Genomic DNA, 41,041 nt, shown 5'->3' on the forward strand with positions numbered 1-41,041 from the left:
ACCTCGCCGTGCTCGGCGGTGACGTGGCTCGGGCCGTCGACCTCGACCTGGAGGGCGACGCCCCGCGCCAGCCGGGAGGTGGTCGCGAAGGGGAAGAACGTCGTCTTGCGCCACGCCGGCCCCTGCGGCTCGGCGGCGATGGGCGCGATCACGTTGACCAGCTGGGCCATCGAGGCGCTGGTCACGCGGTCCGCGTGGCGGATCAGCGACATGAGGACGTTGCCGACGACGACGGCGTCGGCAACGGTGTAGGGCTCCTCGCTGATGGCCGGCGCGACCGGCCAGTCGTCGATCCGCTTCGGCAGGCCCGACTGCACCCTCGAGGCGTACCAGACGTTCCACTCGTCGAAGGAGATGTCCATCCGCTTCGAGCTCCTGCGCACCGAGCCCACGTGGTCGGCGGTGGCGACGACCGTCTCGATGAAGTGGTCGGTGTCGGTCGCCGACGCCAGGAACGAGTCCAGGTCGCCGTCCTTCTCCTCGTAGTAGGCGTGGCAGGAGATGAAGTCGACGTCGTCGTAGGCGTGGGTCAGCACGACCCGCTCCCACTCCCCGAAGGTGGGCATGCCCGCGCCCGACGAGCCGCAGGCGACGAGCTGCAGGTCCGGGTCGACCTGGCGCATGGCCTTCGCGGTCCGGGAGGCGAGCTTGCCGTAGTCCTCGGCGGAGAGCTGGCCGAGCTGCCAGGGCCCGTCCATCTCGTTGCCGAGGCACCACATCCGCACGTCGAGAGGTTCCGTGCGCCCGTTGCGGATCCGCTGTTCCGCCAGCGCCGTGCCGGAGGGCACGTTGGCGTACTCGAGCAGATCGAGCGCCTCGAGGGTGCCGCGGGTGCCGAGGTTCACGGCGAGCATGAGCTCGGCGTCGACCTCCTCCAGCCACGACGCGAACTCGTGCAGGCCGACCTCGTTGGTCTCGGTGCTGTGCCAGGCGAGGTTGAGCCGCACGGGGCGTTCGCTGCGCGGTCCGACGCTGTCCTCCCACTGGAACCCGGAGACGAAGTTGCCCCCGGGGTACCGGACCGTCGTCACCCCCAGCTCCTTGACCAGGTCGATCACGTCCCGGCGGAAGCCGTCCGTGTCCGCCGTCGGGTGCGCCGGCTCGTGGATGCCGCCGTACACACCGCGGCCCATGTGCTCGACGAAGGCGCCGAAGAGCCGCCGGGACACCGGCCCCACCGGTCGCGCCGGGTCCAGCGTGAGACGTGCGTGCAGCATCAGACCTCCTCCGAGGACGTGGTGGCCGGCTCGGCCACCACCGGGCCGGGCACTCGGAGCAGGTCGCGCAGCCAGGTGAGCTGCTCCCGCTGCTGGTGCACCTCGCCGCCCTCGTGGTCGTTGAACGGGTAGACCCGGATGTCCTTCGGGCCGGCGTAGGCGTGGTAGGCCGCGAACACCGTGGACGGCGGGCAGATCTGGTCCATGAGGGCCACGGAGAACAGCGCCGGCGCCGAGGCCCGGCGGGCGAGCACCGCGCCGTCGAAGTAGCTCAACGTCGCGAAGACGCGGTCCACGCGGTCCCGGTGGGCCTTGAGGTACCGGACGATCTCCCCGTACGGATCGCCCGGGGCGATCCGCGTGGCTCGCGGGAAGTCGCAGAGGAACGGCACGTCGGGCATGACCGCCCGCACCCCCGGCGCGAGCGCCGAGACGGCCAGCGCGATCCCGCCGCCCTGGCTGATGCCGGCGACCGCGACCCGGTCGCCGTCGACCCCCGGGTGACCGCGCAGCACCTCCAGAGCCCGGACGGCGTCGGTGTAGACCCGCCGGTAGTAGTACTCCTGGGGCGACAGCACGCCCCGGGTCAGGAACCCCGGTTGCGCGGCCGCCGAGCCCACCGGGTCGCCGGTGTCACCCACCGTCCAGCCGCTGCCCTGACCACGGGTGTCGACCACCAGCTGGGCGAACCCCGCCGAGGCCCAGAAGACGTGCTCGTGCGGCAGCCCGCGGCCGCCGTTGTAGCCCTGGTACTGGACCACCCCGGGCAGCGGCCCGTCCCCGCGCAGGGCGCGGGCGGGCAGGTGCAGCCAGGCGCGCACCGGCGAGCCGCCCGCGCCGGCGAAGGACACGTCGAGGGTCTCGACGGTCATCAGCCCGGAGTCGACCGGCGTCCAGGACGCGTCCAGCGGCCACCGCCCCGCCTCCTCCAGGGTGGCGTCCCAGAACTCCTGGAGGTCGTCGGGCGCCGGCAGGTGCGGGGTGTAGCGCCGGAGCTCCTCCAGGGGCAGGTCGGTGTGCGGCATCAGCCGTCGTGCCGGTGCTCGACGACCGTCTCGGGGTGCAGCTGCCGCTCGAACCCGACGGTGCGGCGGCTGCCGGTGAGGGTGCACCGGAGGACCTGCCGCACGTCGGTGCTCGACGCGCCCACCCGGAGCTCCACCTCGCCCGGCTCGACGATCCGCCCGCCCTCCCGCCCGGTGAAGGAGGTGAGGTCGGCGTGCAGCCGGAAGCGCACGGTCGCCGCGCAGCCCGCCGCGAGGTCGACCCGCTGGGCGGCCATGAGCGCCTGCACGGGACGGACCACCTCGGCGGCGACGTCGTGCAGGTAGACCTGCACCACCTCGGTGACCTCCCGGTCGGTGTCGTTGCGGAGCTCGACCTCGACCTCGGTGGTCCCGGCGGTGTCCCACTCCGCGCCGGTGCCCAGCCGGACGTCGCCCCAGGTGGCCGAGCCGTACCCCAGGCCGTGCCCGAACGGGAACAGCGGCGTCGGGTCCACGCTGCTCACGTCGGTGAGCCGGCCGAGAGCCGCGGCGAGGTAGGTCCCGGGCTGGCTGCTGCCCGCGCGGGGGAAGCTCACCGGCAGCCGGCCCGACGGGCCGACCCGGCCGCTGAGGACGTCGGCGACCGCGGGGCCGCCCTCCTCACCGGGGAAGAAGCCGCACACCACCGCGGCGAGCCGGTCGACCTGCCGGGACAGCTCGTACGGGCGGCCGACCAGCAGGACGAGCACCACCGGGGTGCCGGTTGCCAGCAGGGCCTCCAGCAGCTCCTCCTGGCGCCCCGGCAGCCGAAGGTCCACGGCGTCGCAGCCCTCACCGGAGGTCCCGTTGCCGAACAGACCCGCCTGGTCACCGAGGACGGCGACGCACACGTCGGCCTCGGCCGCAGCGCGCGCGGCGGCCGCGATCGCCTCGTCGTCGCCGCCCACCACCGGGCAGCCCTCGGCGACGACGACGTCGTAGGCCTCCGGCGCGGCCTTCATCGCCTCGGCGAGCGTCGGGATGTCGACCCCCACCGGCACCTCCGGGTGGTGCACGCCCACGTGCATCGGGAAGGAGTAGCAGCCGAGCATCGCCTGGGCGGTGTCCGCGCGGGGACCCACCACCGCCAGCTTCGCCCCGGGGCTGAGGGGCAGCGTCCCGTCGTTGGCCAGCAGCACGACCGAGCGGCGGGCGAGGTCGCCGGCCACCGCCCGGGACTCCGCGGAGTCGAGCGAGACGGCCCCGTCCAGGACCGCCGGCGAGTCCGGCGACCAGTCGGCGTCGAGCAGGCCGAGCTCGCACTTCTGCAGCAGCACCCGGCGCAGCGCCCGGTCGACCAGCGCCTCGTCCACCGCACCGCCGCGGACCGCCTCGACCAGGGGCTGGCCGTAGCAGGCCACCGTCGGCAGCTCCACGTCGATCCCGGCCTCGAGGGCGAGCGCGGCGGCCTCCCCGGGCGAGCCGGCGACACCGTGCAGGGCCTGGAGGAAGGCGATCGAGAAGTAGTCGGCGACGACCGTGCCGGTGAACCCGTAGGACTCGCGGAGCAGCGACGTCAGCAGCGCCGGGTCCCCTGCCGAGGGCACCCCGTCGATGTCGGTGTAGGAGTTCATGACCGACCGCGCCCCGGCCTTCAGAGCCATCTCGAAGGGCGGGAGGAACACGTCGGCGATCTCCCGCGGCCCGGCGGAGACCGGCGCGAGGTTGCGGCCGGCCCGCGAGGCGGAATAGCCGACGAAGTGCTTGAGCGTCGCGACGATGCCGCTGGACTCCAGTCCGCGGACGTAGGCGCTGCCGATCGTGCCGACCAGGTGCGGGTCCTCGCCCATCGTCTCCTCGACCCGGCCCCAGCGCAGGTCGCGGGCGACGTCGAACACCGGGGCCAGCCCCTGGTGGACGCCGAGCCGGCGCATGTTCTCCCCGATCAGGGCCCCCATGCGCTGCACGAGCTCCGGGTCGAAGCTGGCCGCCCAGCACAGCGGTGAGGGGAAGACGGTCGCCGTCCACGCGGCCAGCCCGGTGAGGCACTCCTCGTGCACCAGGGCGGGGATGCCGAAGCGGCCGGCGGCCATGATCTGCCGCTGGCTCTCCGCCAGGCCCTTGGCCCCGACCAGCGGGTCCACCGGTGCCGTACCGAACGGCCTGGTCAGCTGGCCGAGCCCGCTGCGGATCAGCTCCTCCCAGTCCACCGGCGCCGCGGCCATCTCGTGCTGGTGCGGGGCGACCTCACCCTCGGTCGCGTCGATGCCCACCCACACGCCGTAGAGCTGCGCGACCTTCTCCTCCAGCGTCATGCGGCCGAGGAGGTCCGCCACCCTGTCCTCGGACCGGGCATCCGGGTCGCGCCAGAGCGCAGGGCCGTTGTCGACGTTCGTGACCATGCTTGGGAGAGTCCGTCCTGTGTCGTCGTTGCTGGTGCGGCGATCCGAGTGGCCGCCTGTGCCGGGGGACGGCCGCGGCGGGCGCTGCGCCCGCACCATCCTGCCCCGGCCTCAGGGTGGTGCACCGGTCAGGGCAGGGTGACCGCCGGCATCGGCGCGTCGGCCCGCAGCTGCCAGGAGGCCGTGCCACCCGCCGCCGAGAGCGAGTAGTCGCCGGCCCAGCCGCGCACGGCCACCCGGCCCTCGCCGTCGGTGCGCAGCCGGGTCGGGGCCAGCCACCAGTCCTCCTTGACCAGGCCGCGGAGGGCGTCGTAGGCAGGCTTGGGGGTGCCGTCGGCGCGCACGAGCCCCGCCGGCGCGCCCAGCCAGGCCCCCTCGTCGGTGATCCCCCAGTAGGTCACGGCCTGCACCGCGGGGTGGGCCAGCAGCGTCCGGTAGTGGCGGACGACGTCGTCGGCCTGCCGTTGCTCACCGGCCGGCGTGGACGGCCACTCGTCGACCTGGTGGTCGTTGAGGTCCACGATCTCGGGCGGCATGAGGTCCCCGGAGACCAGGGTGGTCTCGGTCCAGTGCAGCGGCAGCCCGTAACGGGCGAACCGGTCGCAGACCTCCTGGGTCCGCTCCTCCCCCCAGTAGCCCTGGTGCATGTGGCTCTGCAGGCCGATCGCGTCCACCTGCACCCCGGCTTCCAGGACGCCCTCGATCAGGCACTCGTAGGCCGTGCCGAGGTTGAAGTCGTTGAGGACCAGCGTCGCGGCCGGGTCCGCGCCGTGCGCCTCGTCGAAGGCGAGCCGGATGGTGGGGATCCGACCGATGCGCCGGCACAGCCGGGTGATCGCGTTCTGCTGCTCCTCGTTGCTGAACACCGGCATGATCGCGACCTCGTTGATCGCGTCCCAGGTGTCGACCAGGCCGGCGAAGGAGCTGACCTCCCGCCGCACCCGTGCGCGCACGATCTCCTCGACCTCGGCGTCGGTGTGCTCCCGCAACCAGTCCGGAGCCAGCGTGTGCCAGACCAGCGGGTGGCCCTTGACCGCCACGCCCCGGTCGCGGAACCACCGGGCCGCAGCCTGCAGCCGCGCGGTGTCGGGCCGGCCCTCCGCGGGTTCGAAGCCGGCCCAGTAGAAGGGCAGCGTCGCGGTGTTGAAGACGTCGAGGAACAGCTCCTCGAGCCGCCCGGCGGCGGCTGGATCGGCGCCGCCGAACACGTTCTCCCGGCCCGCCCCCTGCTCCTGGTTGGCCAGGCCGACGAAGTCGAACCCGATGTTGCCGAACGCGAACTCGTGCCGGACCTGTTCGACCAGCACCTCGGTGTCGGCACAGGGCGAACCGTCCGCCCGCCGGACCGTGAGGGTGGCGTCGATCGAGCGGACCGCGTGGACGGCGGTGTCGGAGGTCATGTGCGAAATCGTTATCGACATCGATTGACAACGCAAGTGTCCGCTGCCACCTTCGACAACGTGTTGCACGCCACTCGGTGTGCGAAGTGACGAAGGGGTCAGACATGCGGCGTTCGGGGCGAGCAGCTCTCTCGGTGCTGTGCGGCAGCGCAGTGCTGCTCACGGCAACTGCCTGTGGTGGCGGTGAGGACAGCACCGCAGCAGGAAGTGACGACAACACGATCACCTGGTGGCACAACTCCAACAACGAGCCCGGCCGGGGCTACTACGAGCAGGTGGCCACGGAGTTCGAAGAGGCCAACCCGGGGGTCGAGGTCGAGGTCGTGGCCATGGCCCACGAGGACATGGTCGACCGGCTGGCGGCCGCCTTCCAGAGCGGTGACCTGCCGGACGTGTACATGGAGCGCGGCGGCGGCGAGCTCGCCGACCACGTGGAGGCCGGCCTGGTCCAGGACCTCTCCCAGGAGTCCGACGAGGTGATCGACAAGCTCGGCGGCAACGTCTCCGGGTGGCAGGTCGACGGCCAGACCTACGCGCTGCCGTTCTCCCTCGGCGTCGTGGGCTTCTGGTACAACACCGCACTCTTCGAGCAGGCCGGGATCACCGAGGCGCCGCAGACGATGGAGGAGCTCTACGCCGCCATCGACCAGCTGAAGGCCGCGGGGATCACGCCCATCTCGGTCGGCGCGGGCGACAAGTGGCCCGCCGCCCACTACTGGTACTACACGGCGCTGCGCGCCTGCGGCCAGGACGTCCTCGAGGACGCGGTCACCAGCCTCGACTTCACCGACGAGTGCTTCGTGCAGGCCGGCGAGGTCCTCACAGAGCTGCTGGACACCGAGCCGTTCAACCCCGGCTTCCTCACCACGCCGGCGCAGGAGGGCGCCTCCTCCGCCTCCGGCCTGCTCGCCACCGACCAGGTCGCGATGGAGCTGGCCGGTCACTGGGAGCCCGGCGTGATGCAGGGCCTGACCGATGACGGTGCGGGCCTCGGCGAGAACACCGGGTGGTTCGCCTTCCCGGCCATCGAGGGTGGCGAGGGCGACCCCGAGGCACAGCTCGGCGGTGGCGACGCGTGGGCCGTCTCGACCGGCGCCACCGACGGGTCGGTCGACCTCGTCAACTACCTGCTCTCCGACGAGGTGCAGACCGGGTTCGCGGAGAACGACATGGGCCTCCCGACCAACCCGGCCGCCACGAGCGCCGTCTCCGACCCGGCGCTCGCCCAGCTGCTCGAGGTCCGCGACGCGGCCCCGTACATCCAGCTGTACTTCGACACCGCCTTCGGGCAGTCGATCGGTGGCGCGATGAACGACTCGATCGCCCTCATGTTCGCCGGCGAGGCGACGCCGCAGGAGATCGTGGACGCGACCATGCAGGCCGCCGAACTGGAGAAGTGATCCACCGATGACCGAAGTGACCGCTGCGCCGGCGGCGACGTCCTCCGGCGCAGCGGTCACCCGGGGCGGCGCAGACGCCCCCCGGGTGACCGGCCGTCGCCGGGGCGCCAAGCGCCGGCAGCGCCTCGAGATCCTCCTGTTCGTGACGCCAGCACTGGCGTTGATGGCGCTCTTCGTCCTCTACCCGGTCTTCTCCGCGGCCCGGATGTCGCTGTACAGCTGGAAGGGCTTCGGCCCGATGGACGACTTCATCGGCCTGGCCAACTACTCGCGCGTGCTGACCGATGAGGTCTTCACCGACGCGGTCATGCACAACTTCATCATCGTCTTCGCCTCGATCGCGGTGCAGCTGCCGCTGGGCCTGGCGCTGGCGCTGCTGCTCAACCGCCGGATCAAGGGGCGCGGGCTGCTGCGGACGATCGTCTTCGTCCCGTACGTGCTGGCCGAGGTGATCGCCGGCGTCGTGTGGTTCCAGCTGCTGCAGCCCCGCACCGGGCTCCTCGAGCAGGCCGTGTCCTCGGTAGGGCTCCCGGTCCCCGAGCAGGGCTTCCTGGGCACCCCCGACCTGGCGCTGGCCACCGTCTTCGTCGTCCTGACGTGGAAGTACCTCGGTCTGGCCGTGCTGCTCTTCCTCGCCGGGCTGCAGGGCGTCCCCGACGAGCTGCACGAGGCCGCACAGCTCGACGGCGCCTCGTGGTGGCAGGTCCAGCGCCGGATCGCCGTCCCGCTCCTCGCGCCCACCATCCGCACCTGGGTCTTCCTGTCGATGATCGGCTCGTTGCAGCTGTTCGACATGGTCTGGATCCTCACCGGCGGTGGCCCGGCGAACGCGACGACGACGATGGTCACCTACCTGATCAGCATGGGGACCCAGCGCAGCAACTACGGGATCGCGGGCGCGGCATCCGTCGTGCTCTTCCTGATCGGCTTCGCCATGGCGCTGGCCTACCAGTTCCTGGTGCTGCGTCGCGACACGAAGGCCGATGCATGAACCGGGTCGAGCAAGGACGAAGAGGAGGACGGCGCTGATGGCACGGCGAGCAACCACGTACGGGCGCGGCGGCCCGTTGGTCTACCTGATCGCCCTGGTGGTCGTCGCGGTCACGCTCGGGCCGGTGCTCTACGGCGCCCTCGGCGGCTTCCGCACCAACGCCCAGCTGGCACGCGACCCCGCCGGGCTCCCCGACCCGTGGGTGTTCAGCAACTACACCAACGTCCTGAGCAATGGGGCCTTCTGGCAGTACACGCTCAACTCGACCGCGATCGCCCTCATCACCACGGTGGTGGCGGTGCTCGCCGGCGTGATGGCCGCCTACCCGCTGGCGCGCTACCAGTTCAAGCTCCGGGAGCCGCTGTTCCTGGTCTTCGTGCTGGGCCTGCTGTTCCCGGCCGCGGTGGCCATCATCCCGCTGTTCATCCTGGTCACCCAGGACCTGGGGCTCGGCGACACGTGGTGGGGCGTCGCGCTGCCGCAGGCGGCGTTCGCGCTGCCGGTCACGGTGGTGATCCTGCGGCCGTTCCTGGCGGCGCTGCCGAAGGAGCTCGAGGAGGCGGCCATGCTCGACGGCGCCACCCGCGTGGGCGTCTTCTGGCGGATCGCGGTCCCGCTGTCGATGCCGGCCCTGGTGACGGTCGGGGTGCTGGCCTTCGTCACCTCCTGGAACGCCTACCTCCTCCCGCTGCTCCTGCTGCGGGGCGAGACGCGCACCCTTCCGCTGGGCGTGGCCGACTTCTCGACCCAGTACTCTGCCGACACCGCAGGGGTGCTGGCGTTCACCACCATCGCCATGATCCCGGCGCTCATCCTGTTCCTCGCGATGCAGGGGCGCATCGTGAGTGGGCTCCAGGGCGCGGTCAAGGGATGAGCCGGGCACCCGGTGTCGACCCCGGACCAGGAGAGGGTGGTCGGTGAAGCTCGACTCGACACCGGACGAGGTCGTCCCGGGCCTGCTCGTGGGCGGGCACGCGAGCTCGAGCACGCGCCTCCCCACGCCTCCGTTGCGCGGCAGGGTGACGATGCAGCAGGTCGCCGCCGAGGCCGGCGTCTCGATCTCCACCGTGTCGAAGGTGATCAACGGGCGGTACGGCGTCTCGGCGGAGACGGTCGACCACGTCACCCGGGTGATCGGCCGGCTCGGCTACGAGGCGAGCCTCGTCGCGCGCAGCCTGCGCAACCGTCGCACCAACGTCATCGGCGTGCTCGTCATGGACTTCGAGCCCTTCAGCACCGAGGTCCTCAAGGGCGTGGCCGACGCCATCCACGGCACCGGTTACGAGTTGATCGCCTACTCCGCCGGTGGCCACGTGGAGGCCCGGGAGGGCTGGGAGAGACGGTCGCTCACCCGGTTGATGGCGACCTTGGTCGACGGTGCGGTGCTGGTCACGCCCACGGTCACCGACGTGCAGGCCGACGGTCCGGTGGTGGCGGTCGACCCGCAGGCCGGGCCGTCGGCGCTGCCCGCCGTGGCCGCGGACAACCTCCAGGGCGCGCGCCTCGGGGTCGAGCACCTGATCAGGCTCGGGCACACCCGGATCGGCATGATCACCGGTCGTTCGGACCTGATGTCCGCGCAGCAGCGGGAGCAGGGGTACCGCGATGCGATGGCCGCCGCGGGACTGCGCGTCGACGAGGCGCTCATGCGGTCCGGCGGGTTCGAGCCGGACCTCTCTCGCGTGGCGGCTCGTGAGCTGCTGTCCGGCACCGATCGACCGACCGCGGTGTTCGCCGCGAACGACCTCTCTGCGCTGGCGATGCTGGAGGTCGCGCAGGAACTGGGCATCGACGTGCCTGGTCAGCTGTCGGTGGTCGGCTTCGACAACATCCCGGAGTCCGTGCTCGCCGACCCCTCGTTGACCACGGTGCAGCAGCCGATCCGCCGGATGGGCCAGGAGGCCACGGAGATGCTCCTCGCCCTGATCGCCGGCGAGGACGTGCACGACCTCGACCGGACCCTGGACACCTCGCTGGTGCTGCGCGCGTCCACCGCGCCGCCCGGGCAGGCTCCCTGACCGACACGCACCCACCCCGGTGGGAGGTCCCCCGTCCTGAGCGGTGACGACTGCGGCCGCCGACCCGAGTGGGTCGGCGGCCGCAGTCGTGTGTGGTCGGCCCTCCTGCGGGGCGCGGGCAGGAGGGCCTCCCCTCAGAGACCGACGAGCTCGTGCAGGGCACCGACCTCCGTGCGGGTGAGCTTGCGGATCGTGCCGCTCCGCATCCGGGCCAGCTCGATCGGCCCGATCGCGGTGCGGGTGAGCCGGTTGACCGGCAGCCCGACCTCGTCCAGCAGCCGGCGCACGACGTGCTTGCGGCCCTCGTGCAGGACGACCTCGACCACCGACTGGCCGGCGTGGGTGTCCACGACCTGGAAGGAGTCGACGACGACGGGGCCGTCCTCCAGCTCCACGCCCTTGCGCAGCCGGCGGGTCACGTCCCGCGACACCGAGCCGCTGACCTGCGCGAGGTAGGTCTTCTTCACCTCGTAGGAGGGGTGCGCCAGCCGGTGGGCCAGCTCGCCGTCGGTGGTGAGCAGCAGCAGACCCTCGGTGTCCTGGTCCAGTCGGCCGACGTGCACGAGCCCGGTGGCCAGGTCGCCCATCATGTCGCCGACGCTGGGCCGCCCACGCTCGTCGCTCATCGACGTGATGACGCCGAAGGGCTTGTTCATCGCGTAGGTGACCTTGTCGTTGCGGATGTCGATCCGCCGGCCGTCGACGGCGATGACGACGGTGTCCGGGTCGACCCGCTTGCCCTGGACCCGGACGACCTGGCCGTCCACCGAGATCCGGCCCTGGTCGATCATGTCCTCGCACACCCGGCGGGAGCCGACGCCGGCCCGGGCGAGGACCTTCTGCAGTCGTTCGCCGGGGGCGTCGTCGTCGGGCTCGGTCGGCTCGGCGTCCCGGGGGTGCGCCGGGGCGAGCTCCATGTCCTCGGACCAGCCCTCGCCGCCGGAGCTGGTGGGCGTGTCGTCTGCAGTCGTGTCCATCCCCACCAGTCTCCCACCTCCGGGCCGCAACGATCGCCACCCTCGGTCGGGCGCGAGCTGACCGCTCAGGAGTCGGGGTGCTCGTCCAGCATCGAGGCGGTGTCGGGCAGCAGCGGGGCCAGCGCGGGCAGCTCGTCCAGGCCGGTGAGCCCCAGCCGCTCGAGGAACAGTGGCGTCGTCACGTACAGCCCTCCTCCGGTGTCCGGGTCGGAGCCGGCTTCGCGGATGAGCCCGCGGGAGACCAGCGTGCGGACGACGGCGTCCACCCCGACCCCGCGGATCGCGGACACCCGGGCCCGGGTCACCGGCTGCCGGTAGGCGATGACGGCGAGGGTCTCCAGCGCGGCCTGGGTGAGCCGGCTGCGCTGACCCTCCAGGAGGTGCCGCTCGACGACCGGAGCGTGCTCCTCCCGGGTGTAGAGCCGCCACCCCTCCCCCACCCGGCGCAGGGTGATGCCGGCCCGCCGGCCGTCGTAGTCGGCGGCCAGTGCGGTCAGCTCAGCCCGCACCCGGGCGACCGGGCAGCGCAGCGCCGCGGCCAGCGAGGTCTCGTCGATCGGGGAGTCGATGACGAACAGCAGCGCCTCCAGCCCGCCCCGCACCGCCGCCGGCTCCAGCTCCTCGTCCATCGCCTCGTCGGTGACCGGGCCCGCGGTCACCGACTCCTCGACCGGGGCCTCCCGCTCGGGGACCTCCTCCAGCTGGACCGGGGGCGCCGCCGGTGCCCGGCCCAACCGCGCCGGGTCCAGCTCCCGGTCGGGGACGTCGCCGGGCGGTGGCGCGGCCGGGGCACCGAGGTCGGCGGCCAGCTGGGCGGCCACCTGCTCCCAGCCGGCGACCACGGCTTCCTCGTCGTGCTCCTCCAGGGTCGCGGCGAGCTCGGCGGCGACGGCGTCCCAGGAGAACGGTGGCGGCACCGCCTGCTCCGTCCCCTCTGCACCGTCGGGGTCGACACCGCCCGGCCGGTCGTCGTCCGGCTGGTCGCTCATCCGTACTCCTCCAGGTGCTCGGCCGTGTCCGCGTCGATGGTGTCCGCGTCGATCTCGTCGGGCAGCCGGCCGCCCACCAGCGCCGGCCCGGTCCAACGCACGTGCAGCTCCCCCAGCGGCGCCACCTGGTCGAAGGTCACCAGCTGCTGGCGGTACAGCTCCAGCAGCGCCAGGAACCGCGCGACGACCTCCAGGGTGTGCGCGCAGTCGCTGCTCAGCGCCCGGAACGTCGCCGTCCCGGCGGTGGCGACCCGGCTGCGGACCAGCAGCAGCTGCTCGGTGACGCTGACCGCGGGGGCGTGCAGGTGGGAGACGCTCACCGTCGGGGGTGGCTTGGGCACCAGCGCCTGGTGCGCGATCGCCGCGAACTGCTGCGGGGTCACGCCCAGCAGCACCTCGGGCAGCAGGTCGGCGAAGCGCTGCTCCAGGTCCGCGTTGCGAGGGAAGCGACGGGCCGCCTCGGCCTCGCGGCCGCGGAGGAACTCCGCCGCCCGCTTGTAGGCGCGGTACTGCAGCAGCCGGGCGAAGAGCAGGTCCCGGGCCTCCAGGACGGCGAGGTCGTCCTCGTCCTCCACGTCGGCGGCGGGCAGCAGCCGGGCGGCCTTCAGGTCCAGCAGCGTGGCGGCGACGACCAGGAACTCACTCGCCTGGTCCAGGTCCAGCTCGTCCCCGAGGGCCCGCAGGTGGGCGATGAACTCGTCGGTGACCGTGGAGAGCGCGATCTCGGTGACGTCGAGCTTGTGCTTGCCGATCAGCTGCAGCAGCAGGTCGAACGGGCCCTCGAAGTTGGTCAGCCGGACGGTGAACCGCCCGTCCGCCTGCCCCGTCGTCACCGGACCAGCCTAGGAGCCCGCCCGGCGCCCGCAGCTGCCCCGCTCAGTGCTTGCGCAGCCGGCGGACGAGGACGGAGTTCTCGCCGTGCACCTCGAGGTCGTCCAGCAGGACGGCGATCGCCTCGCGGACGATCCGGCCACGGTCGGTGGCCACACCGTGCTGGCCGCGCAGGGTCAGCCGGGCGGTCTCCAGGGCGAGCAGCTCGTCGGCCGAGCAGTAGACGGTGATCTTCTCCTCGTGCCGGGTGCGCCCCTTCTCGGTGCGCGCCCGGGTCTGCTGCGGCCGCAGGGGAGCGGGCGCCGGCATCGTGGCGCGGTGCGAGGCCAGCTCGTCGACGACGATGCGCGGTGCGCCACCGGCCACGTCGGGCACCAGCGCGAGCGGCGGGACCTCCGCCGGGCCCACCGCCGTGGCCGGGGAGTCGCCGTCGGCCCGGCCGTTGGAGCGCAGCGCGGGCGAGGACTGGGCGGCGGCGAGGGTCGACAGCTCGGTGACCGGCGCCGGCTGCGGCGCCGTGTCGGTCATCCGGAACAGCTCCGAGGCACCCGGGAGCACGGGCCGACGCGTCACAGGGCGAGCACCTCCTTGGCCAGGTCGCGGTACGCCGCAGCGCCCGACGAGGTGGGGGCCCACTGGGTGATCGGCTGACCGGCGACGGTGGTCTCCGGGAAGCGGACCGTGCGGGAGATGACGGTCTGGAAGACGGTGTCGCCGAAAGCCTCGACGACCCGGCTGAACACCTCGCGGCAGTGCACGGTCCGGGTGTCGTACATGGTGGCGAGGATCCCGGAGATCTCCAGGGACGGATTGAGCCGCTCCTTGACCTTGTCGATCGTGTCGACGAGCAGCGCGACCCCACGCAGCGAGAAGAACTCGCACTCCAGCGGGATGATCACGCCCTGCGCGGCGGTGAGCGCGTTGACCGTCAGCAGCCCCAGGGAGGGCTGGCAGTCGATGAGCACGTAGTCGTAGTCGGCGCGCACCGCGGCCAGCACCCGCATGAGGGTCTGCTCGCGGGCGACCTCGCTGACCAGCTGCACCTCGGCGGCGGACAGGTCGATGTTGCTGGGCACCAGGTCCAGCCCGGGGATGCCGGTGGCCACCCGGACGTCGGCCAGCGTGGTCGCCGGCTCCATCAGCGCGTTGTAGATGGTGCGGTCCAGCCCCTGCGCCGGGACGCCGAGCCCCACCGACAGCGCGCCCTGCGGGTCCAGGTCGACCAGCAGCACGCGGCGGCCCTGCTCGACCAGCGCGGCACCGAGGTTGATGGTCGACGTCGTCTTGCCGACCCCGCCCTTCTGGTTGCACATCGCGATGATCTGCGCCGGCCCGTGGGAGGTGATCGGCTTGGGGTCGGGCAACTTCCGCTGCCGGGCCTTGGCGGGGTCGACGCGGCTCGTCGGGACGCCCATCTCGGCATCGCCCGCCGGGGCCCCTCCGCGCGGGAGCGCGACGGCGGAGGCCGCCGCCTCGGCTCGTCTCGACGACATCGCTTCTGCCTCTTCCCTGGGCTGTCCGGACCGCGGCTCCCGGTCGGGGCGCGGCGGGGAACGCGCACTGCCGGCAGGGGGAAGCCGCCGGTCCGTTCTCCCACCGCTCTTCTCGGCAGCCCCCCGCCCGACCGTGACCACCCCGGGGCAACATGTCGACATCGCCGGCGCCGAGACCGGGCTGGCGGCTGCCTCCGGGGTGTCGAGGCAGCCGTCAGCCCGATCTCGGCCCGCGGGCGGGGGTCAGCGCAGGGCGCGGGGGTGGCTGGTGGCGTAGACCTCGCGCAGCCGTTCGACGGTGACCAGCGTGTAGACCTGCGTCGTCGTCACCGAGGCGTGCCCGAGCAGCTCCTGCACGACGCGGACGTCGGCGCCGCCGTCGAGCAGGTGGGTGGCGAAGGAGTGCCGCAGCGTGTGCGGGGAGAGCTCTGCGGAGATGCCGGCCCGCTCGGCGGCGTCCCGCAGGATCGACCAGGCGCTCTGCCGGGAGAGCGGCCCGCCACGGGCGTTGAGGAACAGCGCTCCCCCGCGGACCCCGGACCGGGCCTTCTCGGCCAGCGCCGGGCGGGCCCGGACCAGGTAGTCCTGCACCGCCGTGACCGCGTAGCTGCCGACCGGGACGACGCGCTCCTTGCCGCCCTTGCCGGCCAGCCGCACCGCCGCCCTGCCGGGGTCGCCGGACAGGTCGAGGTCGTCGACGGCCAGCCCGACCGCCTCGGAGATCCGGGCGCCGGTGCCGTACAGCAGCTCCAGCAGCGCCCGGTCGCGCAGCCCCCGCGGCCCCTCCACCGACGCCGCCGCGTTCAGCAGCGCCTCGACGTCGGTCACCGGGATCGCCTTGGGCAGCCGCCGGGCCGGGGCCGGTGGCCGGACCTCCGCGGCGACGTCGTCGCTGACCAGCCCGTCGAGCAGGGCGAACCGGTGCAGCCCGCGGACGGCGACCACCGCGCGGGCCGCCGAGGTCGCCGACAGCGGCGGGTGGTCGTCGTCCCCGGAGCGCAGGGCGACCAGGAACGCCGCGACGTCGGACTCCCCCACCTCGCCCAGCCCCCGGACGCCGCCGGCGGTGAGGAACTCCGCGTACCGGCGCAGGTCGCGGCGGTAGGAGGCGATGGTGTTGGCGGCCAGCCCGCGCTCGACGGTCAGGTGGTCGAGGTAGCCGGTGATCGTGCGCTCGACGGCGGGGCCGGCACTGGTGAGGACCGTCAGGACAGCACCTCCTGCCACGGCACGCTGGGCAGCGCGTGGGCGTCGGCGACGCCGGCGTGCACCAGCTGCCCGCCGGCGACGTTCGCCCCGCGGGCCAGCACCGGGTCGGCGGCCAGCGCGGCGGCCGTCCCCTGGCCGGCCAGCGCCAGCACGTAGGGCAGCGTGACGTTGGTCAGCGCGTACGTCGAGGTGTGCGGCACCGCGCCGGGCATGTTGGCGACGCAGTAGAAGACCGAGTCGTGCACCCCGAACGTCGGGTCGTCGTGCGTGGTCGGCCGGGTGTCCTCGAAGCAGCCCCCCTGGTCGACGGCGATGTCGACCAGCACCGAGCCCGGCTTCATCCGGGAGACCAGCTCGTTGCTGACCAGGGTGGGCGCCTTGGCCCCGGGCACCAGCACGGCACCGATCACCAGGTCGGCGTCCAGCACCGCCCGCTCGACCTCCAGGGCGTTGGAGGAGACGGTCTGCAGGTGCCCGCGGTAGAGCCGGTCGGCGGCGCGCAGCTTCTCCAGGTCCCGGTCCAGCACGGTCACCTGGGCCTGCATGCCCAGCGCGATGGTGGCCGCGTTCATCCCCGACACCCCGGCGCCCAGGACGACGACCTTGGCCGCGTGCACGCCGGAGACGCCGCCCAGCAGCACCCCGCGGCCGCCGGAGGCCCGCTCCAGCGTGTGTGCGCCCACCTGCGGCGCCATCCGGCCGGCGACCTCCGACATCGGGGCGAGCAGCGGCAGCGCTCCCCCGTCGGTCTGCACCGTCTCGTAGGCGATCGCGGTGGTGCCGGCGGCCAGCAGCGCGTCGGTGCACTCCCGCGACGCGGCGAGGTGCAGGTAGGTGAAGAGGGTCTGGCCGGCGCGCATCCGGCCGAACTCCTCGGCGATCGGCTCCTTGACCTTGAGCAGCAGGTCGGCGGCGGCCCAGACGTCGTCGGCGGTGGACAGGATCTTCGCGCCGGCGGCGGTGAAGTCGGAGTCGGGGATCGACGAGCCCACCCCGGCGTCGGCCTCGACGAGCACCTCGTGCCCGGCGGCGACCAGTTCGGTCACCCCGGAGGGGGTGAGCGCGACCCGGTACTCGTGGTTCTTGACCTCTCGGACGACTCCGACCCGCATCTGCCCTGACTCCCGGTCTCGGCAGCCGACCACCGGGATGTCGGTGGTGCCACCGCGTCTGGGCGGCCCGGTCCGGGCGCGCCTCGGGCGGAGTGTAGGCACGGACGGGCGCTGAGGTGTGTCAGCCACCACCTCCTGGCCCGCCGGGGTTCAGGTCGGGGACGGTCGGACGACGTCGTAGCGCACGCAGAGGAACTCGCCGTTGCGGGCGCGCTCCCGGACCACCAGCTCGACCCGGCGCGGCAGCAACGGCGCGCCGCCGCCCAGGGTCACCGGGGCGATGGCGACCACCACCTCGTCCAGCAGCCCGCGGTCGGCGAACTGGCCGGCCAGGTCCCCGCCGCCGACGACCCAGACGTCCCGCCCGGCCGCAGCCTCGACCATCGCCGCGTGCACCCGGGCCGGGTCCTCGGCGGTGAACCGGAGGTCGGCGCCCGGCGGTGCCGTGAGGTCGCGGTGGGTGAACACCCAGGTGGGCTTCTCCGGCAGCCAGTCGGGGTCGTGCTCGCGGACCCACAGGTAGGTCGTCGCACCCATGACCACCGCGCCGATCCCGGTGATGAAGCCGTCGTAGCCCATCGGCCCGCCGGCGTCGTTCTCCCGGCTGAGCAGCCAGTCCAGCGAGTGGTCGACGCTGGCGATGAAGCCGTCCAGCGAGGTGGCGGTGTAGTAGACGGTGCGGGTCACGAGCTCCTCCTGGTCAGCCAGTCGATCGGGTCGCCGGCGTCCACCCCGACGCCGGCGGCGCGGAACCAGTGCCGGGCCAGCTGCCGCCGGTGCGCGCCGAAGGTCAGCACGTGGGCGACCACGCTGCCCAGCACGAAGGTCTCCGGCGGGTCGCAGAGCGCGTCCACGAGCCGGTCGCCCCAGGCGCCCCGCCGGGAGACGTCGCGCACGAAGGCGAGCCACCGCGGCGCGGCCTCGTCGTGCCGGGCCAGCAGGGCGACCGGGTCGTCCGCGGCGCGGTCGGGGTGGTCGGCGCCCTCGACCGAGGCCAGCCACACGTCCGTCGTCCAGACCAGGTGGTCCAGCACCGCGGCCAGCGACTCCTCCGGACCGTCCCAGGGCAGCACCTCCAGGCCCGGCACCCGGGGCCGCCGGTACTCCTCCTCGGGCAGGCCCGTCGCCAGGTCGAGCAGCGCGCGGGTGTCCTCCAGGGCGTGGTGCACCAGCAGGGCGGTGACCTCGTCGCCCCCGCGGGCCCCCTGCTCGCCGGTCACCCACAGCGAGGTGGGCGGGTGGAAGTGGACGCCGTTGGGGGCGGGCAGCCAGTGACCGTCGCGGGTGTGCGCGGCACACGGCTGACCCGGCGTCCGGCCGTAGGCCCGCCGGAAGGCCCGGCTGAACCCCTCCACCGACTCGTACCCGGCGGCGAACGCCGCCTCGGTCACGCTCGCCCCACCGGCCAGCTGCCAGGCCGCGCGCTCCAGCTCCACCCGGCGGCGGAGCGCCACCGGCGACTCCCCCGCTCCCCGGGCCACCTGCCGGCTGAAGTGCCAGGGCGAGGCGAACGCGTCCCCGGCCATCTCGGTCAGCGTGCGGTTGCCCTCGTCGAGCACGGCGTCCAGCAGCTCGCGGAGCCGGTCGCGCCCGGTTGGGGCCTGGTCCGACGTCATGGGAGGAGTCTGGCCGTCACCGCGGCGCCGGCACCCGACCGTTCTTGCTCGGATCGCCGTCCCGGCCGCGGTGGCGCACCATCCCGGGGACCCACCGCGCCGCGAACACCCCGGAGCTGCCCGATGCGCCTGTACGCCGACCGTCCTGATCACCGCACCCGGCAGCTGACCGCCGACCTGGGGCTGGTGGCGTGGGCGGTGCTGTGGGTGCTGGTCGCCCGGTCGGTGCGCGGGGCGGTGCTGGTGCTGGCCGAGCCGGGCCTGGCGGTGGCCGACCTCGGCCGGTCGATCTCGGACTCGATGGGGACGGCGGCCGGCGTCGCCGACGGGATGCCCCTGGTCGGCGACGAGCTCGCGGCCCCCTTCGGCGCGCTCAGCGAGGCCGGGGGCTCGGTGACCGGCGCCGGGCAGGACGCCTCGGACGCCGTGCACACCCTGGCCACCGTGCTCGCCGTCGTGCTGGTGCTGCTGCCGGTGGGCTGGCTGCTGGTGCGCTGGCTGCCCTGGCGGCTGGGCTGGCTGCGCGAGGCCCGGGCGACCGATCGACTGCTGGGCGGGGTCCCGGACCTCGAGCTGCTGGCCGCCCGGGCGATGGCCACCGCCCCCCTGTCCCGGCTGGCCCGCCTGCCGGCCGGCACCGGGGCCGGCTGGCGGGCGGGCGACCCGGCCGCGCTGCACGCGCTGGCCGGGCTGGAGCTGGAGCGTCTCGGGCTCCGGTCGCCCGCCCGCCCCTCAACCGGCGGAGGTCAGCTGAGGGAGTAGCCGCAGGCCGCGACGGCGGCGGCGCAGACGTCCTCGTCCTGCTGGCCGGTGCCGCCACTGCCGCCCAGCGCGCCGAGCAGGGTGCCGTCGGAGTACACCGGCACGGCGCCGGTCTGCGGGGTGAACTTGCCGCCGGTCATCGTGGTGATCGCCGAGGCGAAGTTCGGCATCGGCTCCATCTTCGCCTTCTGCGCCGCGCTCGGAGCGCCGTAGGCGGCCGCCGTCCACGCCTTGCCCTGGGCGACGTCGGCGGAGATCCACGGTGCGCCGTCCATCCGGACGAAGGCGACGAGGTGGCCACTGGGGTCCATCACGGCGAAGGACATCGGGACGCCGAGCGTGGTCGACTCCTCCCGCGCGGCCTGGAGCAGGGTCAGGGCCTGGTCATGTGTCAGCACCGGGCCACCTTCGCCCGCGGGTGGGTCCGGGGGCAACCCGGACCCACCCGTCACACCGCGTCGAGCGGGCGGAGCCGGGGCGTGGTGGCCCGGACCTGTGCGGCGGCCAGCACCCCGATGACGGCGAGGGAGTTGCGGATCTTCCCGTCGAACACCCACTGGACGGCCTCGGCCAGCGGCACCCGCTCCACCGTCATGTCCAGCTCCTCGTGCTCGACGGTGAAGCCGTCGGGGCGGGCGACGTCGCTGAGCCCCTCGGCCAGGTAGAGCACCACGAGCTCGTCGCAGAAGCCGGGCGACGGGTGCTGGGTGGTCAGCAGCGACCAGCGCTCGGCCGACAGCTGCACCTCCTCGGCCAGCTCGCGGCGGGCGGTCTCCACCGGCGGCTCCCCGTCGACGTCGCGCAGCCCGGCCGGCACCTCCCACAGGTGCTCCCCGACCGGGTGCCGGTACTGGCGCAGCATGACCACCCGGTCCTGGTCGTCCAGGGCCACGATGCCGACCGCGCCGGGGTGGTGCACGACCTCGCGGCCGCTCTCCCCACCGCCGGGCATCGCCACGGTGTCCTTGCGCAGCGAGATGATCCGGCCGGCGTAGAGCTCCTCGGAGGCCAGGACCTCGTACTCGTGCGCCATCAGATCCCGACCTGCTCGCCCTCGGGCACCGGCAGCCGGGCGGCGTCCTGGTAGTCGGCCGCGGCCTGCACGAAGGCGGCGAACAGCGGGTGCGGCCGGGTGGGCCGGCTCTTCAGCTCCGGGTGCGCCTGGGTGCCGACGAAGAACGGGTGGACGTCGGAGGGGAGCTCGGCGAACTCGACCAGGGTGCCGTCGGGCGAGGTGCCGGAGAAGACCAGCCCGGCCTCGGTCAGCCGGTCGCGGTAGGCGTTGGCCACCTCGTACCGGTGCCGGTGCCGTTCGGTGATCTCGGTCGCGCCGTAGGCGGCCGCGACGACCGAGCCCTTCTGCAGCGCGGCCGGGTAGCTGCCCAGCCGCATGGTGCCGCCCATGTCGCCCCGGCCGGCCACCACGTCGAGCTGGGTGGCCATGGTGGAGATGACCGGGTCCGGCGTCTCCGGGTCGAACTCGGTGGAGTTGGCGCCCTCGATGCCGGCCAGGTCCCGGGCCACCTCGATGACCATGCACTGCAGGCCCAGGCACAGGCCCAGGGTCGGGATGCCGTTCACCCGGGTGTGCCGGATCGCACCCAGCTTGCCTTCGATGCCGCGAACCCCGAACCCACCGGGGATGCAGACGCCGTCCACGCCGGCCAGCGCGGCCGCCGCGCCCTCGGGGGTCTCGCAGTCGTCAGAGGGCACCCAGCGGATCTGCACCCGCGAGCGGTGCGCGAAGCCGCCGGCCCGCAGCGCCTCGGTGACCGACAGATAGGCGTCGGGCAGGTCGATGTACTTGCCGACCAGCGCGACGGTGACGGTCTGCTTCGGGTCGTGGACCCGGTCCAGCAGGTCGCCCCACACCGTCCAGTCGACGTCCCGGAACGGCAGCCCGAGCCGCCGGACGACGAAGGCGTCCAAGCCCTCGCGGTGCAGCACCTTGGGGATGTCGTAGATCGACGGGGCGTCGGGGCAGGAGATGACCCCCTCTGCCTCGGTGTCGCACATCAGGCTGATCTTGCGCTTGAGGCCCTCGCTGATCTCCCGGTCCGAGCGGCAGACCAGGGCGTCGGGCTGGATGCCGATGCTGCGCAGCGCGGCGACCGAGTGCTGGGTGGGCTTGGTCTTCAGCTCACCGGAGGGCGCGATGAAGGGGATCAGCGAGATGTGCAGGAAGAAGCAGTTGTCCCGGCCGATCTCGTGCCGCACCTGCCGGGCGGCCTCCAGGAACGGCAGCGACTCGATGTCGCCCACCGTGCCGCCGACCTCGGTGATGACCACGTCGACCCGCTCCGGGCCCTCTGCCACGGCCATGATGCGGGACTTGATCTCGTTGGTGATGTGCGGGATCACCTGCACCGTGTCGCCCAGGTACTCCCCGCGCCGCTCCTTGGCGATCACGTCGGAGTACACCTGGCCGGTGGTCACGTTGGCCCGGCCGGTGAGGTCGGTGTCCAGGAACCGCTCGTAGTGCCCGATGTCCAGGTCGGTCTCGGCGCCGTCCTCGGTGACGAACACCTCGCCGTGCTGGAAGGGGTTCATCGTCCCCGGGTCCACGTTGAGGTACGGGTCCAGCTTCTGCATCGTGACCCGCAGGCCACGGCTGGAGAGCAACGCCCCCAGAGAACTTGCTGTCAGTCCCTTGCCCAGTGACGACACGACGCCGCCGGTGACGAAGACGAACTTCGTCGGCTGGGAGTTGGGGAGAAGAGGTCCGCGGTCACGAGGTTCTGCCAGTCGACCCACGGACGCCCACGTTAACACGGGTCCCGGGGGCCTCCGGCGCCGAGGCCGGCGCCTGGTCCGGGGACGGCCGCCCGGCCTGCTCGTCGCCCGGTGCACCGGCGACCAGCCAGACGAGCAGGGGCACCAGGACGGTGGCGGCGGTCGCCGGGAGGGCGACGCCGCTGTCGTTGACCAGGGCGCCCAGGGTCAGGCTCAGCGCGACCGCGGTGAGCCCGGCCCGCAGCGCCCGCACGTCGGCTACGGGCAGCCCGGCGGCCGGCCGGCCGGGGCGGCTGCGCAGCAGCCCGCCGGGGCGCAGCAGCCACACCCCGGCGACCAGCGCGACCAGCAGCATCCAGGCCAGCGGGCTGCCCAGCAGGATGTTGAGGTTGGCCTGGGCCTTGCGGCTCACCACCGTCCAGGCCTGGCCGTCCAGGACCTGTCCGACGAAGCGGCCCAGGTGGCTGCGCTCCTCGGCCGGGCCGAGCCAGTCGAACACCGCGACGGTGCCGACGGCCAGCACGGCGACGGCGAGCACCGCCACGAGCCGGACGACGGTGACCCGGATCCGGCCCAGCAGCATGCCCAGCACCAGGAAGCCGGGGACGGCGGCCAGCACTCCCCCGAAGTCCCGGCCCAGCGACGGTGCGCCGATCACCACCACGGTGCCCACCCCGGCCACCAGCACCGGCAGCAACCAGTGGCGGCGGCCGGGCGCCCGCACCCGGCGGGCCACCGACGCAGCCGCCGCGGCGGTGAGCAGCAGGGAGCTGACCGCCAGCAGCCCGAAACTGAGGTTGCCGTACCCGGTGAAGCGGCCCGCCACGATGGCGTCGTAGCCGAGCAGGCCGTCGAGCTCGAGGTGGGAACCGGTGAGCACGTCCGCCACCAGGGTGGCCAGCGTCAAGGCCAGGACGGCGATCGCCGGGCCCAGCCGGGTCCGCCGCCACGGCCCCAGCGCGGCGACGGCGGTCACCACGAGGGTGCAGCCGAGCACCGAACCGGCCAGCGCCGCCCGGGGGGCCGAGCTCAGCTCCCAGGGCACCAGGTTGGCGAGGTAGGTCGAGATCGGGACGGCGGCGACGGCCAGCGCGGCGACCCGCAGCGCCGCCGTCCGCCGCCGTCCCGGGGTGCGCCGCTGCAGCCAGCCACGCACCCGCCTCCGGCCGCGGGCCCGGCCGGGCAGCCAGCCGGACGCCCAGCCGCCGAGGCCGAGCATGCCGAGCGCCACCAGCGCGCCGTTGAGCAGGACCAGCAGCCAGAAGGTCGTGCTGGTGCTGCGGTAGTGCACGACGGCGCGGGTGTTGATCTGCTCCAGCTCGGCGATCGCGGTGGCCAGGTCCGGTCGGTCGCCGGCCACCCGGAAGGGCTGACCGTTCATCGAGGGGACCGGATCCAGGCCCAGCGCCCGCAGGATCGTGGGTGCGACGTCGATCAGCTGCACGAAGGGCACCCGGCCCGTGCTCGCGCTGGTCAGCCAGCCCGGCGGCACGCCCGGCCCGCTGGCCAGGCCCACGTGCAGCTGCGGCCGGCCGCCGTTGACCTCGGAGACCCCCTGGAGCAGGAGGAGCGTGTCCCCGGGGAGCTCGGCCACCGCGTCGCGGAGCCGGCCGATCGTCTGGTCGATGACCGCCAGTGCCGCCTCGCGGCGGGAGGGCTGGGTCCCGGTGTCGGTCTCCTCGACGGCCGGCGCGCCGGCATCGGTGAACTGGTCCAGCGAGACGACGGTCAGCGGACACTCGGCCAGCAGCGCGGCGACCTCGGCCGGCTCGGTCGGCAGCCGGTCGCGGACGGTGAACTCGCCGGTCTCTCCCGCCACGGCCAGCGAGCCGGCGCGGCCGACGACCGTGCTGCACCCCACCGCCTCTCCGAGCGCACCGGGCTCGGCGCCGAACCGGGCGGTGGCCTCGTCGGCGGCCACCCGCGCGACGGTCTGCCGGGGCTCGGCGAGGCCGACGTCGGCGACCTGCTCCTCCAGGCCGCACCAGGACAGCCGGGTGTCCGGCTGCACCGCGGCCGGGCCCTCCTCGGCTGCGGCGCCGCCCGGGGCCGCGACGTCCTCGTCCGGGATCGGGACGCTGGGCAGGGACACCGGCGGGACCGGTTCGACCGGGCCGGGGTAGCGGGCCCGGTTGCCCGCCCCGAGCGTGGCCCAGCCGTCCAGCAGGCAGGTGGTGGGCCGGGCGGCCCGCACCGACAGCACGCCGATGGCGGACTCCTGGGCCAGTGCCCAGAGCTCGGGGGTGCGCTCGGGGTCCAGGTCGGACCACGTCAGGCCGGCGACCCCGACGTCCACCACCCGGGTGGCCGACCACGGCTCCGCGGACGCGGCCGCCACCGGGCCGGCGGTGCCCACCAGCAGCCCGCCGACCAGGGCGAGCAGGACCAGGGAGGCCGAGAACAGGCGCAGGACGGCGCCCGGTCCGCTCATCACCGCTCCCCGGGGGGTCCGAGCAGCTCCCGGTAGAGGTCGACCAGGGCGGCCGCGGTCGCGGCCTCGTCGGGCCAGGTGGCCGCCTGGCGCGGGCCGGCCGCTCCCAGCCGGGCGATCTCGGCCGGGTCGGTGAGCACCCGGACGACGGTCTCTGCCAGCGCCGCCGCGTCCCCGAAGGGGACCAGCTCCGCCGCGTCCCCGACCAGCTCCGGGATCCCGCCCACGGCGGTGGCGACCAGCGGCGTGCCGGCCCGCAGCGCCTCCTGGGCGGTCAGCGAGCGTGCCTCCCAGACCGAGGGGAGCACGCACGCGTCCGCGGCGCCGAGCAGGTCGGCGATGTCGGTGCGCCGGCCCAGCAGGGTCACCGGCAGCCCCTCGGCGGCGATCCGCCGGGAGAGCTCGTCGGACAGCGGACCGTCCCCGGCGATGGCCACCAGCGGCTCCGGACGCAGTCGCGGGTCGGCCGACCACCGGGTGACGGCGTCCAGCAGCAGGTCGTACCCCTTCTGCGGGTGCAGCCGCCCGATCGCCACGATCAGCGGCCGGCGGTCGTCGTCCAGCCCGAGCCCGCGGCGCACCTCCCGGCGGTCCCGCCGGGCGGGGCCCAGCGGCGGGGCGGACACCGGGGCGACCCGCACGTCGCGGGCGCCGAGCCGGCGGGCGTTGTCGGCCAGGTCGCCGGAGGCGGCCAGCACCACGTCGGCGCCGCGGACGGTGGCCCGCTCGGCGGCCTGGAGCACGCGGCGGCGGAGCCCGCCGCCCCCGGGCAGCGCGTTGTGCAGCGTGAGCACCAGCGGCCGACGACGCCGCCCGGCCAGCGCACGGGCCGCCGCGGCGACCAGCCCGGCCCGCAGCCCGTGGGCGTGGACCAGGTCCGCCCCCGCGGTGGCCCGGCGCAGGGCGTGGACGGCGCGCAGGTCGGCCACCGGGTCGAGCCCTGCGGAGATGCCCACCGGACGGAAGTCGGCGCCGGTGGCGGTGAAGCCGAACAGCTCCTCGGTCGCCTGCGGGCCGCAGACCCGCACGGCCGCGCCCGCGCGGGCCAGCGCGGACAGCACCGAGCGCAGGTGGGTGCCGACGCCGCCGGTGCTGGTGGCCAGCACCTCCGCGATCCGGCGTCCGGTCAGGAGAGGCTCGTCGGTCATCGGTCCCCTCCTGGTGCGTCGGCCCCCCGCAGGCCCTGCACGGCCGCGGTCAACGGCCGCCGGGAGGTCCCCATCATGACCGCCGCGGCGACCACCAGCACGACCCCGCCGGCCGCCAGCCCGACGCCGACCGCGGCGAGCACGCCGTCCCCGGGCACCGGGTCGGCACCCAGTGCCCGGGCGGTGAGCAGCCCGGCCGCACCCGCGAGCCCGCCGCCCAGCAGGGCCGGCCCACCGGTGCGGGCCACGCCGGCCAGCGCACCCGGACCTGCCTCCCGGGCCACCACGACCAGCAGCGCGATGCCGGCCACGGTGACCCCGATGCTGTGCCCGGCGCCCAGCGCGAGCGCGCGGTCGGCCAGGGGCAGCACCGCGGCCAGCACGAGGTCCGCGGCGACGGCGACCAGCCAGCCACCGACCACGCAGACCGTCGGCGCCCGCCAGGACCCCCGGGCGTACAGGGCCCGCGACAGCAGCGCGACCAGCCCGTAGCCCACCAGGCCCGGGGCGAAGGCGGCGATCGTCGCCTGGAGCGCGGCTGCGGCGCCGGCGTTCTCCGGGGCGGCCAGGAACACCCGGGCCATCGGCCCGGAGACCGCGACCAGGCCCGCCGCCGCCACCGCACTGCTCACCACGGTGAGGACGACGGCCGGCGCCAGCGTCCGCCGGTACCCCTCCTCGTCCCCGATCGCGGCCCGTTCGGTGAGCCCCGGGTAGACCGAGGTGGCCAACGGCACGGCGAGCGCGGCCCACGGCAGCAGGAAGACCGTCATCCCGGCGAAGTAGGCGACCTGGGTGCCGTCGGGCCCCGCGGCGGCGAGCCGGATCGCGACCAGGGCGACCAGCTGCTGGCCGGCGAGGGTGAGCACCCCGGCCAGCGCCAGCCGGCGCACCCGGGGCGCCGCCCCGACCGGGAAGCGGAGCGCGGGCCGCAGCCCCAGCCGCAGCCCGCGCAGCGGCACCAGCAGGGACGCCGCGAGCGCGAGGACGCCCAGCGTCGTCCCCACCCCGAGCACCAGCTCCGCCGGGGTGGACAGCCCGTCGACCTCGCGGCTGCCGTCGAGGCCGGCGAACAGCAGGTAGGCGGAGGCGACCACCAGGGTGGACAGCAGGGGCGCCAGCGCGGGCCCGGCGAAGCGACGGTGCGCCTGCAGCACGCCGGTCAGGACCACGGCGATGCCGTAGAGCACCACCTGCGGGGCGAAGACGACCAGGAAGCGGGCGGCCAGCTCGACCTCCGCCGCGTCGTCCCCGAGCAGTGCACCGGCGATCGGCCGGGCGAAGAGGGCGAGCAGTGCGGCCAGCGGCACCAGCACCAGCAGTGCCCAGCCCAGCAGGGCGTTGGCGGTGCGGCGCACCTGCTCCCGGTCCCCGGCGGCGATCCCACCGGCGAGCATCGGGACGACGAGGCTGGCCAGCGCGCCACCGGCGACCACCTCGAAGACGATGTTCGGCACGTTGTTGGCCGCGACGTAGGTGTCCGCGGTGCTGCCGGCCCCGACCGCGTTGGTGAAGACGACGGTGCGCCCGAAGCCGGCCAGCCGGGCCAGCAGGGTGAGCACCGAGATCAGCAGCGCCGCCCCCGCCACGCCCCGCACGACCCGGCGACGGGTGGTGCTGGTCATCGCCGGGCTCGCCCGGGAGGGCGCCCCCCGGGGTGTCGCACGGCGGTCACGCGCGGCGGCGGCCGAGCCGGTCGAGCTCCCGCAGGCCGGGGGTCGACTCGATGACCCGGGTGAAGCTGACCTTCTCGCTGGCCAGGGTGAGTGCGGTGACCACACCGAGCAGGCCGGCCCGGGAGCCCCGGCCCGGCAGCGCGGCCAGCCGCAGGCCGAGCAGCGCGCCGACGGCGTTGGCCCCGCAGTCGCCGAGCATGACCTGCTCACCGAGGTCCGCGGGCAGCACGGCCAGGCCGGCACCCAGCGGACCGGCGGCCAGCCCACCGGCGGGGCCGCCCACGGTCGCCACGGACAGCAGCACGGCGGCCTTCGCAGCGCGGCCGGGACGCAGGTCGAGCAGGTTGAGCAGGTTCGCCGTCCCGGCGATCAGGCCGGTGGTCAGGACGCCGTCGACGATGGCCGACGCCCCGCTGCCGCGGCGGGTCAGCACGGCGGCGACCGCAGCGGCGGCACCGATCCCGGCGACCTTCACCGCCCCCGCCGACACCCGCCCCGCCCGTAGTGCGGCCAGGTGGCCGGCCAGACCCTTGTCCCGGGCCTGCTCCGGCCGGGCGCCCGCCAGGTCGTCGTAGCCGCCGACCGCACCGGCGACGGCACCGACGACGGCGGCTGCCGCCCGCTGGCCCGCCGGGGCGCCGAGCACCGCCGACCCGGTCGCCGCGGCGGCCAGCACCGGGCCACCCAGCAGGGTCACCGGGCGCCCGGCGTAGTTGGTGCGCCGCCACGGTGCCCCGGTCGGCCGGGCCGTCAGCGCGCCCGCAGCGGCCAGCCCCGCCCGCGCGGCCACCGCGGCACCGGCGGCCACCGCGGTGCGCCGGTTGGCAGCGCTGCCCACGAGACGGGCGCTGCTCACGAGACGGGCGCTGCTCACGAGACGGGCGTGGGCACCGGCTGGGTGCCCTCCCCGACCCCGTACTGGCCGGAGTTGCCCGTCGATTCGGCGACGAGCGCGAGCACGGCGCTGATCCGGCCGGCGGGGGTGTCCACGTTGTCGATGGTCGACAGGCCGTCGGAGACCGGACGGTCCGCACGGACCGCACCGACCAGGCCGCCGTCCTCCACCGCGGCGAGGTCACCGGCGATCACGGCGCCGGAACCCCGGGCGTCCATGGCGGTGGCCAGCTGGACCAGGGCGGTGGTCCGCTCCTCGGCGTCGTCACCGGTGGCGGTGCCCGCGGTCAGGAGCACGGCGAAGTCGGCGGCGGCCACGGAGGACGTGTCCCGGCTGAGCACCTCGAGCTCCTCCAGCCCGGCCAGCACCGAGGCGGTCGCCGCCGGATCGGGGACGAGTCCCGCCTCCTCGCTACCGGGGCCGGGGACCACGAGCACGTCGGCCAGCACGTCGGCCAGGAGCTCGCCGGTGTCGTCGGTCGCCGCCGGGGTGGTCCCCGGCGGCAGCCCCGGGCCGGTCAGGTAGCTGCGCAGGCCGGCCTCGTTGGCCGGGTCGCCGAACCCCTCCGGGAGTCGCAGGGCACCGGTGACGGTGGCCCCGGCGTCGGCCAGCAGTCCGGTGACCCCCTCGACCACCTCGACCGGGACCTCGTCGCTGCCGATGACCAGCAGCACGCTGCGGTCGATCAACGTGCCGGCGACCAGGCTGGGCCCGACGGCCTCCTCGAAGCCGCCGACCTGGTCCAGGGCGACCTGCAGCTGCTGGGTCTCGTCCTCCAGCATCCGCTTGTCCTCCTGGAGGGCGGCCACCTGGTTCTGCAGGTTCGTCAGCACCGGCCCGTTCAGCTGGGTGGTGCCGATGACGATCCCCAGGGCCACGGCCAGGAAGACCGCGATCAGGGAGACCAGGTGGTAACGGAAGTCGATCACGAGAAGAGGTTCTCCAACCAGAACACGAAGCTGTCCCATTGGTCGATGAGCAGGTCGAGGTAGACGCGGCCGGCGGTGGACACGGCGAGCGCAGCGGTGATCGACAGCAGGGCGGCGAGCACGAGGAGGACGAGGGCCAGGGTGGAGATCCGGCTCCGGTACAGCCGGCTGACCCCCTTGGCGTCGACGAGCTTCCCGCCCAGCCGCAACCGGGTGAGGAAGGTCGAGGCCATGCCGCCACGGCCCTTGTCCAGGAACTCCACCAGCGTGGCGTGGGTGCCGACGGCGACGATCAGCGTCGCGCCCTTCTCGTCGGCCAGCAGCATGGCGATGTCCTCGCTGGTGGCCGCCGCCGGGAAGGTGATGGCCTCGACCCCGAGGTCGGTGACCCGCTGCAGACCGGGAGCCCGGCCGTCGGGGTAGGCGTGCACGACCACCTCGGCGCCACACCGCAGCACGGAGTCGCTGACCGAGTCCATGTCGCCGATGATCATGTCCGGCTGGTAGCCGGCCTCCTTGAGCGCGTCGGCGCCGCCGTCCACGCCGATGAGCACCGGGCGGTAGTCCCGGATGTAGGGGCGCAGCGCCTGGAGGTCCTCCTTGTAGTCGTACCCCCGGACGACGACCAGCACGTGCCGCCCCTCGATCTGGGTCGTGACGTCGGGGACGCCCACCCCGTCGAGCAGCAGCGCGCGTTCGCGCTTCATGTACTCCATGGTGTTGGTGGCGAAGGCCTCCAGCTGCGCCGAGAGACCGGCCCGCGCCTCCGCCATCGCCGTGGCGATCGTGTCCGGGGTCTGCTCCACGCCCTCGGCCACGACCGTCTCACCGGCGTAGAGCCGGTTGCCCTCCAGTCGGACCTCGGTGCCCTCCTTGAGCTGGGAGAGGACCTCCTTGCCCACCCCGTCGACCAGCGGGATCCCCGCCTCGATGAGGATCCCGGGGCCCAGGTTGGGGTACCGCCCGGAGATGCTCGGCGAGGCGTTGACGACCGCCGCGACCTTGCCCGCCACGAGCGAGTCGGCGCTCACCCGGTCGATGTCCAGGTGGTCGATCACGGCGATCTCGCCGGGCCGCAGCCGCTTGGTCAGGTTCTTGGTCCGCCGGTCGACGCGGACTGTTCCGCTGACGCCGGGAGCCGTGTCCGACGACCGTCCGCGCCGCAGGGTGCCGATGCGCATGGCGTCCATCGTCCCACGGGCCAACAGATGCCCAGCCCCCCGACGCGCGAGCGAGGTCGACCAGTCACGTTGAGTGAGCGACACCAGGTACGGGGCAACTCGCCGTGCTGATCACCGCGCGTCGCTGCCCCGGGACGGGACCGGCTCGTCACTAGCGTGACTGCTGTGACTGCAGGGGCCTCCGCGCGCCGGAGTACAGCGACCGACCTGCTCGCCGACGACGCCGACGCGCCGGACGTCGAGCCCATGAACACCGTCGCCCGCGAGCCGGCGGGCGCAACGGCCGAGGACGCGGATCCGCCGTCCGCCCGGGTGGTCCCCTTGCCGTCCCGGCCGCCGGTGCCCGCCGCCGTCCTGCCCACGCCCGTCACGGCGTCCCCCGTCACCGCACCTGTGACTGCACCTCCTGTCACCGCGCCCACCGCCGCGGTGCCCACCGCCGCGGTGTCCACCTCAGCGGTTGCGCCGAACACGACGGAACGTCTGCCGGCCGAGCCCGCGGCCGAGGTGCCGGCCGACCGGGCACCCGAGGCAGCCGGTCCGCAGGCGGCTGACGCCGCGGATGCGTCCGGCCCCGGCCGCCGGGCCCGTCGCCGGGAACGTCGGGGCCCCGACCTGCGGGAGCAGCGGCGCCTGCGGACCCGCGAGGCCATCGTCGACGCGGCGGCCGAGCTGTTCGCCGCCCGCGGCTTCGACCACGTCAGCGTGCTCGAGATCGCCCAGCGCGCCGGCGTCGTGGAGAAGACCGTCTTCAACCACTTCCCGGTCAAGGAAGGGCTGGTCTTCGAGGCCGACCCCCCGATGCGCGCCGCGCTGCTGGACGCCGTCCGCCGACGCCCGGCCGGGGAGTCCGCGGCCACCGCGGCGGGCAGCTTCGTCGTCGCCGCGGTCAGCCAGCTCGGCTCCCCCGCGGCAGCCGAGGGCGTCGCGGAGATGGCCCGGGTCATCCGCGCCAGCCGGACGCTGCAGGCCCGGGAGCGCGAGATCCTCGGTGCGCTGACCGACACGCTGGCCGAGCAGATCACCTTGGAGACCCGCGCGTCCGCCGGGGAGCTGGAGCCGTGGCTGGCCGCGAACGCCGTCATGGGTCTGTACTCGGCGCTGCTGGAACTGGCCCGGGACCGGGTGCTGGCCGGTGCGTCGGGCCCGGAGCTGGTGGCCGAGCTGCGGGCCCGCGGCCGGCGCGGGCTCGCGCTGCTGCAGTTCGGCCTGGCCGGGTACGCCAGGCGCCCCTGAAAGAGTTGAAGGACCCCGCCCCCTCACCCCCTCGCAAGCTCGGGGCGAGCCTCTGGACGGGGCCGTCGGTGCCCTGCGCCCTCAGCGGCCGCGTTCGGCTGCCACGGCGAGGAGCTCGCGGGCGTGCGCCTGGCCGGTGTCGCTGTCGGCCAGGCCGGACAGCATCCGGGCCAGCTCCCGGACCCGGTCCTCGTCCCGCACCGCCCGGATGTCGGTGGCGGTGACCCCCAGGGCGGTGTCCGGTGACTTGTCCACCACCAGGTGGGTGTCGGCGAACGCGGCGACCTGCGCCAGGTGGGTGACGACGACGACCTGGTGCTCCCGGGCCAGCCGGGCCAGCCGTCGGCCGATCTCGCCGGCCGCCTGACCGCCCACCCCGGCGTCGACCTCGTCGAAGACCATCACCGGCACCGGGTCGGCGCCGGCGAACACCACCTCGATGGCCAGCATGACCCGGGACAGCTCACCGCCCGAGGCCCCCTTGTGCACCGGCCGGGCCGGGGCACCCGGGTGCGGTGACAGCAGCAGGACGACCTCGTCGGAACCCTCCGGGCCGGGCTGGTCCGGGTCGGTGTCGATCCGGAAGGAGACCTGCGCGTTCTTCATCGCCAGCCCGGCCAGCTCCTCCCCCACCTCGGTGGCGAAGCCCTCCGCCGCCGCCTCGCGGCCGGCGGTGACCCGGGCGGACAGGGCGGCCAGCTCGGTGCGGGCGGCGTCCCGCTCGGCCTCCAGCGTCGCCAGCGCCTCGTCGGAGACGTCGAGCTGGGACAACCGGTCCGCGGCGTCGGCGGACCAGGCCAGCACCCCGGCCAGCCCGTCTCCCGCGTCGGCGTACTTGCGGACCAGCGCGGTGATCACCGCGCGGCGGTCCAGCACCTCGGCCAGCCGCGCCGGGTCGGCGTCCAGGTCGGCGACGTAGCTGGCCAGCTGGACGCCGACGTCGGAGACCACGGCCACGGCGTCGGCGAGGTCCTGGGCGAGCAGCACCAGGGTCGGGTCGTCGGAGGAGGCCAGCGCCCGCTCCGCGGTGGCGAGCGCACTGGTGGCGTCCTGCGGGAGGTCACCGTCCCCGCCGAGGTCGCCGGTGACGTCGCCGACGAGGGCCAGCCGGGCGGTGTCGGCGACCTCCCGCAGCGCGTCGGCGTCCCCGAGCCGCTTGGCCAGGGTGTCGAGGTCGACGTCCTCACCCTGCTCCGGTGCGACGGCGGCGATCTCCTCCAGGCCGTGCCGGAGCACGTCGGCGGCCTGGGCCAGCTCTCGGGCCTGGCCGCGGCGGCGATCCAGGTCGTCGGCCAGCTGCCGCCAGGTGGCGTGAGCCGTGCGGTGCTCCTCGACCAGGGCCAGGTGCGCCGCGCCCGCGTACCGGTCCAGCGCCCGCCGCTGCTCGGCCGGGCGGGTGAGCCGCAGCTGATCGGTCTGCCCGTGGACCGCGAGCACGTCCTCGGCCAGCTCGGCGACCACACCGACCGGCACGCTCCGGCCACCCAGGTGCGCCCGGGAGCGCCCCTCGGCGCTGAACGTGCGGGCCAGGATCAGGCTGCCGTCCTCGTCGGGCTCGGCGCCGGCGTCGGCGGCGCGGGCCCACACCGGCGACTCCGGCGGCAGCACTAGCCGGCCCTCGACGCCGGCCCGGACCCCGGCGCGGATCCGCCCCTGGTCCGCCCGCCCGCCGAAGAGCAGGCTCAGACCGGTCACCACCATCGTCTTGCCGGCGCCGGTCTCCCCGGTGACCACGGTCAGGCCGGGGCCGAGCTCCAAGGTGACGTCGTCGATGGAGCCCAGCCCGTGGATGTGCAGTTCCGACAGCGCGCCGTTGTTCGACTGCGCGGGCCCCGGCTGCGGAGCCGACCGCTCACGCTTCGCCGTCCGGGTGGCCACCGCCCACCTCCTCCGGGGTCCGCAGGGCGCCGTCGCTGGTGTTGACGTCGCCGGTGAGCACGTTGGTGCGCCCGATGGGCGCCTCGTGACCGGGACCGTGCGACCGGGCGTCCCGGAAGCCGCGCACCGGCAGCCCGAACTTGGCGACCAGCCGGTCCCCGAAGGCGGTCGGGTTCATCCGGGCGATCCGCACCGGCCGCTCGGAACGCCGCACCTCGACCCGGCCGCCGTCCGGCACGTCGACGATCCGCCGGCCGTCGGCGGACACCCGGGCCCGGGTGCCGTCGGGCGGGACGGCGATGGTCAGCACCGACGTCGGTGAGGTGACCAGCGGCCGGGCGAACAGGGCGTGGGCGTTGGTCGGCACGAGCAGCAGCGCCTCCACGTCGGGCCAGACGACCGGGCCACCGGCGGAGAACGCGTAGGCGGTCGACCCGGTCGGTGTCGCGCAGAGGATGCCGTCGCAGCCGAAGCTGGTCAGCGGGTGCCCGTCGACCTCGAGGACGACGTCGAGCACCCGGGCCCGTTCGACCTTCTCCACCGAGACCTCGTTGAGCGCCCAGGTGCCCTCGCCGGTGGGCCGGCCCTCGGCGTCCAGCACGGTCGCCTCCAGGGTGAGCCGCTCCTCCACGTCGTACTCGCAGCGCTGCACCGCGGCGATCATCTCCTCGACCGCCTCGGGCTCGGTCTCGGCCAGGAAGCCGACCCGGCCGAGGTTCACCCCGGTGATCGCTGCATCGGTGCTGCGCGCCAGCTCGGCGGCGCGCAGGAAGGTGCCGTCGCCGCCGAAGACGAGCACGATCTCCACGCCCTCGGCCGCCTCGGGCCCGAAGGGGCAGACCTCCGCGCCGGGGACGGCCATCGCCTCGGCCTCGTCGTCGAGCAGCCGGACCACGATGCCGGCCTCGGCGAGCCGGGCAGCGGCGGACCGGGCGAGACCGACGATGTCGGCGCGTCCGGTGTGCACGGCCAGCAGCACCCGCCGAGGAGCCGGGCAGGCCTCGTCGGGGGTGCCCGCCGGTGCGCCTGGCTGGGGCTCGGTCACTGTGGTCCTTCCTGAACTGCTCGGGCGATGTCTGCCTGGTCCGGTGGGGGTGCGTCCCGGCGGAGCCAGAGGAAGAACTCCACGTTGCCGGCCGGGCCGGGCAACGGGCTGGCCACCACCCCCGCGGTGCCCCAGCCGAGCTCGGCGGCGGCTGCCGCCACGGTGGCGACCGCGTCGGCGCGGTGGTCGGGGTCGCGGACGACGCCGCCCGAGCCGAGCCGGTGCCGGCCGACCTCGAACTGCGGCTTGACCATCGGCAGCAGGTCGGCGTCGAGCCCGGCGCAGCCGGTCAGCGCCGGCAGTACCAGGCGCAGGGAGATGAAGGACAGGTCGGCCACGACCAGGTCGGTGACGCCGCCGACCGCCTCGGGGGTCAGCTCGCGGACGTTCGTCCGCTCGTGGACGGCGACCCGCTCGTCGGTGCGCAGTGACCAGGCGAGCTCGCCGTACCCGACGTCGACCGCGACGACCTCCCGGGCACCGCGGCTCAGCAGCACCTCGGTGAAGCCACCGGTGGAGGCGCCGGCGTCCAGGGCGCGCCGGCCCTCGACGGGGACACCGAACGCGTCGAGGGCACCGATCAGCTTGTGCGCCCCGCGGGAGACCCACCGGGGCTCGTCATGATCGGTGCGGACGACGACGGGGGTGCCCGCCTCCACACCGGTGGCCGGCTTGGTGGCGGCCTGCCCCCCGACGGTGACCCGCCCCTCGGCGATCAGGGCGACGGCGTCCTCGCGGGAACGGGCCAGCCCGCGGCGCACGAGCTCGGCGTCGAGCCGGCTGCGGCGGGCCATCAGAGCTGGTCGATGGTGGACAGTTCGCGCTGCAGCCGCTCGTGCTCGGCCTCGAACACCGCGACGTGCTCGGCCACCGGCCGCCCGGCCAGGTCGGCGAAGGGGGGTGCTCCCGGGCCGCCGGGCGCCGTCGACCCCGCCGTGGCCTCCGGGACCGGGTCGGGGCCGGCCGGAGGGACCGGACCGGGCCGCGCGCCGCCGGGAGGGCTCGGGACCGGGCGTGGCTGGCCGGGCACGCTCACGGGCTCCTCCTCCACCGACGGTTCTCACCGGAGCCGGCAGCTGCCGGTCCCGGGGCGCCGAGGACTCGGCGACCACCTGGCAGGCTACCGGCCGCCACCGACCGGCGACGGCGCACCGGAGGAGTCGGTGGACCCGTCCCCGACCCACGGCCACGGCCTGCCTCCGCGGACCGCCCGGCCGGCGCGACGCCATCGCCGGTAGCGTCCCGCTCCGACCGACCGGCCGGGACGAGCCCGGTCATCGGCTGGAGGAGGCACCACACGTGGCGACGCTCGACGAGTGCATGATCGCCCTGGACGACTTCGTCGGGAAACTGGCCGCGAAGGAGGGCGCGCGGGACCTGGACCGCAGCGTCTCCTGCCGGCTGACCGACCTCGACCACGTGGTCGCCGGCCGGCTGGCCCGCGGCTCGGTGCACGACATGGCCGCCGTGCCGGACGGGCCGTCGGTGCCCAAGGCCGACATCCGGCTGACGATGACCAGCGACGACCTGCTCGCCCTGACGTCGGGGCAGTTGTCCTTCGGGCCGGCCTGGGCGTCGGGCCGGATCAAGCTCGAGGCAGGTCTCCGCGACATGTTGCGGCTGCGCTCGCTCCTCTGACCCGCCGGTCCCGCTGGCCTGCCCGACACTCACCCGCCGGTCAGGCCCCAGCCGGCGAGCACCTCGGCCGCGGCGTCGTCACCGGCGCGCGGCACCGCCGGCCGCCCTTCGCCGGGGTGCTGCGCCCAGTGCGCGACGGCGAGCGCGCGGATCCCGTCCAGCCCGTCGGCACCCTGGCGCTCCGGCCCGATGGCGCGCAGCGTGAGCTCCTCCCCGTCGGTGGCGGCCTCCCAGCCGCCGCACTGCCAGGCGCCCGGGGCCTCGACCGGGGTCACGGCCGGGTGCGCGACGAGCAGCCCGGCGGCATCGGCGGAGATGAGGTCCGGCCGGTGCACCGGACCGGCGGCGAGCAGGTCGGCGGGAGAGGCCACCCCGGAGAACACGAGGAGGCTGGCCGCGTCGGCCCGCCGGGCACCCTCGATGTCGGTGTCCAGCCGGTCGCCGACCACCAGCGGCCGGCGGGCACCGGTCCGGCGGACGCACTCGGCGTGCATGGCCGGGTCGGGCTTGCCGGTGACCAGCGGCTGCTGCCCGGTGACCGTGCTGACGACGCCGACCAGCGCACCGTTGCCGGGCAGCACGCCCCGCGGTGAGGGGATCGTCGCGTCGGTGTTCGTGGCGACGTGCCGGGCGCCCTGCCGCACCGCCACCACCGCCTCGGCCAGCTGCGCCCAGCCGACCTGCGGCCCGTAGCCCTGGACGACGGCGGCCGGTTCGTCCTCCGCCCGCTCGACCACCGTCAGACCGGCTGCGGACAGGGCGGCCGAGACGCCCGGACCGCCGACCGGCAGCACCCGGGCGCCCGGCCCGACCAGCCCGGCCACGACGGACGCGGCGGCCTGCGAGCTGGTGATGACGTCGTCGGGCGCGGCCGGGATGCCGAGCTCGGTGAGGTGGGTGGCCACCTGCTCCGGCGTCCGCGCGGCGTTGTTGGTGACGAAGCCCAGCCGCATGCCGTCGTCCCGGGCGATCTCCAGGGCCGCGGGCACCCCGGGGACGGCGACGGGGCCGACGTAGACGACGCCGTCGAGGTCGAGGAGGGCCACGTCGTAGGCCCGGGTGGGTGGGGTGTCGGTGCCTGCGGCCAGGAGCGGGCGGGCGTCGGTGGTGCGCGGGCTGGACCCGGCGTCGGAGCTCACGCCGTCATCCTGTCGCAGCGGCCCGGGAGCCGGCCCTCAGGGCAGTTCCGTCGCCATCCCCCGCCGGGCCCGGACCCTCCGCAGCGCCCGGGCGTAGTGGCCCTGGTCCGGACGCATCGCCACGGCCAGCGCGAGGTGTTCGGCGGCGAGCTCCAGGTCGCCGGCCCGGCTGGCTGCCAGCCCGAGGCCGAACTGGGCGTAATCGTCCGCCGGGTCGGCCGCGATGAGCTCACGGAAGCTCTCGATCGCCTCGCGGTACCGGCCGGCGTCGTACTGGGCCCGGGCGAGCGCCTCCCGGACGCTCCGCGAACCGGGTTCGGCAGCCAGTGCGCGGGCGAGCAGGGTCGCGGCCGCATCGGGGTTGCCGTCGCCCAGCAGGTGCAGCCCCCGCTGGTACCAGTCGTAGACGCCGCCGTCCGGCTGTCCCGGGTCCACCATCGCAGCTCCTCCCCCGCGCCTCCCCGGCGCTGCACGCGCTGCCGTGTCGGCAGGCACCCCTCCGGTCCTCGGTGCGGGCGCTCCTACGATCGACTCCGTGCCCTCGACGACTCCCTGCCCACGACGTCGGCGGACGCCCCGCCTCCCGACGTGACGGGCCTCGACGTCCGGCCGTTCCGCGCCCTCACCTACCGAGAGCACGACGCCGACCACCTGGCGCGGGTGAGCTCACCGGCCTACGACCTGGTGAACCCGGCGGGGCGGGACCGTCTGGCCGCCGCCGATCCGCACAACATCGTCCGCCTGATCCTGCCCGACGTCGAGCCGCTGCCGGGACGAGAGGTGCCCCGCGCCGAGCGCGACCACCGGTCCGCGGCCGTCGCCGGGGCGACGCTGCAGGCCTGGCTGGCCGCAGACGTGCTGGTCCGCGACCGGGTCCCCGCGCTGTGGCGGTACGAGATGGCCACCCCGGGGGCCGAGCCCACGGTTGGCTGGCTGGGCGCGGTGACCCTGCCCGCTGCCGGGTCGGTGGCCGTGCTCCCGCACGAGGACACCTTCCCCCCGGCGGTGGCCGGTCGGGCCGCGCTGCTGGCAGCGACCGACACCGACCTGGAGCCGATCGTCCTCGCGCACGACCCTGACCCGGAGGTGGCAGCGCTGACCCGGCAGACCGGGGAGCTCCCGCCCACGCTCGAGGTCGCCGATCCCGACGGGGTGGTGCACCGGCTGTGGCGGGTCACCGACCGAGCGCTCTTGGACCGGCTGACCCGCGCCCTGGCCGGGACCGCCGCCGTGATCGCCGACGGGCACCACCGCTTCGCCGCCGCCCGCGACCACCAGCGCAGTCGGGCCGGGCACGGCAGCGTGCTGGCGCTGGTGACCCCGATGGGGGCCGGCGGGCTCCGCGTCCGGGCCATCCACCGGGTGGTGCCGGACCTCTCGATGTCGACCGCCCTGGAGTCGGCGGCTGCCGGGTTCACGATCCGCGACGTCCCACCGTCCGGCGGCGTCCGAGCAGTGGTCGCGGACTGGCTGGACAGCGGCGCAGACGGCACGTTCCTGCTCACCGACGGGCGCCGGGTCGCCGAACTGTCCGAACCGTCGCCGGCGATGCGGGCAGCCGTGCCGGCCGAGGCGCCCACGGCCTGGCGCCGGCTGGACGTCGTCCTCGCCCACGCGGCCCTGCTGGCCGGTGTCTGGGGGCGCCCGGACGACCCGTCGTCGGTGCTGGTCGCCCATGACGTCGAGGAGGCGCTGCGGCTGGCCGAGGAGCGAGGCGGGGTGGCCCTGCTGCTGCGTTCACCGTCGCCGGCCGATGTCGCGGCGGTCGCGCGGGCCGGGGCGCGGATGCCCCGCAAGTCGACGCTCTTCGTGCCCAAGCCCCGCACCGGCCTGGTGCTGCGCCCGCACGGGGACTGACCGGCGGCCGACCCGGACCGGGGAGCGCGCGCAGCTCACCCCGACTGTGCGGATGGCCGTTGCGCTGCCCGGGCGACCTTGCGGCCGCGCCGACAGGTGACCTCGTAGGCGACCGCCGTGCCGGTGGGGGTCCGCCAGAACCGGCGCTGCAGCGCTCCCTCCACCTCCACCACGTCGTCGGTTGTCCAGGCGGCTGCGTAGCGCTGCAGGCCCGGCAGCAGGCTGACGCAGGTGATCACGTCGGACTTCGGCCCCCGAGGCCGCGGGCTGTCCCGGCGGACGACGAGCTTGAACACCAGCAGGGTGTCGCCGCTGGGCAGCGGGCGCAGCTCGGGTGCGGCGGACAGCCGACCGCGCAGGACGACGTCGTTCCGGTCGATGACAGCGAGGCTCATGCAGGGAGCCTCGCGGCCCGGAACGCACACCGGCCAGGTGCGCCCACGGTCTGTGGACGTACCTGGCCGGTGTGGACGACGGTGCTCAGTCCGTCGGTGGCTCCTGCTCCGGGACATCGTGCCCCGGCGCCTCCTGGAACAGGCGCGTGTGGTCCCGCTCCACGGGCGGTGGGGTCTCGCCGAGGAGCTCGGCCACCTCGGCCTCGATGTCATCGGCCGAGACGTCGCCGAAGTCGACGTCCGCGAACTCCACCCCGCCGATCTCGGTGGTGGGGAGCTGGGCGGCGTCATCCGCACCGGGGTGGTCGCCGTCGGCCGGGTCCGCCGCCCCGTCCTGCTGCGCGACGGCCTCCTCCTGAGCGACCTGCTCCTCGACGACCTGGTCATCGGCGGCCGGACCGTCGACAGCCGGGTCGCCGGTGGCGTCGTCCTCGTCGTCCTCGTCGTCCTCGTCGGCGAAGAGGGCTGCGACGCCGGTGAGGTCGTCGGGGTCGGCTGCGGCGATGGCGGCGAACCAGTCGCCGGCCAGTTCCTCTTCACCGCGGGCGTCGAGCAGCTCGGCGTAGGCGGTGGCGAGTCGGAGCTGGCCGAGGTCCGGGTTGCCCAGCGCGGCCGGGGTCGGGCGTCCGCCGAGCGCAGCCTCCAGCACGAGTGCAGCGGCTGCCGCCTCCCCCAGGTCCTGCCGTGCTCCGGACTCCACGAGTCGCAGCTCCACGAGCTCCTCCTCGCCGGGCTCGGAGCTCAGCGCGTCCTGGACCAGCCGCAGGGCGTTCTCCGGCCGGCCGAGGGCGCGCTCACAGTCGGCCAGGACCGCGCGATAGCTGTCGTCCCCGCTCATCCGGGCGTACGCCCGGAGTTCGCGGGCGGCCTCGGCGTAGTCGCCTGCGTGGTACGCGGCAACGCCGACGGCCTCGCGGACGGCGGCGATCCGGGACGCCCGGTCGCGAGCCGCGCGGGCGTGCTCGAGAGCCAGTTCGGGCTCGTCGTCGAGCAGTCCGCCTGCGGCCACGAGGTGCCGGGCCACGGTGTCGGCGTTGCGGGAGTCGAGCCCGCGCAGCGCCGACCGGACCGACTGGTCGAGGTCACGGGGGTCGACCCACTCCGGCAGAGCCGGCCCGGCGGGCCGACGTACTTCGGTCTCCGCGTCAGGCCGCCGGTCCTGCCCCGCGGGGCGCCCGCCCTGAGGCCGGTCCCCACTCGGGCGGCGGTCCTGCCACGCCGGGCGATCACCCTGCGGACGACCAGCACCCTGCGGACGACTTTGCCCCTGCGGACGGTCACCACTCGGGCGGCGGTCCTGCCACGCGGGACGGTCACCCTGCGGACGCCCACCACCCTGCGGACGGTCACCACTCGGGCGGCGGTCCTGCCACGCAGGACGGTCACCCTGCGGACGACCGGCACCCTGCGGACGGTCACCACTCGGGCGGCGGTCCTGCCACGCAGGACGGTCACCCTGCGGACGACCGGCACCCTGC

The 41,041-nt window shown here is 74.8% G+C and carries 38 protein-coding genes (1 of these 38 cut by a window edge); 8 read left to right on the forward strand and 30 right to left on the reverse strand.

Going from position 1 to position 41,041, the window contains the following annotated elements; all coding sequences use genetic code 11:
* The 4 genes from arfA to O2W18_RS11645 form a co-directional block, all read right to left on the reverse strand.
* Positions 1-1,217, reverse strand: partial view of an arabinosylfuranosidase ArfA gene (gene arfA / locus O2W18_RS11630; protein WP_269187669.1) — the 5' portion only. The gene continues 292 nt to the left of window position 1, outside the view; 1,217 of the gene's 1,509 nt are visible here — the first part of the coding sequence; it begins with the start codon at positions 1,215-1,217; the stop codon falls past the left edge of the window.
* Complete coding sequence (locus tag O2W18_RS11635) at positions 1,217-2,242, reverse strand: acetylxylan esterase (protein ID WP_269187670.1); 1,026 nt, start codon at positions 2,240-2,242, stop codon at positions 1,217-1,219. The genes arfA and O2W18_RS11635 overlap by 1 nt, the downstream gene beginning before the upstream one ends.
* On the reverse strand, positions 2,242-4,584 hold the full coding sequence (locus O2W18_RS11640; RefSeq protein ID WP_269187671.1) for a glycoside hydrolase family 3 N-terminal domain-containing protein: 2,343 nt from the start codon (positions 4,582-4,584) through the stop codon (positions 2,242-2,244). The genes O2W18_RS11635 and O2W18_RS11640 overlap by 1 nt, the downstream gene beginning before the upstream one ends.
* Positions 4,585-4,712: 128 nt before the next feature.
* Positions 4,713-5,984: an endo-1,4-beta-xylanase gene (locus O2W18_RS11645; RefSeq protein ID WP_269187672.1), complete on the reverse strand. Its 1,272-nt coding sequence runs from the start codon at positions 5,982-5,984 to the stop codon at positions 4,713-4,715.
* Positions 5,985-6,136: 152 nt separating this feature from the next.
* Between O2W18_RS11645 and O2W18_RS11650 the strand changes: the two genes are divergently transcribed.
* From O2W18_RS11650 to O2W18_RS11665, 4 genes are all read left to right on the forward strand, one after another.
* Entirely contained in the window at positions 6,137-7,384 is a 1,248-nt protein-coding gene (locus tag O2W18_RS11650) for an ABC transporter substrate-binding protein (RefSeq protein ID WP_269187673.1), read from the forward strand.
* 7 nt (positions 7,385-7,391) lie between these two features.
* Positions 7,392-8,375, forward strand: coding sequence for a carbohydrate ABC transporter permease (locus O2W18_RS11655; RefSeq protein ID WP_269187674.1), 984 nt, complete (start codon positions 7,392-7,394; stop codon positions 8,373-8,375).
* Positions 8,376-8,412: 37 nt separating this feature from the next.
* On the forward strand, positions 8,413-9,249 hold the full coding sequence (locus O2W18_RS11660) for a carbohydrate ABC transporter permease (protein WP_269187675.1): 837 nt from the start codon (positions 8,413-8,415) through the stop codon (positions 9,247-9,249).
* Between the two features lie 151 nt (positions 9,250-9,400).
* Positions 9,401-10,393, forward strand: coding sequence for a LacI family DNA-binding transcriptional regulator (locus tag O2W18_RS11665; protein WP_269187676.1), 993 nt, complete (start codon positions 9,401-9,403; stop codon positions 10,391-10,393).
* A gap of 134 nt (positions 10,394-10,527) precedes the next feature.
* On the opposite strand, the gene O2W18_RS11670 is transcribed toward O2W18_RS11665, so the two are convergent.
* The 9 genes from O2W18_RS11670 to O2W18_RS11710 form a co-directional block, all read right to left on the reverse strand.
* Positions 10,528-11,370 (reverse strand): pseudouridine synthase, encoded by an 843-nt coding sequence (locus O2W18_RS11670; RefSeq protein WP_269187677.1) that lies wholly within the window; start codon positions 11,368-11,370, stop codon positions 10,528-10,530.
* A 65-nt stretch (positions 11,371-11,435) separates the two neighbouring features.
* A complete protein-coding gene (gene scpB, locus O2W18_RS11675; RefSeq protein WP_269187678.1) occupies positions 11,436-12,359 on the reverse strand; it encodes an SMC-Scp complex subunit ScpB in 924 nt (307 codons plus the stop codon).
* A complete protein-coding gene (locus tag O2W18_RS11680) occupies positions 12,356-13,192 on the reverse strand; it encodes a segregation and condensation protein A (RefSeq protein ID WP_269187679.1) in 837 nt (278 codons plus the stop codon). The genes scpB and O2W18_RS11680 overlap by 4 nt, the downstream gene beginning before the upstream one ends.
* A gap of 43 nt (positions 13,193-13,235) precedes the next feature.
* Positions 13,236-13,718 (reverse strand): hypothetical protein, encoded by a 483-nt coding sequence (locus O2W18_RS11685; RefSeq protein WP_269187680.1) that lies wholly within the window; start codon positions 13,716-13,718, stop codon positions 13,236-13,238.
* Between the two features lie 41 nt (positions 13,719-13,759).
* The gene (locus O2W18_RS11690) at positions 13,760-14,683 is read right to left on the reverse strand and encodes a ParA family protein (protein WP_269185413.1); all 924 of its coding nucleotides are present in this window, start codon (positions 14,681-14,683) and stop codon (positions 13,760-13,762) included.
* A gap of 243 nt (positions 14,684-14,926) precedes the next feature.
* A complete protein-coding gene (gene xerD, locus O2W18_RS11695; protein WP_269187681.1) occupies positions 14,927-15,910 on the reverse strand; it encodes a site-specific tyrosine recombinase XerD in 984 nt (327 codons plus the stop codon).
* On the reverse strand, positions 15,889-17,004 hold the full coding sequence (ald, locus tag O2W18_RS11700) for an alanine dehydrogenase (protein ID WP_269187682.1): 1,116 nt from the start codon (positions 17,002-17,004) through the stop codon (positions 15,889-15,891). The genes xerD and ald overlap by 22 nt, the downstream gene beginning before the upstream one ends.
* A 150-nt stretch (positions 17,005-17,154) precedes the next feature.
* The gene (locus tag O2W18_RS11705) at positions 17,155-17,691 is read right to left on the reverse strand and encodes a dihydrofolate reductase family protein (protein WP_269187683.1); all 537 of its coding nucleotides are present in this window, start codon (positions 17,689-17,691) and stop codon (positions 17,155-17,157) included.
* The gene (locus O2W18_RS11710) at positions 17,688-18,620 is read right to left on the reverse strand and encodes a helix-turn-helix domain-containing protein (protein WP_269187684.1); all 933 of its coding nucleotides are present in this window, start codon (positions 18,618-18,620) and stop codon (positions 17,688-17,690) included. The genes O2W18_RS11705 and O2W18_RS11710 overlap by 4 nt, the downstream gene beginning before the upstream one ends.
* A gap of 123 nt (positions 18,621-18,743) precedes the next feature.
* Here O2W18_RS11710 and O2W18_RS11715 point away from each other — a divergent pair, with 123 nt between their 5' ends.
* Positions 18,744-19,382 (forward strand): hypothetical protein, encoded by a 639-nt coding sequence (locus tag O2W18_RS11715; protein ID WP_269187685.1) that lies wholly within the window; start codon positions 18,744-18,746, stop codon positions 19,380-19,382.
* Here the strand turns inward: O2W18_RS11715 and O2W18_RS11720 are convergent.
* Genes O2W18_RS11720 through steA form a run of 9 tightly spaced genes read right to left on the reverse strand, consistent with a single transcriptional unit; the run spans position 19,367 to position 30,375 of the window.
* Positions 19,367-19,780 (reverse strand): GlcG/HbpS family heme-binding protein, encoded by a 414-nt coding sequence (locus O2W18_RS11720; protein WP_269187686.1) that lies wholly within the window; start codon positions 19,778-19,780, stop codon positions 19,367-19,369. The genes O2W18_RS11715 and O2W18_RS11720 overlap by 16 nt on opposite strands.
* Before the next feature lie 50 nt (positions 19,781-19,830).
* Positions 19,831-20,415 carry an NUDIX domain-containing protein gene (locus tag O2W18_RS11725; RefSeq protein ID WP_269187687.1) on the reverse strand — a complete coding sequence of 195 codons (585 nt, stop codon included), beginning with the start codon at positions 20,413-20,415 and terminating at the stop codon, positions 19,831-19,833.
* The gene (locus O2W18_RS11730) at positions 20,415-22,154 is read right to left on the reverse strand and encodes a CTP synthase (protein WP_269187688.1); all 1,740 of its coding nucleotides are present in this window, start codon (positions 22,152-22,154) and stop codon (positions 20,415-20,417) included. Before O2W18_RS11730 ends, O2W18_RS11725 begins: the two co-directional genes overlap by 1 nt.
* The gene (locus O2W18_RS11735) at positions 22,111-24,546 is read right to left on the reverse strand and encodes a hypothetical protein (protein WP_269187689.1); all 2,436 of its coding nucleotides are present in this window, start codon (positions 24,544-24,546) and stop codon (positions 22,111-22,113) included. The genes O2W18_RS11730 and O2W18_RS11735 overlap by 44 nt, the downstream gene beginning before the upstream one ends.
* A complete protein-coding gene (locus O2W18_RS11740; protein ID WP_269187690.1) occupies positions 24,546-25,694 on the reverse strand; it encodes a glycosyltransferase family 4 protein in 1,149 nt (382 codons plus the stop codon). The genes O2W18_RS11735 and O2W18_RS11740 overlap by 1 nt, the downstream gene beginning before the upstream one ends.
* Entirely contained in the window at positions 25,691-27,319 is a 1,629-nt protein-coding gene (gene murJ, locus O2W18_RS11745) for a murein biosynthesis integral membrane protein MurJ (RefSeq protein ID WP_269187691.1), read from the reverse strand. Before murJ ends, O2W18_RS11740 begins: the two co-directional genes overlap by 4 nt.
* A gap of 46 nt (positions 27,320-27,365) precedes the next feature.
* Positions 27,366-28,226 (reverse strand): hypothetical protein, encoded by an 861-nt coding sequence (locus O2W18_RS11750; protein WP_269187692.1) that lies wholly within the window; start codon positions 28,224-28,226, stop codon positions 27,366-27,368.
* Positions 28,227-28,240: 14 nt separating this feature from the next.
* Positions 28,241-29,194, reverse strand: a complete 954-nt coding sequence (locus tag O2W18_RS11755) for a copper transporter (protein ID WP_269187693.1) — start codon at positions 29,192-29,194, stop codon at positions 28,241-28,243.
* Positions 29,191-30,375: a putative cytokinetic ring protein SteA gene (gene steA / locus O2W18_RS11760; protein WP_269187694.1), complete on the reverse strand. Its 1,185-nt coding sequence runs from the start codon at positions 30,373-30,375 to the stop codon at positions 29,191-29,193. The genes O2W18_RS11755 and steA overlap by 4 nt, the downstream gene beginning before the upstream one ends.
* A 165-nt stretch (positions 30,376-30,540) precedes the next feature.
* Here steA and O2W18_RS11765 point away from each other — a divergent pair, with 165 nt between their 5' ends.
* Positions 30,541-31,611 (forward strand): TetR/AcrR family transcriptional regulator, encoded by a 1,071-nt coding sequence (locus tag O2W18_RS11765; protein WP_269187695.1) that lies wholly within the window; start codon positions 30,541-30,543, stop codon positions 31,609-31,611.
* An 81-nt stretch (positions 31,612-31,692) separates the two neighbouring features.
* Here O2W18_RS11765 and recN read toward each other — a convergent pair whose 3' ends face one another.
* The 4 genes from recN to O2W18_RS11785 are packed head-to-tail and all read right to left on the reverse strand — an operon-like array spanning position 31,693 to position 35,570.
* Positions 31,693-33,489, reverse strand: a complete 1,797-nt coding sequence (gene recN, locus O2W18_RS11770; RefSeq protein WP_269187696.1) for a DNA repair protein RecN — start codon at positions 33,487-33,489, stop codon at positions 31,693-31,695.
* Positions 33,464-34,534 (reverse strand): NAD kinase, encoded by a 1,071-nt coding sequence (locus O2W18_RS11775; RefSeq protein ID WP_269187697.1) that lies wholly within the window; start codon positions 34,532-34,534, stop codon positions 33,464-33,466. Before O2W18_RS11775 ends, recN begins: the two co-directional genes overlap by 26 nt.
* Positions 34,531-35,328, reverse strand: a complete 798-nt coding sequence (locus O2W18_RS11780; RefSeq protein WP_269187698.1) for a TlyA family RNA methyltransferase — start codon at positions 35,326-35,328, stop codon at positions 34,531-34,533. Before O2W18_RS11780 ends, O2W18_RS11775 begins: the two co-directional genes overlap by 4 nt.
* Positions 35,328-35,570, reverse strand: a complete 243-nt coding sequence (locus tag O2W18_RS11785; protein ID WP_269187699.1) for a hypothetical protein — start codon at positions 35,568-35,570, stop codon at positions 35,328-35,330. The genes O2W18_RS11780 and O2W18_RS11785 overlap by 1 nt, the downstream gene beginning before the upstream one ends.
* Before the next feature lie 263 nt (positions 35,571-35,833).
* On the opposite strand from O2W18_RS11785, the gene O2W18_RS11790 reads away from it, so the two are divergent.
* Positions 35,834-36,172: an alkyl sulfatase C-terminal domain-containing protein gene (locus O2W18_RS11790; protein WP_269158619.1), complete on the forward strand. Its 339-nt coding sequence runs from the start codon at positions 35,834-35,836 to the stop codon at positions 36,170-36,172.
* Between the two features lie 29 nt (positions 36,173-36,201).
* On the opposite strand, the gene O2W18_RS11795 is transcribed toward O2W18_RS11790, so the two are convergent.
* Together O2W18_RS11795 and O2W18_RS11800 are read right to left on the reverse strand one after the other, a co-directional pair.
* Positions 36,202-37,311: an HAD-IIA family hydrolase gene (locus O2W18_RS11795; protein ID WP_269187700.1), complete on the reverse strand. Its 1,110-nt coding sequence runs from the start codon at positions 37,309-37,311 to the stop codon at positions 36,202-36,204.
* A gap of 36 nt (positions 37,312-37,347) precedes the next feature.
* Positions 37,348-37,749 carry a tetratricopeptide repeat protein gene (locus tag O2W18_RS11800; RefSeq protein WP_269187701.1) on the reverse strand — a complete coding sequence of 134 codons (402 nt, stop codon included), beginning with the start codon at positions 37,747-37,749 and terminating at the stop codon, positions 37,348-37,350.
* A 150-nt stretch (positions 37,750-37,899) separates the two neighbouring features.
* Here O2W18_RS11800 and O2W18_RS11805 point away from each other — a divergent pair, with 150 nt between their 5' ends.
* Positions 37,900-39,168, forward strand: a complete 1,269-nt coding sequence (locus O2W18_RS11805; RefSeq protein WP_269187702.1) for a DUF1015 domain-containing protein — start codon at positions 37,900-37,902, stop codon at positions 39,166-39,168.
* 35 nt (positions 39,169-39,203) lie between these two features.
* Here the strand turns inward: O2W18_RS11805 and O2W18_RS11810 are convergent, their stop codons facing one another.
* Positions 39,204-39,563 carry a single-stranded DNA-binding protein gene (locus O2W18_RS11810; protein ID WP_269187703.1) on the reverse strand — a complete coding sequence of 120 codons (360 nt, stop codon included), beginning with the start codon at positions 39,561-39,563 and terminating at the stop codon, positions 39,204-39,206.
* Positions 39,564-39,648: 85 nt separating this feature from the next.
* Positions 39,649-40,587, reverse strand: coding sequence for a tetratricopeptide repeat protein (locus O2W18_RS11815; RefSeq protein ID WP_269187704.1), 939 nt, complete (start codon positions 40,585-40,587; stop codon positions 39,649-39,651).
* Between the last annotated feature and the right edge of the window lie 454 nt (positions 40,588-41,041).

Origin of the sequence: Modestobacter sp. VKM Ac-2983 (assembly GCF_026967885.1) — a bacterium.
Lineage (GTDB): Bacteria > Actinomycetota > Actinomycetes > Mycobacteriales > Geodermatophilaceae > Modestobacter.

Bases quoted from the DNA above. Each gene is read 5' to 3' on its own strand.
- O2W18_RS11635 (WP_269187670.1), bottom strand. From the start codon at position 2,242: ATGCCGCACACCGACCTGCCCCTGGAGGAGCTCCGGCGCTACACCCCG.
- O2W18_RS11640 (WP_269187671.1), bottom strand. From the start codon at position 4,584: ATGGTCACGAACGTCGACAACGGCCCTGCGCTCTGGCGCGACCCGGAT.
- O2W18_RS11645 (WP_269187672.1), bottom strand. From the start codon at position 5,984: ATGACCTCCGACACCGCCGTCCACGCGGTCCGCTCGATCGACGCCACC.
- O2W18_RS11655 (WP_269187674.1), top strand. From the start codon at position 7,392: ATGACCGAAGTGACCGCTGCGCCGGCGGCGACGTCCTCCGGCGCAGCG.
- O2W18_RS11660 (WP_269187675.1), top strand. From the start codon at position 8,413: ATGGCACGGCGAGCAACCACGTACGGGCGCGGCGGCCCGTTGGTCTAC.
- O2W18_RS11665 (WP_269187676.1), top strand. From the start codon at position 9,401: ATGCAGCAGGTCGCCGCCGAGGCCGGCGTCTCGATCTCCACCGTGTCG.
- O2W18_RS11670 (WP_269187677.1), bottom strand. From the start codon at position 11,370: ATGGACACGACTGCAGACGACACGCCCACCAGCTCCGGCGGCGAGGGC.
- scpB (WP_269187678.1), bottom strand. From the start codon at position 12,359: ATGAGCGACCAGCCGGACGACGACCGGCCGGGCGGTGTCGACCCCGAC.
- O2W18_RS11685 (WP_269187680.1), bottom strand. From the start codon at position 13,718: ATGACCGACACGGCGCCGCAGCCGGCGCCGGTCACCGAGCTGTCGACC.
- O2W18_RS11690 (WP_269185413.1), bottom strand. From the start codon at position 14,683: ATGTCGTCGAGACGAGCCGAGGCGGCGGCCTCCGCCGTCGCGCTCCCG.
- ald (WP_269187682.1), bottom strand. From the start codon at position 17,004: ATGCGGGTCGGAGTCGTCCGAGAGGTCAAGAACCACGAGTACCGGGTC.
- O2W18_RS11710 (WP_269187684.1), bottom strand. From the start codon at position 18,620: ATGACGTCGGACCAGGCCCCAACCGGGCGCGACCGGCTCCGCGAGCTG.
- O2W18_RS11715 (WP_269187685.1), top strand. From the start codon at position 18,744: ATGCGCCTGTACGCCGACCGTCCTGATCACCGCACCCGGCAGCTGACC.
- O2W18_RS11725 (WP_269187687.1), bottom strand. From the start codon at position 20,415: ATGGCGCACGAGTACGAGGTCCTGGCCTCCGAGGAGCTCTACGCCGGC.
- O2W18_RS11735 (WP_269187689.1), bottom strand. From the start codon at position 24,546: ATGAGCGGACCGGGCGCCGTCCTGCGCCTGTTCTCGGCCTCCCTGGTC.
- O2W18_RS11740 (WP_269187690.1), bottom strand. From the start codon at position 25,694: ATGACCGACGAGCCTCTCCTGACCGGACGCCGGATCGCGGAGGTGCTG.
- murJ (WP_269187691.1), bottom strand. From the start codon at position 27,319: ATGACCAGCACCACCCGTCGCCGGGTCGTGCGGGGCGTGGCGGGGGCG.
- steA (WP_269187694.1), bottom strand. From the start codon at position 30,375: ATGCGCATCGGCACCCTGCGGCGCGGACGGTCGTCGGACACGGCTCCC.
- O2W18_RS11780 (WP_269187698.1), bottom strand. From the start codon at position 35,328: ATGGCCCGCCGCAGCCGGCTCGACGCCGAGCTCGTGCGCCGCGGGCTG.
- O2W18_RS11800 (WP_269187701.1), bottom strand. From the start codon at position 37,749: ATGGTGGACCCGGGACAGCCGGACGGCGGCGTCTACGACTGGTACCAG.
- O2W18_RS11810 (WP_269187703.1), bottom strand. From the start codon at position 39,563: ATGAGCCTCGCTGTCATCGACCGGAACGACGTCGTCCTGCGCGGTCGG.